The organism is Exiguobacterium sp. UBA6309, from assembly GCF_002439205.1.
GTDB lineage: Bacteria > Bacillota > Bacilli > Exiguobacteriales > Exiguobacteriaceae > Exiguobacterium_A.
The window spans coordinates 1-45,310 of the sequence record NZ_DJTL01000028.1 but is presented as its reverse complement, the minus strand read 5'-3'; the positions used below and the strand labels follow the sequence as shown (position 1 = coordinate 45,310).

Annotated in this window: 50 protein-coding genes; 7 read left to right on the top strand and 43 right to left on the bottom strand. The window is 47.9% G+C overall.

Annotated features, from left to right (window positions below; translation table 11 throughout):
* Positions 1-47 precede the first annotated feature (47 nt).
* The 18 genes from rny to B3M90_RS10275 all read right to left on the bottom strand — a co-directional run bounded on the left by rny (position 48) and on the right by B3M90_RS10275 (position 18,663).
* Entirely contained in the window at positions 48-1,610 is a 1,563-nt protein-coding gene (rny, locus tag B3M90_RS10360; RefSeq protein ID WP_023467703.1) for a ribonuclease Y, read from the bottom strand.
* A gap of 193 nt (positions 1,611-1,803) precedes the next feature.
* Complete coding sequence (recA, locus tag B3M90_RS10355) at positions 1,804-2,847, bottom strand: recombinase RecA (RefSeq protein WP_195865458.1); 1,044 nt, start codon at positions 2,845-2,847, stop codon at positions 1,804-1,806.
* A gap of 111 nt (positions 2,848-2,958) precedes the next feature.
* Complete coding sequence (locus B3M90_RS10350) at positions 2,959-4,191, bottom strand: competence/damage-inducible protein A (protein WP_290783973.1); 1,233 nt, start codon at positions 4,189-4,191, stop codon at positions 2,959-2,961.
* 71 nt (positions 4,192-4,262) lie between these two features.
* Complete coding sequence (gene pgsA, locus B3M90_RS10345) at positions 4,263-4,841, bottom strand: CDP-diacylglycerol--glycerol-3-phosphate 3-phosphatidyltransferase (RefSeq protein WP_290783971.1); 579 nt, start codon at positions 4,839-4,841, stop codon at positions 4,263-4,265.
* Between the two features lie 64 nt (positions 4,842-4,905).
* The gene (locus tag B3M90_RS10340; RefSeq protein ID WP_290783969.1) at positions 4,906-5,823 is read right to left on the bottom strand and encodes a helix-turn-helix domain-containing protein; all 918 of its coding nucleotides are present in this window, start codon (positions 5,821-5,823) and stop codon (positions 4,906-4,908) included.
* A gap of 9 nt (positions 5,824-5,832) precedes the next feature.
* Positions 5,833-6,615, bottom strand: coding sequence for a DUF3388 domain-containing protein (locus tag B3M90_RS10335; RefSeq protein WP_023467698.1), 783 nt, complete (start codon positions 6,613-6,615; stop codon positions 5,833-5,835).
* A gap of 94 nt (positions 6,616-6,709) precedes the next feature.
* Positions 6,710-7,414, bottom strand: coding sequence for an elongation factor P 5-aminopentanone reductase (gene ymfI / locus B3M90_RS10330; RefSeq protein WP_290783967.1), 705 nt, complete (start codon positions 7,412-7,414; stop codon positions 6,710-6,712).
* Positions 7,414-8,685 carry an EF-P 5-aminopentanol modification-associated protein YfmH gene (yfmH, locus tag B3M90_RS10325; protein ID WP_290783965.1) on the bottom strand — a complete coding sequence of 424 codons (1,272 nt, stop codon included), beginning with the start codon at positions 8,683-8,685 and terminating at the stop codon, positions 7,414-7,416. Before yfmH ends, ymfI begins: the two co-directional genes overlap by 1 nt.
* The gene (yfmF, locus tag B3M90_RS10320; protein WP_290783963.1) at positions 8,682-9,935 is read right to left on the bottom strand and encodes an EF-P 5-aminopentanol modification-associated protein YfmF; all 1,254 of its coding nucleotides are present in this window, start codon (positions 9,933-9,935) and stop codon (positions 8,682-8,684) included. Before yfmF ends, yfmH begins: the two co-directional genes overlap by 4 nt.
* Positions 9,935-10,483: a cob(I)yrinic acid a,c-diamide adenosyltransferase gene (locus B3M90_RS10315; RefSeq protein ID WP_035408870.1), complete on the bottom strand. Its 549-nt coding sequence runs from the start codon at positions 10,481-10,483 to the stop codon at positions 9,935-9,937. Before B3M90_RS10315 ends, yfmF begins: the two co-directional genes overlap by 1 nt.
* A 33-nt stretch (positions 10,484-10,516) precedes the next feature.
* Complete coding sequence (locus tag B3M90_RS10310) at positions 10,517-12,244, bottom strand: ATP-binding protein (protein WP_214855258.1); 1,728 nt, start codon at positions 12,242-12,244, stop codon at positions 10,517-10,519.
* Positions 12,241-12,963: a response regulator transcription factor gene (locus tag B3M90_RS10305; protein WP_214855255.1), complete on the bottom strand. Its 723-nt coding sequence runs from the start codon at positions 12,961-12,963 to the stop codon at positions 12,241-12,243. The genes B3M90_RS10310 and B3M90_RS10305 overlap by 4 nt, the downstream gene beginning before the upstream one ends.
* Positions 12,964-13,134: 171 nt before the next feature.
* A complete protein-coding gene (gene ccsB / locus B3M90_RS10300) occupies positions 13,135-14,301 on the bottom strand; it encodes a c-type cytochrome biogenesis protein CcsB (protein WP_035408879.1) in 1,167 nt (388 codons plus the stop codon).
* A complete protein-coding gene (gene resB / locus B3M90_RS10295) occupies positions 14,298-15,845 on the bottom strand; it encodes a cytochrome c biogenesis protein ResB (protein ID WP_251137910.1) in 1,548 nt (515 codons plus the stop codon). The genes ccsB and resB overlap by 4 nt, the downstream gene beginning before the upstream one ends.
* A 22-nt stretch (positions 15,846-15,867) precedes the next feature.
* Positions 15,868-16,458 carry a redoxin domain-containing protein gene (locus B3M90_RS10290; RefSeq protein WP_214855252.1) on the bottom strand — a complete coding sequence of 197 codons (591 nt, stop codon included), beginning with the start codon at positions 16,456-16,458 and terminating at the stop codon, positions 15,868-15,870.
* Between the two features lie 126 nt (positions 16,459-16,584).
* Positions 16,585-17,346, bottom strand: a complete 762-nt coding sequence (locus tag B3M90_RS10285; protein ID WP_023467688.1) for a pseudouridine synthase — start codon at positions 17,344-17,346, stop codon at positions 16,585-16,587.
* Complete coding sequence (gene scpB, locus B3M90_RS10280) at positions 17,346-17,918, bottom strand: SMC-Scp complex subunit ScpB (protein ID WP_214855249.1); 573 nt, start codon at positions 17,916-17,918, stop codon at positions 17,346-17,348. The genes B3M90_RS10285 and scpB overlap by 1 nt, the downstream gene beginning before the upstream one ends.
* Positions 17,908-18,663 (bottom strand): segregation/condensation protein A, encoded by a 756-nt coding sequence (locus tag B3M90_RS10275; RefSeq protein WP_214855247.1) that lies wholly within the window; start codon positions 18,661-18,663, stop codon positions 17,908-17,910. The genes scpB and B3M90_RS10275 overlap by 11 nt, the downstream gene beginning before the upstream one ends.
* A gap of 92 nt (positions 18,664-18,755) precedes the next feature.
* On the opposite strand from B3M90_RS10275, the gene B3M90_RS10270 reads away from it, so the two are divergent.
* Positions 18,756-19,220: a DUF309 domain-containing protein gene (locus B3M90_RS10270; protein WP_214855245.1), complete on the top strand. Its 465-nt coding sequence runs from the start codon at positions 18,756-18,758 to the stop codon at positions 19,218-19,220.
* 17 nt (positions 19,221-19,237) lie between these two features.
* Here B3M90_RS10270 and B3M90_RS10265 read toward each other — a convergent pair whose 3' ends face one another.
* The 11 genes from B3M90_RS10265 to B3M90_RS10215 all read right to left on the bottom strand — a co-directional run bounded on the left by B3M90_RS10265 (position 19,238) and on the right by B3M90_RS10215 (position 28,342).
* A complete protein-coding gene (locus B3M90_RS10265; RefSeq protein ID WP_290755424.1) occupies positions 19,238-19,585 on the bottom strand; it encodes a GNAT family N-acetyltransferase in 348 nt (115 codons plus the stop codon).
* A gap of 154 nt (positions 19,586-19,739) precedes the next feature.
* On the bottom strand, positions 19,740-20,267 hold the full coding sequence (locus B3M90_RS10260; protein ID WP_290783960.1) for a type 1 glutamine amidotransferase domain-containing protein: 528 nt from the start codon (positions 20,265-20,267) through the stop codon (positions 19,740-19,742).
* 97 nt (positions 20,268-20,364) lie between these two features.
* Complete coding sequence (locus B3M90_RS10255; RefSeq protein ID WP_023467682.1) at positions 20,365-20,802, bottom strand: peptidylprolyl isomerase; 438 nt, start codon at positions 20,800-20,802, stop codon at positions 20,365-20,367.
* A 103-nt stretch (positions 20,803-20,905) separates the two neighbouring features.
* Positions 20,906-21,910, bottom strand: a complete 1,005-nt coding sequence (locus B3M90_RS10250) for a S66 family peptidase (protein ID WP_214855239.1) — start codon at positions 21,908-21,910, stop codon at positions 20,906-20,908.
* Positions 21,911-21,995: 85 nt separating this feature from the next.
* The gene (locus B3M90_RS10245) at positions 21,996-22,640 is read right to left on the bottom strand and encodes a hypothetical protein (RefSeq protein ID WP_290783957.1); all 645 of its coding nucleotides are present in this window, start codon (positions 22,638-22,640) and stop codon (positions 21,996-21,998) included.
* Positions 22,641-22,747: 107 nt separating this feature from the next.
* Entirely contained in the window at positions 22,748-24,049 is a 1,302-nt protein-coding gene (locus B3M90_RS10240) for a pyrimidine-nucleoside phosphorylase (protein WP_214855234.1), read from the bottom strand.
* Between the two features lie 46 nt (positions 24,050-24,095).
* Positions 24,096-24,908 (bottom strand): purine-nucleoside phosphorylase, encoded by an 813-nt coding sequence (locus tag B3M90_RS10235; protein WP_214855231.1) that lies wholly within the window; start codon positions 24,906-24,908, stop codon positions 24,096-24,098.
* Positions 24,909-24,926: 18 nt separating this feature from the next.
* Positions 24,927-26,099 carry a phosphopentomutase gene (gene deoB / locus B3M90_RS10230; protein ID WP_214855228.1) on the bottom strand — a complete coding sequence of 391 codons (1,173 nt, stop codon included), beginning with the start codon at positions 26,097-26,099 and terminating at the stop codon, positions 24,927-24,929.
* 118 nt (positions 26,100-26,217) lie between these two features.
* Entirely contained in the window at positions 26,218-27,102 is an 885-nt protein-coding gene (gene xerD, locus B3M90_RS10225) for a site-specific tyrosine recombinase XerD (RefSeq protein ID WP_056060398.1), read from the bottom strand.
* Positions 27,103-27,227: 125 nt separating this feature from the next.
* Positions 27,228-27,710, bottom strand: a complete 483-nt coding sequence (locus B3M90_RS10220) for a Fur family transcriptional regulator (RefSeq protein ID WP_023467675.1) — start codon at positions 27,708-27,710, stop codon at positions 27,228-27,230.
* Positions 27,711-27,811: 101 nt separating this feature from the next.
* The gene (locus B3M90_RS10215; RefSeq protein ID WP_035408909.1) at positions 27,812-28,342 is read right to left on the bottom strand and encodes an NUDIX domain-containing protein; all 531 of its coding nucleotides are present in this window, start codon (positions 28,340-28,342) and stop codon (positions 27,812-27,814) included.
* A gap of 167 nt (positions 28,343-28,509) precedes the next feature.
* Here B3M90_RS10215 and B3M90_RS10210 point away from each other — a divergent pair, with 167 nt between their 5' ends.
* Entirely contained in the window at positions 28,510-29,364 is an 855-nt protein-coding gene (locus tag B3M90_RS10210; protein WP_290783954.1) for an aldo/keto reductase, read from the top strand.
* A 67-nt stretch (positions 29,365-29,431) separates the two neighbouring features.
* A complete protein-coding gene (locus tag B3M90_RS10205; RefSeq protein WP_023467672.1) occupies positions 29,432-30,091 on the top strand; it encodes a type 1 glutamine amidotransferase domain-containing protein in 660 nt (219 codons plus the stop codon).
* A gap of 66 nt (positions 30,092-30,157) precedes the next feature.
* On the opposite strand, the gene B3M90_RS10200 is transcribed toward B3M90_RS10205, so the two are convergent.
* The 11 genes from B3M90_RS10200 to B3M90_RS10150 form a co-directional block, all read right to left on the bottom strand.
* Positions 30,158-30,775: a hypothetical protein gene (locus tag B3M90_RS10200; protein ID WP_290783952.1), complete on the bottom strand. Its 618-nt coding sequence runs from the start codon at positions 30,773-30,775 to the stop codon at positions 30,158-30,160.
* Between the two features lie 79 nt (positions 30,776-30,854).
* Complete coding sequence (locus tag B3M90_RS10195; protein WP_035408921.1) at positions 30,855-31,391, bottom strand: PadR family transcriptional regulator; 537 nt, start codon at positions 31,389-31,391, stop codon at positions 30,855-30,857.
* 162 nt (positions 31,392-31,553) lie between these two features.
* Positions 31,554-32,138, bottom strand: a complete 585-nt coding sequence (locus B3M90_RS10190; RefSeq protein ID WP_290783950.1) for an NUDIX hydrolase — start codon at positions 32,136-32,138, stop codon at positions 31,554-31,556.
* Positions 32,135-32,716 (bottom strand): CDP-alcohol phosphatidyltransferase family protein, encoded by a 582-nt coding sequence (locus B3M90_RS10185; protein WP_290755409.1) that lies wholly within the window; start codon positions 32,714-32,716, stop codon positions 32,135-32,137. Before B3M90_RS10185 ends, B3M90_RS10190 begins: the two co-directional genes overlap by 4 nt.
* A 1-nt stretch (position 32,717) precedes the next feature.
* Positions 32,718-33,605: an ABC transporter ATP-binding protein gene (locus tag B3M90_RS10180; protein ID WP_064300242.1), complete on the bottom strand. Its 888-nt coding sequence runs from the start codon at positions 33,603-33,605 to the stop codon at positions 32,718-32,720.
* Positions 33,577-34,326, bottom strand: coding sequence for an ABC transporter permease (locus B3M90_RS10175; RefSeq protein WP_290783948.1), 750 nt, complete (start codon positions 34,324-34,326; stop codon positions 33,577-33,579). Before B3M90_RS10175 ends, B3M90_RS10180 begins: the two co-directional genes overlap by 29 nt.
* Complete coding sequence (locus B3M90_RS10170) at positions 34,323-35,081, bottom strand: ABC transporter permease (RefSeq protein WP_290783946.1); 759 nt, start codon at positions 35,079-35,081, stop codon at positions 34,323-34,325. Before B3M90_RS10170 ends, B3M90_RS10175 begins: the two co-directional genes overlap by 4 nt.
* Positions 35,068-36,264 carry an ABC transporter substrate-binding protein gene (locus tag B3M90_RS10165; protein WP_290783944.1) on the bottom strand — a complete coding sequence of 399 codons (1,197 nt, stop codon included), beginning with the start codon at positions 36,262-36,264 and terminating at the stop codon, positions 35,068-35,070. Before B3M90_RS10165 ends, B3M90_RS10170 begins: the two co-directional genes overlap by 14 nt.
* Positions 36,265-36,283: 19 nt before the next feature.
* Positions 36,284-37,042, bottom strand: coding sequence for an SDR family NAD(P)-dependent oxidoreductase (locus B3M90_RS10160; RefSeq protein ID WP_290783943.1), 759 nt, complete (start codon positions 37,040-37,042; stop codon positions 36,284-36,286).
* A complete protein-coding gene (locus tag B3M90_RS10155) occupies positions 37,042-38,013 on the bottom strand; it encodes an MBL fold metallo-hydrolase (RefSeq protein WP_290783941.1) in 972 nt (323 codons plus the stop codon). Before B3M90_RS10155 ends, B3M90_RS10160 begins: the two co-directional genes overlap by 1 nt.
* Positions 38,014-38,186: 173 nt before the next feature.
* Positions 38,187-39,626, bottom strand: coding sequence for an NADP-dependent glyceraldehyde-3-phosphate dehydrogenase (locus tag B3M90_RS10150; RefSeq protein ID WP_290783939.1), 1,440 nt, complete (start codon positions 39,624-39,626; stop codon positions 38,187-38,189).
* A gap of 218 nt (positions 39,627-39,844) precedes the next feature.
* Here B3M90_RS10150 and B3M90_RS10145 point away from each other — a divergent pair, with 218 nt between their 5' ends.
* The gene (locus B3M90_RS10145; protein ID WP_214855202.1) at positions 39,845-40,723 is read left to right on the top strand and encodes a chemotaxis protein CheV; all 879 of its coding nucleotides are present in this window, start codon (positions 39,845-39,847) and stop codon (positions 40,721-40,723) included.
* A gap of 46 nt (positions 40,724-40,769) precedes the next feature.
* Here the strand turns inward: B3M90_RS10145 and B3M90_RS10140 are convergent, their stop codons facing one another.
* Complete coding sequence (locus B3M90_RS10140; protein WP_290755392.1) at positions 40,770-41,138, bottom strand: Hpt domain-containing protein; 369 nt, start codon at positions 41,136-41,138, stop codon at positions 40,770-40,772.
* 122 nt (positions 41,139-41,260) lie between these two features.
* Between B3M90_RS10140 and B3M90_RS10135 the strand changes: the two genes are divergently transcribed.
* Complete coding sequence (locus B3M90_RS10135) at positions 41,261-42,196, top strand: magnesium transporter CorA family protein (protein WP_023467658.1); 936 nt, start codon at positions 41,261-41,263, stop codon at positions 42,194-42,196.
* A gap of 81 nt (positions 42,197-42,277) precedes the next feature.
* Here the strand turns inward: B3M90_RS10135 and B3M90_RS10130 are convergent, their stop codons facing one another.
* Positions 42,278-43,381 (bottom strand): PP2C family protein-serine/threonine phosphatase, encoded by a 1,104-nt coding sequence (locus tag B3M90_RS10130; RefSeq protein WP_214855200.1) that lies wholly within the window; start codon positions 43,379-43,381, stop codon positions 42,278-42,280.
* 126 nt (positions 43,382-43,507) lie between these two features.
* On the opposite strand from B3M90_RS10130, the gene ytzI reads away from it, so the two are divergent.
* Both ytzI and B3M90_RS10120 read left to right on the top strand, forming a co-directional pair.
* Positions 43,508-43,681, top strand: coding sequence for a YtzI protein (gene ytzI / locus B3M90_RS10125; protein WP_023467656.1), 174 nt, complete (start codon positions 43,508-43,510; stop codon positions 43,679-43,681).
* A 134-nt stretch (positions 43,682-43,815) separates the two neighbouring features.
* On the top strand, positions 43,816-44,367 hold the full coding sequence (locus tag B3M90_RS10120; RefSeq protein ID WP_290783937.1) for a hypothetical protein: 552 nt from the start codon (positions 43,816-43,818) through the stop codon (positions 44,365-44,367).
* 49 nt (positions 44,368-44,416) lie between these two features.
* On the opposite strand, the gene B3M90_RS10115 is transcribed toward B3M90_RS10120, so the two are convergent.
* Positions 44,417-45,001, bottom strand: coding sequence for a YdcF family protein (locus tag B3M90_RS10115; RefSeq protein ID WP_290783935.1), 585 nt, complete (start codon positions 44,999-45,001; stop codon positions 44,417-44,419).
* Between the last annotated feature and the right edge of the window lie 309 nt (positions 45,002-45,310).

Below are 45,310 nucleotides of genomic sequence, written 5' to 3'. Positions count from 1 at the left end.
CTTTCCCTCCTTTAATAAAAAAAGGGGGCGGCCCCCCGCCACTCCACTTATTTCGCGTATTCGACTGCTCGCGTTTCCCGAATGACCGTGACTTTGATGTGTCCCGGATAATCGAGTTCTTCTTCGATTTTTTTCCGGATGTCACTCGCCATCTTGTGAGCCAGTACATCATCGACGACGTCAGGTCGAACGATGATGCGGACTTCACGACCCGCTTGGATCGCAAATGATTTTTCGACACCGTCGAACGATTCCGAGATTTCCTCGAGGCGTTCGAGACGGCGGATATAACTTTCGAGTGTCTCTTGACGTGCACCTGGACGAGCAGCAGATAATGCATCCGCAGCTGCGACCAAGACGGAAATGACAGATGTCGCTTCCGTATCCCCGTGGTGGGACGCGATCGCGTTGATGACGGTTGGATGCTCTTTATACTTCGTACCGAGCTCGACTCCGATCTCAACGTGACTGCCTTCGACTTCGTGGTCGATCGCTTTCCCGATATCATGCAGAAGACCCGCACGCTTCGCAAGCGTGACATCTTCTCCAAGTTCAGCTGCCATCATACCTGCAAGGTGGGCAACCTCAAGTGAGTGATACAGGACGTTCTGTCCGTAACTCGTACGGTACTTCAAGCGACCGAGAATTTTGACAAGGTCCGGATGAATGCCGTGGATTCCGACATCATACGTCGCTTCTTCCCCGATTTCTCGAATCCGCTCGTCGACTTCACGACGGGATTTGTCGACCATCTCTTCAATACGGGCCGGGTGAATCCGACCATCCTGAACCAATTTCTCGAGCGCCATTTTAGCGACTTCGCGACGAATTGGGTCAAAACCAGACAAAATGACGGCTTCCGGCGTATCATCGATGATCAAGTCGATCCCAGTCAAGGTCTCGAGCGTACGGATGTTGCGGCCTTCCCGTCCGATGATCCGACCTTTCATCTCATCGTTCGGCAAGTTGACGACCGATACAGTCGTCTCTGCGATATGTTCAGCGGCGAACCGTTGAATCGCAAGTGACAAGATGTTACGTGCTTTCTTGTCGGCTTCTTCTTTTGCTTTTTGTTCGATTTCTTTTTGAAGAATGGCTGCGTCGTGTAAAGCAGCCTGTTTCGTCTCATCCATGATGATCGTTCTTGCCTCGTCTTGCGATAAATTCGCGACGCGGACAAGCTCTTGACGTCCCTGTTCATACAGGTCCTCTACTTTGCGCTCTAGTTCTTCAGCTTGATGCTTCCGTTTCGCGATCTCTGCATCACGTGTATTGATTTGATCTTCCTTACGGTCGATAGCGTCAACACGGCGATCGAGTGTCTCTTCTTTCTGGAGCAACCGGGCTTCTTGTTTCGCTAGCTCTTGGCGACGTTCACGCAATTCTTTTTCCACTTCGTTACGAAGTTTGAATGCTTCATCTTTCGCTTCGAGTACTGCTTCTTTTTTCGTTGCCTCAGCCGATTCACGCGCACGTTCAACGATTTTGTTCGCTTCCGTTTCTGCGCCTTGAATTTTCGCTTCTGCAATCGATTTCCGCAAGAAGTAGCCTACGATGAATGCGATCAGCAAAGTGAGGAGAAGTATGACAATCCAAGTCAGTGTACTCATGGGTTCACCTCCCCTTTGCAAGGTGTTTCTTAGTTCATTTCGGTATTTCATCGAAGCTGTCTAAAAAACGTACATCTATATTGTAAGGATAGCACTCGTTCATTGTCAACGAACGGACGGGAAAGAATTCCACTGTTTTCCTCTTTTACACTAAAAAAGAGAGGATTCGCATGCGAATCCTCTCTGAAACGGTTTATTCAGCAAATAGATCTTCTGGTTGTTCTGCTTCGAAATCAACCGGCTCTTCGCGATCGACGAGACCGTGGTGTTCACGAATCAAACGTTCGACCTCTGCTGCGACTTCCGGATGCTCGACCATGTATTGCTTCGCGTTCTCACGTCCTTGACCGAGACGCTCTGAGTTGTACGAGTACCATGCACCACTCTTTTGAACGATATCGAGGTCTGTTCCGATGTCGATCAACTCACCGACCTTCGAAATCCCTTGACCGTACATGATATCAACTTCCGCTTGTTTGAACGGAGGTGCGATCTTGTTTTTGACGACCTTAATCTTCGTTTTGTTACCGACGACGTCCGTACCGTTTTTCAACGCTTCCGCACGACGCACTTCTAAACGTACAGACGAGTAGAATTTAAGTGCGCGACCACCTGGAGTTGTTTCCGGGTTACCGAACATGACACCGATTTTTTCACGGATTTGGTTGATGAAGATGACGATCGTCTTCGATTTATTCGTTGCACCAGACAACTTACGAAGCGCTTGGCTCATTAAACGTGCTTGAAGACCGACGTGTGAGTCACCCATTTCGCCTTCGATCTCTGCTTTTGGTACGAGTGCCGCAACAGAGTCGACGACAAGAATATCGACCGCACCAGAACGAACGAGTGCTTCCGCGATTTCAAGTGCCTGTTCCCCAGTGTCCGGTTGTGACAAGAGGAGCTCATCGATGTTGACACCAAGTTTGTTGGCATATGCTGGATCAAGCGCGTGCTCCGCATCGATGAATGCTGCTTGTCCACCTTGTTTTTGAACTTCTGCAATTGCATGAAGCGCTACCGTCGTTTTACCTGACGATTCAGGTCCGTATACTTCGATGACCCGTCCACGTGGGTATCCACCTGCACCTAGGGCAATATCTAATGTAATCGATCCAGAAGAGATCACTGAAACCTTCTGATCCGCATTTTCTCCGAGTTTCATGATGGAACCTTTACCGAACTGTTTCTCTATCTGGCGTAACGCCATCTCAAGTGCTGCTTTACGATCACTCACGTAGCAGGCCTCCTTTTAATTATCTTACTGAGATTATTGTACTTCTTTTGAGACCGAATGACAAGCATTTTACGAACATTTATTCGCATACTTGCACATTGGCCATTTTTCTCACTCGGGTGCTTTTTCGAGATGTTTCAGTAGAAGGAAATAGGTATCCTTGACGGCGCGCAGTCGAATCATTCCTCGGTCGAACGATGGATATTGCCATTCGACGATGCGTGTTCCACGTGCGTCCGCAACAGCACAATAGACGGTTCCGACCACTTTTCCGCTGTTGCTCGTCGGACCTGCTTCCCCTGTCAACGCGACGGCGATATCGGATTGATACAGTTCCCGTACCCCTTCAGCCATCGCGATCGCGACCTCTTTACTGACAGCAGTATGCTCTCGTAACAAAACTTCCGGTACCGATAACACGGCTTGCTTCGCTGCATCATCATAGACGACGGCGCTCCCGCGCAACACTTGACTCGCACCGCTGACATCAACGAGACCACTCGCGACAGCTCCTCCCGTCAGTGATTCGGCGAGTGACAGTGTCAATCCTGCTTCTTGATACCGTTTCAGTACGACTTCCGGCAGACTCGTCTCGCCATATCCATAAAAGTACATGCCCACTTCAGCCAGTACGTGTTGTTCCAGTTCATCGAGCATATTGTCGGCTTCCTGTTGATCGAGTGCTTTAGCAGTCAGACGCAACCGGACTTCAGCGAGTTCCGCATAAGGGGCGACCGATGGATTGGTTGCTTCTTTGATTAACGTTTCCAGGCGATCGTTTAGAGCCGATTCTCCGATTCCGAAGAAACGTAGTGTTCGGGAACGGATTGTCTCTTGACCGAACAAATGACTGAAGTGATCTTTGAGGATTTGCTTCATCTCACGTGGCACACCGGGTAAAACGATATATTGATGGTGCTCCGTCTGCACCGACATACCGGGAGCAAGACCCGCATCATTGCGTAAAACCGTCGCGCCATCGATGACTAATGCTTGTTTCTGCTCGTTGTTCGTCATCTCCCGTTGACGTGTCTTCAAGAATCCTTCGATTCTTTCGTACGCTGCTTGATCGAGAATGAGATCACGTCCGAGAAGATCTGCGAGCACCTCTTTCGTTAAATCATCTTCCGTTGGTCCAAGACCCCCTGTGATGACGAGGAGATCCGCCCGTTGTTGCGCCTGACGGAACGTTTCCTGCATCCGCTCGCGGTTGTCACCGACGACTGTATGATAATGAACGTCAATTCCTGCACTGGCTAGCCATTCGGAAAGGTACTGTGCATTCGTGTTGGCGATTTCTCCAAGGAGAAGCTCACTTCCGACTGCGATGATTTCTGCTTTCATGTTGATTCCTCACCTTCTTGAAGTATAAGAAAAGACTGTTCGGTATGACGAACAGTCTAAATTGATCCAACTTACATGGATTTCGTAATTAACTTGATGTTTTTCGAGAAATACTCGACGCCTGAGTAGATCGTCAAGATAAGAGCAAGCCACATCGTGATATCTGCGAATGGAATGTTCCACATCGCAAAAAAGATATCGTGCAATAAATACGCTGTAATCGATGTCAACTGGACCCAAGTCTTGGCTTTCCCAGAGTTTCCGGCAGCAAGAACGATGCCTTCGTCAGAAGCGACAAGACGCAGACCCGTGACTGCGAACTCACGGCAGAGAATGATGACGACGATCCATGCCGCGACGAACTCAAGTTCCACGAGGTAGACGAGCGCAGCAGCGACTAACATCTTATCAGCAAGTGGATCCATGAATTTTCCAAAGTTCGTCACTAGTTTTTGTTTGCGGGCGATATACCCATCAAGCCAGTCCGTCAGTGAAGCAACAAGGAAGATGATGGCTGCAACGAAGTGTGAGACGGGAAGTTCAGCTCCTAGTACATCCCACTGTCCCCAGTTCGGATCAATCGCAAGTACGATGACGAACACGGGAATTAATAAAACGCGTAATACTGTCAATTGATTCGGTAAGTTCATGTAACGCCCTCCTCCTTCATTTCATATGTAGATGAATATGCCATCTAAAAGAAGGCACGCCGATTTACGGCGTGGCTACTTTCTTCAGATAGATGTTTTGGACGAGAAGCGAACGGTTCAGTTTCAGTTCTTGGTCATTGACGACGATTTTATCAATCCCTTTAATCGAACCGATCCGGATCCGGATCAAGTCCGTCTTCGCGTCCTTCACGACGATCGGATTCGGATCCGACGCGTTGATGTGATCTGGCGCGAGTGCTTTTCCTTCAAGGGATGTATCACGCACACCAACGAATGGTGATGGAGAGGCATCTTTCTTGATTTGAATCGAGACACTCATCGTATCTTTCGTTGCGACTTCATAGGTGACATCTTGACCAGATGTCGACTTCGCAGCAAGCGCTTCTTTTTTAGGTTTTTCTTTTGTTTCTTCTTGTTTCGCCGGTTCTTCCTTCGGCTTTTCTTCCGTCTTCGCAGGCGCATCCGTTTCTTTACTCGGTGCGTCTCCTTGGTCGATCGTGACATCGTTTTGCTTCGGTGCAGACGTTTTTGCCTCTTCGTTACCGTCGAGGAACATCTGAAGTCCATAATACAAGGCAGCACCAATCGCAAAAATTAGCACGATGATGATGATGTTCGGAATCCAGCGCTTTGCAACGCTTTTCTTCGGTGTACTTGATTTCGAATACGTCGCGCGTCGTGATAATTCGACGACCGGTTGTGTCTCCGGTTCCGGAAGATCACGCTTATAGGTCGTGAAGACTTCGTCGACGTCAAGACCGAGTGCTTCCGCATATGTCTTGATGAAGGCCCGGGCGTAAAAAGCACCTGGTAATTGATCATAGTTGCCTTCTTCAATCGCGACGATGTAACGCTTTTGAATCTTCGTCGTCGTTTGAATTTGTTCGAGAGAGACGCCTAGCGCCTCTCGTTGTTCCTTTAAGTAGGTTCCGAGCTCGGTCATCGGTAACACACCTTCCATTTTTCATACTTATTCAAAGTTGAACCAATCATTTCCCCCATGGGAACGAGGCAGTTCAGTCACAATGATTTCTTCTGTCGTGTTGCGTAATTCAATGATGTAATCAAAATCATCCCACGTATATTCACTTGATTTGACGAAGGCATCCGGATGTTCGACGATTTTCGTCGCCGGTAGTCGCATGACTTCGCGTAAAATCTGCCAGTGCCGTTCATCGAAATTCCGTTGCGACACCAAGGCATCGATGATGTAGACATAATCCCCAGTCCGTTCGTCATCGAATAACGACGTTCGGACCGTCTGTTTGATCAGCGTCGAAGAAAGGAACAACCATTTCTTGTTCGCACTGACGCTTGCAGCGACGATCGATTCCGTCTTCCCGACTCGTGGCATACCGCGGACACCAATCAACAAGTGCCCATCCTGTTTGCATAGTTCTGCCATGAAATCGACGAGAATCCCTAAGTCTTCCCGAACGAAGCGGAACGTCTTTCGTTCATCACTGCTTTGATCGATATAACGACCGTGTCGAATCGCAATCCGGTCGCGCAGTTTTGGTTTTCGTAGTTTGATGACCTCTATGGTTGACATCGTCTTGAGAATAGCAGCGAGTCGTGGAATTTGATCCGGTTGTTTCGTTTGGAGCAACATACCGCGTCGTTGATGATCGACACCATTGATCGTCACGATCGAAATATGTAACATTCCCATCAACGAAGCAATGTCCCCGAGTATACCGGGACGGTTGACCTTTAATTCATATTCGAGATACCATTGCTCGAACTCACTCACGCGCCCATCCTCCTCTATTGATACGATTATCCATTCCTCATGTTAAATGATTTTTTGAAAAATGAAAAGCATTCCTGAACTGAAATTCCAATGCTTACATCCACGCACCATCTATTTTAAGGATGGCTCCCGACACATAACTCGATTCTGGTTGCACCAAGTAACGGATTGCAGAAGCCACTTCCTCTACTTTTCCGAATCGTCCGGCAGGGATTTCAGCAATCGCTTCTGCCTTTTCATCCTCAGAAAAAATCGCGTTCATCGGCGTATCAATCCATCCTGGCGTAATCGCATTGATGCGTCCATGCATTGGTCCAAGTTCTTTACTGTATGCTTTGACGAAGCCCAGCTGTGCTGCCTTGCACGTCGAATAGGCAACCTCACCCGCGACACCTTGTTCCCCTAATACACTACTGATGACGACGATCGCAAGCTGCGACGTAAACGGTTTCGTCCGCGTCACCGTTTGGCTGATGCGCATCAACGCATCGACATGTATTCTCCAAAGTTCACTCATTGATGTTGCCGATTGATCGAGCAACAGACCGCTATAACTCGTTCCGGCACAATGGACGAAGGCATCGACGACAGGTAACGCCGTACAAAATGCTTGCAAGTCCTCATCATCCGCTAAATTCGCCGTCAGGATGTGGTGCTCTCCTGGCCACTCCTCTATCATCCGTTCCAAAACTGCTTGCTGTCGATACGTCTGAAGTACCAATTCATGTCCGGCGGCAGCAAGTTGTTTTGCTGCCGCAAGACCAATGGCGCCACTCGCACCTGTGATGAGGATTCGCATCATGCGTACGGTTTGACGATTGAGATCGCCCGGTTTTCAATGGCGAACAACTCGTCGAAACGGGCTTCGATCTCTTCTTTCGTAATCGAAGCAATCAATGTCGGAAGCGTGAACAGATTCGTACCGGCAAGTGCGTGACGCGAGAACTGGTTCGCAATGAATTCCGGTGAGTTCAAGGCACGAAGGAATTTCCCTTGCATCATGTTCCGCTTGCGCGTGACTTCATCTTCCGTGAAGTCAGGACGCGTTTGCAGAAGTGTCTCATACGCTTGGATAAACTTGTCTGGATCCTCTGTCTCCATGCCGAACGTCGCGAAGGCGAACTCTTCCTCACTCGAGTAATCAAAGCTGAACGTGTCGTTGATCAGACCGTCTTCATACAATTCCAAATACGTCGATGATGTTTGATCGAATAAGAGGTGCAATAATAATTCACTCGTTAACTCACGACGGACTTGTGCTTCGCCGCGGACAGATTCGTCCTTATAACCGATCAATACCTTCGGCGTCTTGACATCGAGCTCAAGTTCAAGACGTGGACGATGCACACCGTGCGGTTCTTGACCATAATCCCGCTCGATCGCCGGGCGATCCGTATAGTCCTTCTTCGCCTGATTCGCCTTGATCAATGCCAGCGTCTCTTCCGGGTCGATGTTTCCGACAACGAACAATACCATGTTCGATGGATGATAGAACGTGTGATAGCACGTGTATAGGTCATCGGCTGTGATTTGATTGATTGATTCCGGTGTTCCTGCGATATCGATTCGGACCGGATGCGTCGCATACATTGATTCGATCAGACCGAAGAACAAGCGCCATCCCGGATTATCTTGATACATCTGGATTTCTTGCGTGATGATCCCCTTCTCTTTTTCAACGCTTTCCGGCGTGAAGAAGGGATCCTGTACGAAATCGATCAACGTCTCGAGGTTTTGTTCAATCAATGACGTCGCTGAGAATAAGTACGCTGTCCGTGAAAACGAGGTAAAGGCGTTCGCTGAGGCACCAAGACGACCGAACTCTTGGAAGACGTCCCCTTTTTCAGATTCAAACATTTTATGCTCGAGGAAATGGGCGATGCCGTCCGGTACCGTGATCCATTCCTCGCCTTTTTTGAATCGTTGATCAATCGAACCATAACGCGTCGTAAACGTCGCATACGTCTTTTCATAACCTTTTTTTGGCAACAGGTAGACAGACAACCCGTTATCGAGCTGCTCGTGGTATACCGTTTCGTCTGTATCGTGATAGGTCAGTTGTTCCATCATGCTTCACCTCGCAGTAGATATACGGCATCAAGATTGATTGCCGTTGCTAATCGGACGACGTCTTCACGTGTCGCCGTCTCGATGATGTGGATCTCATCTTCAAGTGTCAGTCCACGCATCTTCGAACCATTCAACCAGCCAATCAATTGCCCCGGCTGATCAAGAATTTGACGGCGCGCATTGATCAACATCGCCTTCGTCTGTGTTAATTCTTCATCCGTGAACTGTCCCGCCTTCAAATCAACGAGTTGCTCTAGGATGATTTTCTCGGCACGTTCCGCTTCTTTTGTGTCAACCCCTGCATAGACGTAGAGTGCACTGTTTAATGCCGCATATCGTGAAGCCGCATAATAGGCGAGACTCTCTTTTTCACGGACATTCATGAACAGTTTTGAATGTGGAAAGCCACCAAACAGACCGTTGACGATTTGCATCCGGATTGAATCGGCAGACGTCGGATCGACCGCTACCCGGTAACCAAGGTGCAGCTTCCCTTGTTTGATCGGTTGCGTTTCGCTCGACCGTTTCACACCGTTGACCGGTTTTTGGGCAGGGATGTAATGGCTGACTTTTTCTGAGTGCGATGGCAAGAAGGACAACGCATCTTCCATTTCCTCCTTCGTCACCTGTCCGACGACGAAAACATCGATTCGATCGTCTTCGATCATCGAACGGTATGTATCACGCAAGGACGATGGAGTGATCCGTTCTAGTTCTTCGATTGTCCCAAGCGATGGTAACGAGACGGCTTCACCTGGTGCCATCAATTCAAGAAGACGCTGCTGTGCGTAGCGCATCTTATCGTCGTACAGCGAGCTGATTCGTAAGGCATGCAGTCGCTTTTCTTGTTTGACGAACTGTTCGCGGAAACCACTTTCCGTCAAGTCTGGATACAGCACCATTTGCTCTAGCAATTCAAGTGCTTCTTTTAATAACGACGGGTGATGGACGAGTTCTCCACGGACGACATCAAGTTGGAACGAGATGACATGCTCTTCACCGAACTTCGACGCGTCCGCATAAAGCCCGGCATCATATAATGTCTCAAGTGGCTCACGTAATGCTTTCATCGACGGATAAGCAGCTGTCGATTTTTCCATGATGTATGGTAAAATCGCGCGGCTAGTCAGTGTTTTCGCCTCTAGCGGTGCTGAAAACGTGACGAGGATCGTCGTCGTCTTGAATTTATCGGTCGGAACGAGGTGGAAGCTCGTTCCTTCCTTTTTCCATGTACTAAATGACTGACTCATTACTCTCCATCCTTTCGCTTGAACACATGCGCACTGCGAACGTATTCAATATCTGCTTTTTGGTTAACGGCATTCTCATAACGGGCTGCTGTAAAAAAGAAATCACTGAGCCGATTGATGAACGGTAACAAATGAGCCGCTTGGGGAACATCGATCATCGAACGTTCGACGCGACGGCAGACCGTCCGTGCCACATGCAATGTCGCGGCCGCTTCCGTTCCGCCTGGTAAGATGAACTTGTCGAGTGGTGGCGATAATTCCGTTAAACTATCAATCCAACTTTCTAAATCAACTGTTGCTTCCTGACTTAACCGTGATGGACGAGGTTCGACATACATCAAGTCACTGCCACAGTCGAACAACGCATGCTGGATGACCGTCAATTGTTCTCGTACTTCGATCGATGATGCTTTGGTCCGAGCAAGTCCGACGAAGCTATTCAATTCATCGAGTTCTCCCATCAAGCTGATCAATCGATCATTTTTTTTGACTCTCCCACCGACAAGGGATGTTTCTCCTTCATCGCCTGATTTCGTATAAATTTTCATGTTTTATTCACTCCTATAGCGAAAGGAAGCGACTCATAATGTTCGCTTCCTTTGTTTTTTGGGTAATCGGATTCGGAAAGTCGCTCCTTCTCCTAAGCGGCTGTCGACTTCGACCTCTCCACCATGAGCACGGACGACGTTCGCGACGATCGCAAGACCAATTCCTGTACCGGTCTTACCGCGCGTTCGTGCCTTGTCCGCCTTATAGAAACGATCAAAGACGAAAGGTAGATCTTCTTCCGGAATCCCGTCACCTGAATCGATGACGGATAATGTAATGTTTTCCCTATCTTCGTCAATCTTAATCTTGATTTCTCCGTTCTCCGTATAACGCAGGGCGTTTCCAAGAAGATTCGTCAAGACTTGTTCCATCTGATCCGGATCGGCATCAAATGTGATGTTCGGACCGGAAACCGAGAAAGTGACCTGCTTATCGCGTCCCATTTGTTTGAATTTCTTGATGACTCGCTGTGCAAACGAGACCGTTTCGATGGCTTCAATCCGTAACTCCTGATAACCGGCTTCCATCCGCGCGAGATCGAGTAGATCATTGACGAGACGGGACAAGCGTTGCGATTCATCATAGATGATTGATGCAAATTCTTTCGTCGCCTCGTCACTTTCCGTCATCCCGTCGACGATCGCTTCCGAATACCCTTGCAACATGACGAGTGGCGTCCGCAGTTCATGGCTGACATTCGCGACGAAGTCGGCCCGCATCTTCTCCAGTTGTTGTGCTTCCGTCATGTCGCGCAGGACAGCGACCGCTCCGATCTGCTCTTCTTGTTCGAGTAACGGACTGACGATGATGATGTAAAAGCGTCCTTCCCGTTCAAAAGAAACCGTCATCTCCGTCTCTTCCTTCATGACCGTCTGGAACAGTTCAATCAGTTCATCCGGTACGGGAGAACCTGCAAGAAATGCTTCAGCTGGTGGATTCGTCGCGAGTAGCTCACCTGATTTTGAGAACGTCAACACGCCGTCTGCCATACAGCGCAGAATCGAGGAGAGCAAATGCCGCTCCTTATCAAGATCCGTGACGTATTGATTGAGTTGGCTACTCATCTCGTTAAAGGCAAGCGCTAAGTCACCAATCTCATCACGTGAACGTTGCGTCAGGCTTTGATCGAATTTCCCTTCACCGGCCTCAACGACGGCTTGACGAATCGTCCGTAGTGGTGCGGTGATCCGTGTCGATAGGAAGAAAGCAAAGACGGTCGTCCCGATGATCGCTAACAAGACACAGAGCTGAATGATTTGACGTGCGCCTTCATTCGCTTGCTCGATATTCGTCAATTGTTCGATCAAGTAGATCGTTCCGTTGCCGCTATCCGTAATGAGCGGTGCTCGATACGCGAGTGCCGCCTTTCCATCGAAGGTCTCGTAATTACCGATTGCCGTCTCACCTTCTTCACCATCGATCGCTTTCCAGTTCTGACGTTCGAGCTCCTTGATGATCCGGTTCGCTTTCGCTTGTGAAATATTCGCTTCGACAGAATCGTCCTGGGTCTTCGCAATTAATGTCGCGCCATATATATCCGTGATTTCGACAGCAGTACTCGATCCTTCCTCGATACCGGAGTGCGCCTGAAAGACGGTCTCGACTTGTTGACCGAGCTTTGCAAGGTGCACCCGCTCCTGTTCGATATGAAAAGAGTTGAAAAATTCAAGTAACAAGATCGTCAAGGCGATCAAGACGACCGAGACAAGCAATAGGATCGTGCCCCATAGTTTGATGACTACACTTTGCAACCATTTCATCGTCCGGTCGGACTATTCTCGAACTTGTATCCGACACCCCAGACCGTCGTGATCATTTGAGCAGCATTCGGAGACAAACGATTCAGCTTTTCACGCAGACGTTTGACGTGTGTATCGACCGTCCGAAGATCCCCAAAAAATTCATAGTTCCAGACTTCCTTGAGTAGTTGTTCCCGTGAGAATACTTTGTCCGTTTGTTTTGCCAAGAAATACAGGAGTTCATATTCTTTTGGTGTTAAATTGACTTCTTGTGATTCAACCGTCACGCGGTGTGCGTCATTATCAATCGTCAAATGTGGGAAGACGATGACATCTTTTGTTTTCGCATCCGTATGGAGGAATTTCGTTGCACTCGCTCGGCGAAGGATTGCTTTGACACGCAAAACGACTTCACGTGGACTGAATGGTTTGACGATATAATCATCTGCCCCCATTTCAAACCCATGGACGCGATTCGTTTCTTCACCTTTTGCCGTCAGCATGACGACCGGCGTCGCTTTCGTTTTCCGTAGTTCTTCACAAACTTGCATCCCGTCCATCTTCGGCATCATCAAGTCGAGGAGAATGACATCGTATTCTGTCTCAAGCGCCATTTCAAGCGCCGCCTCTCCATTGTCTGCTTCCTCGATCGTGAAATTTTCCCGCTCCAGATACATCTTCAACAGGCGACGAATTCGTTCCTCATCGTCGACGACTAAAATACGTGCTTCTTCTGACATGCTGTCTCCTCCTATAAACTAAACTCTACTCCTCTATCCTACTACTCTTTTAGTATACTATGAAACGAAAAGAATGGCTTGCACTGGCTGATTTCTCCTAAACGATACTCTTTTGTCAGAGAAACATGAAAAAGCAGCGGACCGTTTCCGGATCCGCTGCTTTTCTTTTCCTTATGCGTACGAGTGTAATCCCGCTACGACAAGGTTAACGAAGACAAGGTTGAACATGATGACAGCAAAACCACCAACACATAACCATGCTGATTTTTTACCAATCCATCCACGCTGGATGCGCATGTGGAGATAGAACACGTAGAAGAGCATCGTGATCAGTGCCCAAACCTCTTTCGGGTCCCAACCCCAATAGCGGCTCCATGCCATTTGCGCCCAAATCATTGCGAAGATCAATCCGCCAAGGATGAAGATTGGAAGACCAATCGCAATCGCACGGTAACTAATCTCATCGGCTGTTTCTAGATCAATCTTCCGCGCGATTGGTTTCAGACTCTCTGCGACACGCTTACGGAGAACTACGAAACGTAGCAACACATATAAGACGACGCCACCAATGACTGACCATAAGACCGTATTGACCTTATTCGCATTCAAGAAGTTCGGCAATTCAATGACGGCACCTGAACCAGATAAGACTTTTCCGTTCTCAGGACCTGTCAGAACCGGCATCGTGTATTCATGTGTCATCTTCGCACCATTCTTCGCGACGTATTCGATCGTTGATGCAGAACCTGTTGCTTTGAACAAGAGGCCGACGAGGATGTAACCAACGACACAAACGAGTGAGAACATGACGATTTCAAGCCATGTCCGTGTTTTCGATTCTTTATTGAAATCCGTCGCGTGGACCAGATAGAGCAATCCGGTCGCAAAACTGACAGCGAGAATCCCCTCACCGAGCGCTGCCGTCGTAACGTGGATTTTGAGCCAGACACTTTGAAGTGCCGGAATCAAGGGTTGGACCTCATCCGGGAACATCGACGCATAAGCGATGACGAGCAAGGCAACCGGCATTGCAATCAAGCCAAGGACATTGTTTTTATAGATGGCATAGACGATCAAGAATCCAAGGACCATCATCATACCAAAGAATGTCGTGTATTCGTATAAATTTGAGACCGGAACGTGTCCAGCACCCGCCCAGCGCGTAAAGAAATACCCTAACTGAGCAAGAAAACCGATGATCGCGAGCGTATAGGCGATCTTACCAGAACGTGTCGGACCTTTTTTACCACTCGTCGCAACAGCGAAAAAACCTGTACTGACGAGGTAGACGATGAATGACGTTAGGAGCAGATTACTGCTCAACTGAAGCATATTCATTTAGCTTCCCCCTCTTCCCGCAACTTTTGTCGGTCCTCAAGTTCTGGTAGACCAACTTCCGTCAACGCGAGATTGGCTTCTTTTTGAAGCCCTAATGCGTTTTTGTTTGTAAATCCAGCAATCTGAATGCGACCGTTCTTCTCACGTAACCAGAGACGACGGTGCGGCCAGTACATCCCGATCAATAGACCTGCCATGAAGATGATGCCACCCGCAAAGAGGAACGGGAGCGTCAAGTCTTTCTTGATTCGGACACCTGAGATGTTTGAGAGCTCCGTACCGGCAAACGCCATCTTGTACTGGTTCTCATCCCCACCGACATTCAGCTTGATACCAATCAAGCTACGCTCCCCTTTTGGGTGCTCCGGTGATTTGATATTAAAGACGAACGCCGGATTGACAGGACGTCCAGAATTGGTCGTCGGCTGTCCATCCTTGACGACGAAATCAGGCAAGAAATCCTTCAATTCGACATCATAGCCGTTTTTCAACTTGTAGGTCTCTTTTGGTTCACGTAAATCGACCTTGATCGTATCCACGACTTTACCTGTCTTTTGGTTGACGATGCTAAACGACATCGTCTTAAATTCTGGATCTGCCGCGTATTGTTCTTGGAAGACTTGGAAATCATCGAATTCGAATGGACGGTTGACTGCTGTCTCACCTGATTTGACTTCTTCGAGTTTCGGTTTGAAATCACTTGTCTCTCCGACTTTTTTATAGAGCGTCATCTTCGTGTCGTAGTTTTTCGGCACGTTTCCGCCCGCTGCTTCAAGCGATTTCTTGAATTTTTCATCCACCTTCTCAGGATCATAGAACTCGATGTTGAACGCTTCATTTTTCAAGTAATACTTGTTGTCCGTCGCTTCGATTGGTAATGTCTCTCCTTCACGAAGCCAGAGCAGTTCATCTTCATGCATACCCGGTACGACCCGAAGCATCGCTCCTCCAAAGAAGAGTACAAGACCGATATGGTTGATGTAAGGACCCCATCGTCCAAACCGTTGTTTTTCCGCTAAGAGCGCCCCATCTTGTCGACGGACTTTATAGCCCTTCTTCTCAAGTAACGGTGCGATCGCATCGATTTTTTTGACGTCTCCAGTCGCTTCAGCGCCAAATCGCTGACCATTCATGAAACGGTCCGACTGGATGACCGGTTGTTTCTTCAATGCTCGGTAGAGCGGGAAGAAGCGGTCAATCGACACGATGATGATCGATAAGAGTAACAGTGTGATTAATCCGATGTACCACCATGATTCAAACAGGTTGTGGAATCCTAACGTATAGTAGATATCCCCTGCCGTACCGTATTCTTTTTGATAAAATTCTTCCGGTGGTGTTGCCTGCGGAATATACATCTCTTGCGGGAAGATCGTACCGACCCCACTCGCGATGATGATCAGACCGATCAGCCATAACCCGACCTTGACGGACGAGAAGAACGTCCATGCCCGGTCGATCCAAGATGGATTTTTACGTTTCGAACGAAGTTCTGCTTCCTCGTAACGCATGTCCAGTTGTTTGAAATCTTCTTGCTCCTGCATCCTTAAATCCCCCTTCGATGCGTTACTCGTTCGCCTTCTTCACCATCTCTTCCAGCTTCGCTTGATCAATCTCACCTTCGTATTTCTCGACGACCTCACCTTTTTTGTTGATGATGAACGTCACAGGTAAGTTGTAGATCCCGTAAGCCTTCTCGACCGAATTATTCGTATCCATGAGGATCGGATAATCCGTTCCGCCGATATCCTTGATGAAGCTTGAGACTCGAACCGGTGTTTCTCCGACATTGACCGCTACGAAATTGACACCTTGATCCTGCATCATCTGATAGTTGTCATTGATCAAAGGCATCTCTTTCTTACATGGTTCGCAGAATGTACCCCAGAAATTGAGTAAAAGTCCTTTTCCTTTGTATTCATCCATTGAGTGCTGTTTCTCACCGTATAGATCGACGAGCGCGAAACCAGGAGCATCATCGCCTGCCATGACACGACCGTTTTTATCACGTGTCGCTTGATCGACGAATTGCATGATGACGACAGCACCGGCGAACAAGACCATCGTCATGATCATCAGACGCCAGAAAGAGCGTTTCTTCTTTTTTTGCTGGGCTGCTGCTAAGCGTTCTTCCGGATTTTGTTTCGTTTTTTTCATATTTTACCGCCTCCACCCATATTGTACTTGAAATCGCTTAAACGTTGATAAAATGTGAAATTCGTTAATCGTTTTGTCACAAAAAAAGAAAACTCAACCCGGAGGATGAGCTTCTCGCTTTACAAATTAACGTTTTTTTGTGTTCTTACGTCTTTTCGTAGGTGGAGCGGCTGGATCCGCTAGCTCACGCAATTGATTGACTTCTTTTTTTGAAAGTTCACGCCACTCGCCAGAAGTAAGACCTGCCAGTGTCAAGAAACCGAACTGTTCACGTTTCAACTTCAAGACTTCTGAACCGAGTGTCTCGACCATTTGACGGACTTGGCGGTTATGTCCCTCGTAGATGACCATCTCAAGGATTGCCGTGTTTTTCTTCTTATCGATGTCACGCATCTCGACGCGTGCTTTCCCTGTCTTAAAGCCATCCGGCAAGACGACGCCTTTTTCAAGACCTTTGACGTGGAAATATTCCGGTACGCCTTTGATTTTGACGATGTAGCGTTTCGGTACCTTATACTTCGGGTGAAGCAGAAGGTTCGAGAATTCACCGTCATTCGTCATCAAAAGAAGACCGCTTGTATTGTAGTCGAGTCGACCGACTGGGAAAACACGGTGTCCCGGTGGTACGAGATCAACGACCGTCTTACGTCCCTTATCGTCTTCAACCGTCGAGACGACACCTGTTGGTTTATACAGCATGTAATAAACGTGTTCTTCACGCTCAAGCTTCACGCCGTCGACTTCGACTTCAGCACGCGCTCCAACTTTCGTTCCGAGCTCCGTGATGACTTTCCCGTTAACCTTGACGCGGCCTGCTGTAATCAATTCCTCTGCTTTACGCCGTGAAGCGACACCTGCTTGTGCGATGATTTTTTGTAACCGTTCCATTAATTCACTCTCTCCTCTAATGAAGGATCATTCCGGAAGAAGAGATCTCCATCTGATTCGAACGTTTCTTCGAACTCGAGTGGTGGTAACTCCTCAATGCTATTCAGACCAAAGTGGTCCAGGAAATGATCCGTCGTCTTATACAATTTCGCGCGACCAACGCCTTTGGCACGTCCCGCTTCTTCAATCAAACCTTTTGCACTTAACGTATGGATGACGCGTTCCGTCTTGACGCCACGGACGACTTCGATATCAGCACGCGTGACGGGTTGTTTGTACGCGATGATGACGAGTGTCTCCATCGCTGCTCGAGACAAGGAGTCTTCTGCAAGTGATCCCGCATACGCCTGAATATACGGCGACATCTCTTTACGTGTCACCATCTTAAAGACGCCACCTGACTCCACGATTTGCAACACCCGTCGCTCTGCTTCGAACGTCGTCTGAAGAGCCAGTAACTGTTCGCGCGCCGCTGCTTCACTGATCTCTAGTGCTTGACTGAGACCACGTGGGTCGATACCGTCATCGCCGACGACGAATAACAAGCTTTCAATGATTTGTTCATACGCCAATCTGACTCTCCTCCTTCACCATGCTACGCAACAAAATGTCATCGGTCATTTGTTCACAATCAATGACCCGTTGCTTCACGAGTTCTAGGACGGCGAGGAAACTGACGACCAGTTCTTCGACCGTCGGCTGCTCCACAAAAAAGCCAAAGAATGTCGTACGCTCACGCGTCGCGACGTAACGGGCAACGGACTCCATCTGTTGCTCAAGCGACCGTTCTTCCCGTTTAACCGTCTTCGAGCGACGTACCTTCCAAGCTTCCCGTTGACGCATTTTTTCGTATGCACGCAATAAATCACTTAGGGATAACGTACCATTATACTCTTGTGCGTCCGTATCGAGATAACGCATCAAATCCTCTGGTTGTTTCGAGAACAGCTCAAGGCGCGCCTCTTCCTTTTCCTTGAGGACGAGTGCCGCTTCCTTATACGCTTTATACTCGATCAACTGTTGAATCAGACCTTCTCGTGTCGGTTCTTCCTCGAAATCGGGAATCTCATCGTATTCCGTCTGTTCAACCGGCAAGAGTTGTTTGCTTTTCAGTTGCAACAGCGTCGCTGCCATGACAAGATATTCACTAGCAACATCTAGTTCAAGATGTTGCATCGCACGGATATAGGACACATATTGATCCGTCACCATGGAAACGGATATATCATAAATATCGATTTCTAATTTACCAACCAAGTGTAACAGCAAGTCCAGCGGGCCTTCAAACGCATCCATCTTTACACTGTATGATTCCATGATTCTCCCTGCCCATCAACGTTTTTTGCGCCTTAGTATACCATACAACGGATAGGTTCGACTATGTTATATTCAAAGGAAGAGGTGATTCCATGAATCCAATCGAGCGATTCGTATTCGAATTCAACATCCGGCACGATTACTTCGAGTGCCATGAAATCTTAGAGGAAGTCTGGCAAGAAGGACAGCGCCAGGATGAGGCGCTCGTTGGTTTAATCCAACTGGCCGTCGCCCGCTATCACCATCGGCGCGGCAATGCGACCGGTGCACAGCGGACATATGTGAAAGCATTTGATAAGATCGAACGTCACCGAACTACGCTGATTGCGTCCGGAATCGACGTCTCTCGTTTGCTCGATCATCTTCATCAATTTACGGATCCGGTTTATCGACACATCCCGTTACCTGTCTTCCCGGATGTCATCCGGACCGTTGCGCTTGAAGCGACAGCACCTGATCTCGACTATGTGACGCATAAGCATCGCTTGCGTGATCGCACGGATGTCGTTCTTGCACGCCAAGAAGCGCTACAAAACCGAAGAGACCGGTCCATCTAAGCCATGGACCGGTCTTTTTATTGGTTTTTCCATTTGTCGACGAGGCGTTGCGTCTCTTCGGTCGCACCCGTAATATCCGTTCGAAGGAGCTTGACTGCTTCATCGAGTAGGAGATACGACATCCGTTCTCCACGGAAAGACGGTGATAAGGCGATATGTTTCAATTCAGCATGGCCATCCATTAATTGAAACCCGATGACACCGACGAAATCCTCATCTTGTTTGTACAAATACAAGCGTTGGTCTTCTTCCTGTTCATAGGCTTGAACCGTTTCAAGCAAATACTTCGGATCCTTCACTTCGCACGAAAAGGCGATCAGCCCCATCGCGGTCCGTTCATTCAACTTCTTATATTTTACTAGCATGTGATTCTACACCTTCCTAATTTCGACAACTCTCAGGAGCATGAACACGACTGAGACTCATTCATTCTACACCTTCTCACACAGAATTACTGCATTTTTTTCATAATCCATCAAAAAGGCAGGAGACCGTCACGTGACGTCCCCTGCATCTGAATCATGCTTGTTCTTCCATCACTTGGATGAAGGCACGCATGTAGTCCGGTAGATCGGGCGGACGACGACTCGAGACGATATGTCCGTCAACGACGACGGCTTCATCATGCCAAACCGCACCTGCATTCGTCATATCATCCTTGATCCCTGACGTACTCGTGACGTTAACACCTTTTAAGATGCCAGCAGAGATCAGCACCCAACCAGCGTGGCAGATTTGACCAATCGGTTGCTTGTTCTGGTCAAAATGACGCACCATGTTCAAAACAGAGTCAAAGCGGCGTAACAGATCGGGCGACCAACCACCCGGAACAAGAATTGCATCGTATTCCGATGGATTGATCTCATCAAACGTCTTATTCGATTTGATCGGGACACCATATTTTCCGATGTACGTCTCATCTGCTTTTTCCCCGACGACGTCGACGATTGCGCCCTCTTCACGTAAGCGATGGACTGGATACCATAATTCTAAATCCTCGAAGTCATTGCTGACGACTTGGATGATTCGTTTTCCTTCTAAACGCATGACAAACACTCCTTTTCGAGTTAAGTTCCCTTACTGATTGTACCCGGATCTAAAAAAAGAAAACTCCTCTTCGAAACGTTCGAAGAGGAGCAAGAACTTACGCTTCGACGCGGATTTCTTTGATGCCAGCGCCTTGCTTCATTTTTTGTGCATGTTCGAGACCTGAAGTCACTTGTCCGAAGACCGTGTGTACGCCGTCGAGATGCGGTTGTGGCTCGTGTACGATGAAGAATTGGCTTGATCCAGTGTTGCGACCAGCGTGTGCCATCGAAAGTGAACCCGCTTTGTGTTTATGTGGGTATGATGTTGACGTTTCGCAAGGGATCGTTTTTCCTGAACCGCCTGTACCGTTTCCGATTGGGCATCCGCCTTGTGAGACGAAGCCTGGGATGACACGGTGGAAGTTCAATCCATCGTAGAAGTTCGAGTTTGCAAGGTTTTCGAAGTTTTCAGTCGTGATCGGTGCTTCATCGTTGAACAATTCGAATTCGATTTTATTTCCATCTTCTAATAAGATATGACCAGTTTTTTGCATGTTTGACCAACCTTTCGTGCTTTTCAGCAGGAGATTCGTCACGATTCAAGATCGTGATTCCATGGTACAGTGTACCAAATTTCAAGACGTCGTGCAGACCTTTTTACTCGACGGCTGCCTCTAACACATCGAGCGTCACCGAATCCGTTGCTTCAACACGAATCCGCACCCCATTCGCCAGTGTTGCAACGGGATCCGTATGTCCGAAGTCCGCATCAAGAATGATCGGGAAATCATATCCTCGTGTCGCACGTAAAATGATGTCTTTGAGCGGGAAGTCCGGATCAAAATCGACTTTGCGCGGGAAGCGTCCGACGACGAGTGCCGCAATCTTATCATACGCACCCATGTGTCGCAATTGCGTGAAATACCGGTCAATCGTTTCCGGTGTCTCACTCTCGTCATCCTCAAGCATCAAGACGACACCATCAAACGTTGGCAAGTAAGGTGTTCCAGCAAGCAGTAAAAGTGTTCCCGTGTTCCCCGTCAAAATCGGTCCTTCTGCAATACCGGTCTTAACGATCGTGTATCCTGCGTTCACTTGATGTTCTCGTCTTCGGTCGTCCGCGACGTCCCAGCGTAAGATCTCGTCCGTCCATTCCTCCGATGCTTCGATTCGACCAATCGGCTCCGTCTGCATGAACGTACGTTTGAACGATTCTTCCGTATACGGATCTAGACCATCGAATTGACCGAACTGCGTCAGCAGTGCGGGTCCGACGAACGTCGTCAATCCTGTCTGCTGATAGATGCCCGCAAACAGTGCCGTGATATCGCTGTAACCTACGAAGATCTTCGGATTGTTTCGGATCAACTCATAATCAAGTTCGTCGAGCAACTGGTGTGAGTTAAACCCACCGATCGTCGAGATGATCGCCTTAATCGACGGATCTGCGAATGCCATATGTAAATCTTGCAGCCGTTCGCCGATCGTTCCTGCCGTATGACTATGAACAGCCGTTGCATTCGGCATCAAGACGACCTCAAACCCCATTTTTTCAAGTGTTGCGATCCCGCGGGCGAGACGACGCGGTACGTATGCTGCAACAGCTGACGCCGGCGAGACGATAGCAATCTTATTCCCTTTTTGTAAGCGTGGTGGTTTCATGAGAGTTCCCCCCCTTTTTTCATTACAAGTATTTCCAGTATAACAAATCGAAAAGGAAACACGTACTCTCATTTTCCCATCCATTTTACAGCTTCACGAAGAGCGAATCTCCGTTCTCAAGCAATTCTCCTTTTTCCGACACATAGTCAATCTTGACCGTCATATGTTGAAGGATCTTTTGTTCACGTAATGACTTTGCCCACGCTGTGACCTGCGCTTTATCCTGTTCGTGTCGCTTGCGTGGAACATCCACTAAAAGCGTCGGAGCGACTTCTTTCCGTAAATAAGCCTTTGATTCAAAACGCGCGTCACCTAGCCGCTGTATTTCATCGCTGTCATAAAGTACGGTCACGCTCAATTGATGGTTCAGTTGTTCGAGAGTCGGCGACGGGATCCGTCGCTCTAACCGATCTTCCCAAAGTGACGCATGATACGAGTCAACGAGCCTCCCCGACTCCTCTTGTTGATAGACGAAAAACTCAGTATTCGTTTTTTCGTCTATCGCGCGTGCGGCATATTCAAATGGAAAATTTCCCATGTTGTCGTAAAGACTACCTGTCACCTTCGCTTCCGGAAGATGCTGTTCTAAGTAAGTTTTTGCTTTCCGCTGTATTTCAGTCTCTTTCGTTCCATCCGAGTTCATGTCCTGTGTAAAAGCGAACGTCATCAATAAGGCACCACCTCCGATGACTCCAACTAGACTGGCAATTCCGATCAACCAACGTTTCATGCACTCACCCCCAAAATTAATCATCCTATATTTTTACAATTTTGATTGTATCACAAAAAAAGAGTAGCGGACGAAGTCCACTACTCAAGTATTGCTGATTGGATTGCTTACTGGATGACAGCGTGAACGAGCGGACGTTCTGCCGGTTTCGTTTCACTGATGTGATACGCGTGATCCATTTTTTCGATCGCTTGGTCGAGCGTTTCTTTGTTTGAACGAAGCGTTGCGATGACATCGCCGACTTCGACACGATCGCCGACTTTCTTGTGTAACGTGACGCTTGCTGCGTGGTCGATCTCATCTGCTTTCGTCGCGCGTCCAGCACCGAGGATCATTGCCGCAACACCGACTTCGTCAGCGATGATTTCAGAAACGTAACCGGCTTTTGAAGCAACGAATGTTTTTTCGTATTTCGTTTCAAGTGCTTTTGTCATGTCGTCAACGAGTGACGCGTCGCCACCTTGCGCTGCGATGAACTTCTTGAAGACGTCAAGTGCTGCGCCGTTAGCGAGACGTGTTTCGAGATCCGCATACGCTTCGTCGAACGTCGGGTAGAACTCACCGAGGACTGCCATGTGTGATGCAATCGTCAAGGCGATGACTTTCAAGTCACGGACATCTTTCCCTTGAAGGACTTCAATCGCTTCCTTGACTTCGTTTGCGTTACCGATTTCAAAGCCGAGTGGCTGGTCCATGTCCGTAATGACAGCAACCGTCTTACGATTGACACTCTTACCAATCGAAACCATCTCTGTCGCGAGTGCTTTTGCATCTTCGAACGATTTCATGAAGGCACCAGAACCTGTCTTCACGTCAAGTACGATGCTGTCTGCTCCTGCTGCGATCTTTTTCGACATGATCGAACTTGCGATCAATGGAATCGAGTTGACCGTCGCTGTGACGTCACGTAATGCGTAGAGTTTTTTGTCTGCAGGCGTCAAGTTACCTGTTTGACCGATGATTGCCATCTTGATGTCGTTGACTTGTGAGACGAATGCTTCTTCTGAAAGTTCAACGTCAAAACCAGGGAACGCTTCGAGTTTGTCGATTGTTCCACCTGTGTGACCGAGTCCACGACCGCTCATCTTCGCAACCGGAATACCGATTGACGCAACGAGTGGTGCGACGATCAAACTGATCTTGTCACCGACGCCGCCAGTTGAGTGTTTGTCGACTTTTTTCCCGTGGATACGTGAAAGGTCGATCACGTCACCCGATTTGACCATCGCCATCGTCAAATCAGCGATTTCACGATCTGACATTCCTTGATAGAAAATCGCCATCGACATCGCTGACATTTGGTAATCTGGAATCTCACCATTCGTGAATCCTTCTACCATTGCTTGAATATCAGCTGTTGCGAGTTCGCCACCGTCTCGTTTTGTTGCAATCAAATCTACCATACGCATAATCTAGTTCCTCCTCAGGAGTGGTTTGTGAGTTTTAAAACAGTCGTTACATTTTTTTGATCGAACCGCGAACGAGTGATAGGAAGTGTGCCCGGACGCGTTCTGTCGTCTCGATGACTTCATCATGGTGTAACGGTTGATCGAGAATGCCTGCTGCCATGTTCGAGACACACGAAATCCCGAGGACACGCATATCTGAATGACGGGCAACGATGACTTCAGGGACCGTCGACATACCGACGACGTCGCCACCGAGCATCCGTGCCATCTTGACTTCTGCTGGCGTCTCATACGTTGGACCAGTGTTTCCGAAGTAGACACCTTGACGGACACGAATTCCGAGTTCATCCGCTGTTTCCTGTGCAAGACGAAGTAATTCCGCATCATACGGCTTCGACATATCCGGGAAACGTGGTCCCATCTCGTCGACGTTCTTCCCGATTAATGGGTTCGTACCGAAGAAGTTGATGTGATCCGTGATCAACATCAAATCACCTGGTTCGAACGCTTCGTTACAAGCACCCGCTGCGTTCGTAACGATCAATGTCTCAACACCGATCGCCTTCATGACACGAACCGGGAACGTGACCATATCCATCGAATATCCTTCGTAGAAGTGGAATCGCCCTTGCATCGCAACGACTTGTTTCCCTTCAAGAGTACCGAAGACGAGTTGCCCCGCGTGCCCTTCGACCGTTGATACCGGGAAGTTCGGGATTTCGTGGTATGGAATCGCGATTGGATTTTCAATCTCATCCGCGAGGACACCAAGTCCTGAACCGAGAATCAATCCGATTTCCGGTTTTACCTGCATCTTGCTTTCTAAAAACGAACGTGTTTCATTCCAGTTGACTGTCATCTGAATCGCTCCCTCGAATTATAGTTCTGTTAAAAAGCTTGTTCCATGTGCCGGCATCTTGACAGCGAAGTTTTCTGCGACCGTCGCCCCAAGATCAGCGAACGTCTCACGGATACCGAGCGGTTTTGCAACACTATTTTTATGATAGGCAAGCAACGGTACATATTCCCGCGTATGATCCGTTCCTGCGTGAACGGGATCGTTTCCGTGGTCAGCCGTGATGATTAAGAGATCGTCTTCGTTCAAGCGAGCAAACACTTCAGGTAGACGTGCATCGAACTCTTCGAGTGCTTGTCCGTAACCTTGCGGATCACGACGATGTCCGAACAACGCATCGAAATCGACGAGGTTCAAGAAGCAAAGTCCGTTGAAATCCCGATCGAGTTGTTTCACGAGCTGATCCATCCCGTCCATGTTCGATTTCGTACGGATTGCATCTGTGACGCCTTCTCCATCATAGATATCGGCAATCTTACCGAGCGAGATGACATCGAGTCCTGCCGTCTCGAGTTCGTTCATGACCGTCCGGTCGAATGGTTTGAGTGCATAGTCGTGACGGTTCGCTGTCCGGACCCACGCTCCTGCTTCACCAAGGAATGGACGCGCGATGATGCGACCAAGCATGTACGGGTCATCCCGCGTGATATCACGTGCGTATTCACAAATCCGGTACAGTTCCTCTAATGGCACGACTTCTTCGTGTGCTGCGATCTGAAGGACAGAGTCTGCCGACGTATAGACGATCAAGGCGCCTGTCTCGACATGTTCTTGTCCGAGTTCGTCGAGAATTTCCGTACCAGAAGCCGGTTTGTTCCCGATGATCTTCCGTCCTGAGAACTCTTCCAAGCGATGAATCAAATCATCCGGGAATTTTTCGAAAACACGGAATGGTGTATCGATCCGCAGTCCCATGATCTCCCAATGCCCTGTCATCGTATCTTTCCCTGCAGATACTTCTTGCATTTTTCCGTATGCCGCAAGCGGTGCTTCTTCAGCTGAGACACCTTCGATCGGTTCGATATGCGAGAGACCGAGTTTTGCCATGTTCGGCATGTTGAGTCCGTTGCGTTCACGCGCGATGTGACCGAGCGTATGCGAACCAAGATCTCCGAACTGTTCAGCGTCCGGTGCTTCTCCGATTCCTACGGAGTCCATGACGATCAAAAATACACGTTTAAATGATTGAGCCATTTGCTGTTCCTCCTATATACGAGCTGTAGTTGTGCGATTCCCGTTACGATTTTTCCCGGAAAGGGACTAGACAAAACGCATCATTTGTCTGAAGTCAGACCTTTAAAAGATAGAATCATCATGCCCGTGGATGATGTTTCTTATACACGTCGTGGAGTCGTGCTTTGTTGACGTGTGTATACATTTGTGTCGTCGACAAATCAGCGTGTCCTAGCATCTCTTGCACGACGCGTAGATCAGCACCATTTTCAAGAAGATGGGTCGCGAACGAATGACGCAAGACATGCGGCGTGATTTCTTTTTCGATACCGGCTTCCTTTGCCCGTCGTTTGATCATCTTCCAAAAACCTTGTCGTGACAAACGATCACCGCGACTGTTCAAGAAGACATCGTCCGTCTGTTGACCTCCGAGACTATTACGCGCGAGGTCAAGATATGTCCTGACGCTTTCAATCGACGTCGAACTCATCGGGATGATACGGGACTTGTTCCCTTTCCCGATACACGACAGATACCCTAGTTCGAGTTGCAAATCGTTCAACTTCAGTTGTAGCAGTTCGCTGACGCGCATCCCTGTTCCATAGAGAAGCTCAAGCATTGCTGCATCTCGTCGTGTAAGCGGATCGACACCGACGACCGAATCAAGCAAACGTTCGACGTCGGTTTGACTCCAGACGACGGGAAGCTTCTTCTCCGGTTTCGGTAAATCAAGATGACGGGACGGATCATGCGTCGTTAGTTTCTCTTCGACCAGATATTGATGGAACGAACGGATTGAGCTCGTCGCCCGGCGGACCGTCGATCGTGACTTGCGTGCTTCAAGCAATCGTTCAATGTGGTCGACGATATGATGTCGGTGAACCTGTTCAAACGAAGAAACTTCCGCTGTTTCGAGCGTCTGTAAGTATTGATTCAAATCATTTCGATACGCAGCTGCCGTATTCGCGGACATTTGCCGTTCAATCACTAAATAGTTGATAAATGCTTCCAGTTGTTCACGCACTGAACTCATCCTCTTCGTTTACGAAATCGCTTACTTCCCCATCATATCAAAGGTGTAAACCGTTGTGAAGAGGTCTGACCTATAAAAATTGAAAAAGAAAAACCATCCGAAATTTCCTCGGACGGTCAGACTGTTTGTGTTTGCGATTGTTCCAACGCTTCCCGAGCGTGACGCTCTTGGCAGACACGGCAGACGCCATGGAATGTCAGGCGGTGATCCTTGATTTTGAAGTGGAATCGGGACACGATTTCTTTCTCTACTTCTTCCAGCATATCGTCTAAAATCTCTTCGACGGATCCGCATTCGATACAGACGAGATGGTGATGCGAATGACTCGCACCTTCTTGTCGTAAATCAAACCGGGATACGCCATCTCCGAAGTTGACCTTATCGACGACTTCGAGCTCCGTCAATAATTCGAGCGTCCGGTAAACCGTCGCAAGTCCGATGTCGGAGTTCTTTTCTTTTACAAGGAGAAAGACATTTTCGGCACTGAGGTGATCCGACTCATGTTCGAGCAGGACACGCACAGTCGCTTCACGTTGGGGAGTCAGCTTATATCCTTTACCGCTTAGCTGTTTTTTGATGCGTTCTACACGACTTTCCATCATAGCGCCCCCTTTGTTCGAACTGATGCTATTATCATAGCTGATAATCAGTCTTTTTTCAAATTAAAATGATTATCAACTGAAAATCATTTAAATGAGAATCATTTTAAAGTACGGATCTGCCAATGCTGGATCGCCATGATCGTCTTCGCGTCGACAATCGTTCCGTTTGCAACAAGTTCGAGCGCTTGTTCAAGCTTCAATGTTTTGTTCTCAAGGAACTCATCTTCATCGAGCTGACGATCACCGGCAGTCAGACCAATCGCTTCATAGATATGTACACGTTCGCTACAGAAACCAGGCGCACCGTAGAAATCAAAGACATGTCGTAACTCTTTCGCGACGTAACCTGTTTCTTCCTTTAATTCACGTCCTGCACAATCGAGTGGATCTTCACCTTTCTCGAGTTTGCCCGCTGGTATCTCGATTGATAGACTCTCGAACGCCTTCCGATATTGTTCAACGACAATCAGATCCCCTTGTTCATCAAAAGCGATGATGGCGACGGCACCATTATGATAGACCAGTTCACGAACCGAGGTATTACCGTTCGGTAACGTGACGACATGTTTCTCGACATCAAAAACTTTTCCTTCATAGATCACTTCACGTTCAATCGTTTTTTCTTCCATCGGTAGTGTTCCCCTCTTCTATCCTAGTTTACGTTCTCTGTCATGATTAGTATGCCGTTTCCGACGTATTGCCGCAAGACTTCAAGCCGTCTTTTTCATAAGATATGATACACTAGAATGCAGAAGTTCCAAACTTACAGTTCATTTAAGAAAAGAGGGAATTGAACATGTCATTAGGATTAGGTACGATGACGATCTTAAAACGCGGACAGGAAGAAGCGGCAGCAATCCTGCGGACGGCACTCGACGCGGGTATCACCCATTTCGACACAGCGGATGTCTATGCAAACGGAGCCGTCGAATCGATTATCGGCCAAACCTTCGCGCAAGAGGATCGTAGTCGATTGTTTCTTGCCTCAAAAGGTGGCAATCGAATGAATGCGACCGGAACCGGTTGGACATGGGATCCGAGTTATGACTATCTAAAGCAAGCTTGTCTTGAAAGTTTGAATCGTCTTGAAACTCCTTATCTCGATCTGTATTACGTCCATGGCGGTACGATTGATGATGATATCGATGCGTCGATCCGCGCAATGGAAGATTTAAAAGTAGAGGGGAAGATCAAGGAATATGGTCTGTCGTCACTGCGCCCGAATGTCATCGAATATTGGCTCGAGCACAGTAATTTCTCTTACTTGATGACGCCTTATTCGTTGCTCGATCGCCGCATCGAAGAGTTGTTGCCACGCTTAAAAGAGAAAAACATCCAAGTCGTTGCCCGTGGTCCACTGGCAAAAGGACTCTTGACACATGAAAGTGCTTCACGCCTGCAGTCGGTTGATCGGTTCGAACAATTCGATAAGGAAACGCTTGAGGCGAGTCTACAAAAACTTCAAGATTTCCCGCTTCCGGCGCTTGCATTGCAAGCCATCGATCAACAGGTCGATATCGTCCTTCCTGGCGCGTCAAGCGTGTCACAGCTTCAGGCAAACGTCCAAGCGATGAAAGAGTCGATCTCGCAAGCTCAAATCGACCAGGCATTTGCTACACTGCCGGTTCATCACTATACGGAACACCGTTGAGGTTTAACTCTTCATATCTCCGGGAAACTCCTTCTTTGTAACGTTCATACAGAGGAGGAGTTTTATTATGGCTCGTATTTTAATCGTATCAACAAGTGCAGATGACATGAATGGTCACAAAACAGGATTATGGTTCGAAGAGTTCGCAGCACCATACAACCTGTTCAAAGACGCAGGACATGACGTGACGGTCACTTCGATCAAAGGTGGCGACGTCCCGATCGATAAAGCATCGATTGTCAAAGAAATCTTGCCGAAATTCCAAGATGCACGTCGTGCGTTGCACGACACGAAAGCACTCTCAGAAGTCGATCCAGCATCATTTGATGCTGTTTACTTCCCAGGTGGTCACGGTGCGGTCGTCGACTTCCCGAATAACCCACAAGTGGCAGGTGCCATTGAAGCTGTCATCAAAAAAGATGGCGTCGTCGCATCGGTCTGTCACGGTCCAGCGGCCTTCGCACACGTCATGATCGATGGCAAACCTTTCGTATCAGGTCGTCAAATCAACGGCTTCACAGACGAAGAAGAAAAATCGACAGGTCTCGAAGATAAAGTACCATTCTTGCTTGAGACGACACTTCGTGGTGAAGGCGCTACTTTCCTGACATCAGATGCTGGTAAGGAATTCGCAGTCATCGACGGCAACGTCGTCACAGGACAAAACCCGGCTTCAAGTGAAGCGGTCGCGAAACTTGTCCTTGCGAAACTTGCGACACAAGCTTAATACGATACCTTTATACAAAATGGAGCAAACGACATAACGTCGTCTGCTCCATTTTTTTGGCGTGAATTACAATCGGTGAAGTGAATCCAATCGTTCGAGATCAGCTTCAGTCTCACGTTTTTTTTGTTCGAGTCGCTTTAACTCGTCCTCGAGTTGTTGCTGTTGTGCCTGTAGCGCAGATCGTTCTTCCTCTGTAAAGGAACGAGCTACTTCTTTTTCTTTGAAATACCACCACTTTTTAATTTTCTCAGGTGGCGGTCCGAGTTCAATCTGTTGCTCGTGTTGTTTGACCTCATCTATTTGTTCAGCATGCGCCAATTGAAGCTGCTTCAATTCCGCCTCATAAGTGGCTTGTCTCGCTTCAAGAATCGGTGTCAGGTACGCAAGGATATGCGCCGTCAAGTCTCGCTCGACGACTCGTCGTAATACATCTCGACGAAGTGAGGCTTCCGAATTGCCCGAAGCATTTTTCCAGACGGTTGGATCCGCCTGTTCTAGAATCTCCTCTTCTTCCGCTTCTCCGAGCCAGCGCAATTTGAATAATAATGGCTCGAGGAGTGCCTCCTCTACATACGCCGTAAATTGCGAATACGACGTCGCTTCTCGCGTCAACGGTTCTTCATGTAGGTGAAATAACTCTTCTGCCTCTTCTTCGATCCAGTCTTCGTAATCATTAAAGTACATGGTTTAACTCCTTACTTCATCACATCAAAAACAAGACTGGATCGAATCCGCCATCTACATGACAGTCGAGCCAGTTTTGTTAGACGTTCGCTCCGTTTTTTTTGATTTCCGCAATTGCCCAATCACACCAGTCCAAGTAATTCAACATCATACGCAAGCCGTATTCACTCGTCAAGGTCTCACCTAGTGTCGCACCGTTCTCGAGATGATCGTGACGCCAACTTTGCATCATCTCGACGGCAAATTGATGGTGTCGCTTCGATTCTTCTAGATAAGCGACAGCTTCCTCTGGTGGGAGAAGATGCAGGAGCGAGACCCGCATCAAGTTCTCATCCTTCATCTTCGGTTTGAATTCATTTGGTGTCCGTAACCATTCGACGAGCTCCGTCCGCCCTTTATCCGTGATCGAATAGACTTTCTTATCCGGCAGATCTTCTTGAACGATATGAACGCTCGTCACAAGTTCTGCCTCTTCCATTTTTAACAACTCTCGGTATATTTGTGTATGATGTGCGGTCCAGAAGTGGATCATCTGTTTTTTAAAAGTCGCGCTCAAATCATAACCGGTCGCTTCCCCTTGGGTCAGCAGCCCGAGTAGTGCAAATCGTAATGCCACTGGCTGCACCTTCTTTCCTTCTTTTGTATATATACTTAATTATCTCAAATATATCTTAATTTCGCTACTCTTGCGTCGAACGAATGTACGATTAAAAAAAGACCTACGAGCGAAATCACATTCGATCGTAGGTCTTCATGCGTTATTTCTTTCCCATTCTTTCTATTTACGTAATTGCTCGATTCCCTGTCGTACATGTCTCCAGTAAGAAGAAGGATGCGGAACGAATTGACGACGATCGAACCACTCGCCTGTCGTGTCCTGAATACGCTCGATGGACATGTCAGCGATTCGCTCAAACTGCTCGATCGAAAAAGCAATCAATCGCTTCACTTCTGTTTCCTGGAGGACGTATGCGTCTATCGCTTGATCACTTCGAGCAAGAAAGACATGGCATCGTTCACAATCCCAAAGTGTCGCATCCCGAAACTCCTCCTCCTGAACTCCAAGAGGTATTAGTTGATCAAAGGTATAAGCTAAACCAATCTCTTCTTCGAGTTCCCGGACACCATCTTCAACCGTCTCATTTGCGAGCAGATGACCGGCTGCCGTGATATCGAGCATTCCCGGAAAGTCCTTCTTTTGTTCAGAACGTTGCTGGAGCAACACGACGTCCTGCGTTGGATCATAGACGAAACAATGAAACGTTTCATGCCATAGACCTTTTGCGTGGACTTCTGATCGCGGACGCGGTCCGAGCGGATTCCCAGCACGGTCCACCGTCATGATCATCTCTTGTTCACTCATCGTAACACCTTCGATGCTTGATGGAATCGTTCTCCAACCGTATAGAGTTCAGCGATCAAAAAGACAATTGCGATCCAAATGATGGCGCTTGGGAACAGGATCATCGCTGTTAGGAATAAGAACCCTTCCGTTCGCTCGACCAGTCCCGGTTGATATTGAAACGACTTGTAGCCGTAATTTTCACTGACCGCTCCGATTGCAAGGAACATCGTCATCCCAATGACGAATGATGCGACGAGCAACAGAATAACGGCCTGCGTTTCCGGAAATCGGAGTGCAAGACCAATCAGCACTGACAGCTCGACGATCCGGTCGAGAACAAGGTCGAGAATCGTGCCGATTGGAGTCGTCTTTTCTTTTCGTGCCATCGTTCCATCGATGACATCAAGCATGCCCGAGATCCACAATAAGACAATCGCCGTTCCCATCATATCGTTATAGACGAAAAAGCCCGTCGCACCACCGATGATGCCGGAGATGATCGTCACCTGTGTCGCCGATAATCCAATTTTCTTAAATAAGGTCGCCCCTTGATCAAATAGGGGTTGAACGATTTTACGCGCACGCGTATCTAACATGTCACCCCTCCTTTCTAACGATATAGCCTTCTTTCTCATGAATCGTCTCATCTGAAGAGAGCACGAGTCGTTCTCCGGATGCTCGTTCGACTTCGTAGAATCGAACACCGTATTGAATGAGTTCTTTCGTAATCGTAACACGTTCATCCGTCTCCTTCGTCGGTCTTGAGACCAAGTTGACTGCCGTCAACGGATGCCATGTTTCTTCAATTTGAATGCCTTCGCCAAAAAACGGGCTGGTCTGGCTCAGCGTAATCGGTGTACCATGATCGACGATTCGCCCCTGTTCTAAGACATAGACGATATCCGCCATCGCCATTGCCTCTTCCCGATCGTGTGTGACAAGGAGTGTCGTGACACCTTGTTCCTCGGTCAACTTCCGAATCAATGTCCGTAGTTCCCGTCGTCTCGGTACATCTAGACTCGAGAACGGTTCATCGAGCAACAAGAAGTCCGGTTGACTCGCCAGCGCACGAGCTAAACTCGCCCGCTGCTGTTCGCCCCCTGACAATTCGTGAACAGCACTTTTTCCTCTTCCCTCGAGTCCGACGCGATGTAACCAGGATTCGAGCTCGATCGGTGTTAATTGTTTGGCACCGAGACGGATGTTCTGTTCGACGTTCAAATGTGGGAACAACAGCGACCGTTGAAACATCATCGTCACACCTCGCTGATTCGGTGAAAGAACAGTCACATCTCGGTCACCGAACTGAATCACTCCACTCGTCACACGTTCGAGACCCGCAATCAGGCGGAGAAGCGTCGTTTTCCCACTACCACTCGGTCCAACTAAAGCCACACATTGTCCAGATGCGATATTTAAATCGATATCAGACAACACATGCTTCGTTCCAAATCGTTTATTGACTTGTTGTATCGTGACTTCCATTTAAACGCCTCCGTACGATTCGTATCCAACTAGAAAAAATAACGGCTTGTCCAGCATAAAAGAGAATGGGCACCCCGATCAACCAGAGTGTCGCTAGACGCGCCGCCCCTTGCGAATTACCAGAATACGCCGGGAATACTTCGAGTGATATCATGCGGACGATCCCACCACCAATCAACGCAACTAGTGCATACTGACTGATCGTGATCACCGTGACGAGTAGCGTCACGGATTGTAACGTCGACCGAAGCATCGGTCCCGTCAAATAGAACCAACGCTTGAACCGGTTCCCCTCAATCAAGACCATCTGTTCAAGCATCCGTTCTCCGAGCGCCTGAAATCCGTTCGTGTACAAGCGAACTGTATACGGCAAGGTCGGCAGAAGCAACACGAGCAGGACACCAAAAAATCGATCTGCCAAACCAAGACGGATCCATGTCAAATAGAGACCGAATGATAGCAATAACACGGGAACGAACAGCGGCAAACTAATCAAGAACTCTGCTATACGAATCCGTTTCCCCGTTTGAAAGGCAATCGCTTTTCCTGCCATGTACCCGAAGAGATGATTCAACAATACGACGGCACAAATCATCGCGACGGTCGTGCCGAGCGTCGCTTCTAGGCGCGGATTCCAATTCCACTCTCCTGGAATCAAACCAATTAAAGGAACGATGAACAGGATTACAACGAATACAGTCACACTGATTTTTTTTATCATTCGCTTCGCCCCCTACTGATCTTCGTTGCCAGTGGGCGTGTCAAACCAGTCATAAGCAATAGCAGGAGGAAGAGTCCTCCCGTCAAGACGACACTCATTGCAAAAGCGAGTGGTTGCTCCGATAAATCGCCTTGTGTATACAAATCGAATGCATAGACGCCAAGTAATTTTGGATAGGTCACGCCGAGCAGTGCTGGAATCTCATATGCGAACAGGATGAAGGCAAGCAAGATAAATGCTGCCTCAAGCATCGGAACGAGTAGGAAAACACCCCGCGCATGCCAGAATCGGCGCACTGGTGATAAACCGAGCATCATACCGAGTTCTTGATAACGCGAATCAAGGCGCCGGACCACCGGTAAGAGATAAAAAAACACGAACGGAATTTCTTTATACAGATACGTCAAGATGACATTAAAATAATTCCCTTCATGCGGTCCGATGACAGGCACATCACTCAAATAGAGAATCGCGAGGTATGCTGCTCCTAGATGAGGGATGAATAAAGGAATCGCAAGTAACGCAGCTAGTCTTGTTCTGCTCAAGAGCATTGCGAGCACCACACCAATGATCAGCGCGAGCACCGTACTGACGATGGCCACGTAACTACTGACGGTTAGACTCTCTAAAAAGACGTCATCCGTCAGTAGCTCATGATAGTCGGCGGGTGACGTCATTGAAACACTGACCCACAGCCCGTATAAGACCATCCCTGCCATCAGAATTGCAGCAGGATATACGTTACCGCGCCACACGAGACGGCCATTCCTTACGGATCATCTCGAAGACCGATGGATCTAGTTCCGTCCGGACTTTCCCTTCAAAGACACTCGGCTTCGGTGTCGACGGTGCGGCCGGTACATCAGCGAACTGCTTTTGTTCTGCCTGATCAAGTGTCGACAAATCGAGACTCGTTCCATCGCCCCAGTAAGTCGCATCATATTTTTTCAATTGTGCCTCTGGTGACAACAGCGTATTGATCGTAACGAGTGCACCTCTCGGGTTCGGTGCATTGAATGGTACGGAAAGGAAATGGGTCGATGCGATTGAGCCATCCTTCAAAACAATCGGACGCGTTTGTTTCGGAAACGTTCCTGACTTCACTTCTTGTTCTGCCCGTCGTTCGTTGAAGCCCATCGTGAAGTCGACGTCTCCCTTCGCGTATAACTGATCGAGTTGCGCAAGCGTCTTCGGATACGTCTTCCCCTTTTTCCAGAGGTACGGTTTGATTTCGTTCAGGTAAGCCCATGTCTTCTTGAAGTCTGCTTTTGGGTCTTTTAGGGTCGCGTTCGATTCGACACCATACATGACGTGACGGACGAAGGCGTTTCCTGTAAAATCCGTCACTTCTGGATACGTGAAGCGTCCTGGATTTTCCTTGACCCAAGACTTCAACGCTTGTAAGTCCTTTGGTGGCGACTTTACATCAGCTGCGTCATAGTGCAACGTATATTGGACTTTTCCCCATGCGGCTTCAAGTCCGTCTGTTTTCGTACCACTATCTGAACTCTGTGCGGCAGCATCAACATATTTCGTGTTCGGGAGGACTTTTGTGATCTCTCCATACAGTAAATCATCTTTTTTAGCATTTAAAAAATTATCGCCATTGATCCAGACGACATCGATGACACCTTTTTCCTTACCTGCCTGTTTCTCAGCACGCAGTTTTTGAATGATATCCGCCGTCTCGATCGGAATCCGTTCTAATGTGATGTTGTGTTCCTTCTTCAGACGCGGTGCTACGTATTCATCGATGTAGGCATTGATGCCGTCATCGCCGCCCCACATATACATCCGAACCGCTGACTTTTCCGCTTCTTTTTCGATCGTCTGATAAGAAGTCCCTAAGACATTCTTCGGTTCCGGTGTCGCATCCGGTGTTCCACAGCCTGCGAGCAGCGTACCTAGGGCAAGAAAGCTGATTACCTTTGTTTTCATTTGTCGTTCTCCTCCGTCATCACTTTTTATCGAAGCCCGGTTTTCCTAACCACTCGATCAACCGTGGCATCACGCCGTACCCTTTTGCCGATAGCTCCATCCACCATGGTGCATTGACTTCACGTTTACGCTGCTCTATTGCTCGGACGACAGTAGAAGCTAGTCGTTCTTTCGATAGGACGATAGAAGCGACATTTTGCTCATACTTCCGGTCGACATCCGCACGGACAAAAAATTCTGTCGCGATCGGTCCTGGATTGACCGTCATGACGTGGATGCCTTTTGGACGTAACTCGAGACGTAACGCGTTCGAAAACTGCAACATCGCTGCTTTCGTCATGCAATAGATCGTTGATTTCGGTGTCGGCAACTTCCCCGCCTGACTGGCCACGTTGACGATCATGCCACCTTCTTTCAGTAATGGCAGACAGGCTTTTGTCAAACGAACCGGACTTAAGACATTGATCCGGTGCATCGACTCAATCGTTTCAATCGAGGTATCGTCTAGGAAGCTGAATTCCCCGAAACCTGCGTTATTAATCAAAATATCGATCCGTCCATAACGATTTGCGAGTGTTTTCGCAAGCATTTCGGGCGCCTCTTCCAAATCGTAGACCAGGTAGTCTGCCTGGAGTTCAGACGCTAACGTTTGTAATCGATCCTCGCGTCGTGCGATTAAAATCAAGTTTGCCCCTTCTTTATGCAGAGTGCGCGCCAGTGCTTCCCCGAGTCCACTTGAAGCACCGGTGATGACGATTGTCCGGTTGATGAGTTGCATTAAACTTCCTCCATTTTCGAATAGTAGAGGATACCAGATCGTTTCTCAACCGTAATCGCACCACGTGCGACAAGCGTATCAAGACGTGCCTTCATTTCACTCATGACGAGTGGGAATGATTTTTTTAATCGATTCCCATACGTCACTTGTGCTAATTCAAATAATGTATGCTCTTCTGAAAAATACTTCAACAGTTGATCGCCGCGTGCCTTGCGTTGCATCAATCGTTCTTCAACGAGTGCCGCGACATCGCGAATCGGATCACCATGACCGGTATACGCAATTCGGATCTGTTCTCCTTGTAGTTTTTCCAAGGAGTCGAGATACGCAAGAACGGGTCGTTTCACGAGCACGTCATCACCCGGTTGCGGTTGTTCAAGCAACGGGTTCGGTTCGACCCGGTCCAGCAAATGGTCCGCCGCGAACAATATACCATCGTCGCTTAAAATTCCGATTTGGTCACTCGCATGACCTGGCAGTTCGATGACGCGATATCGCCCAGAAGGTGTAATTGCGTCGCCTTCCTTTAATATGAAATCAAGTTGACCTTTTCCAAGCCATTTTAAGGCAGATTGATAGCTCGGTAACATCTCTTGAATCGCTGACGGAACACCAAATGAAGTCGCCAGTCGACGTAAGAACACGTCCCCATTGTTTAGGAACGTCTCGTCCTGTTCCAAATACGGGCGCAACCGCGCATGTCCATAGACAGGAATGCCTTTCTCTGAAAATCGATGTGCCATCCCAGCATGATCCGCATGGTGATGCGTCACGATGACACGATCTAAATCCTCAACCCTCAAATCGTGTCGCGCAAGCGTCTGTTGCATCATTTGCCACGCCTCGAGTGTATCGGGTCCACAATCAATGAGGATGTTTTCCCCTTCCGTTCGTAACACAAAACAGTTCACGTCCCCTACAGGAAATGGTGTGGGAATCGGAATCGGGATGATTTCGTCTGATACAGTCATGCCTACACGCCTCTTTTCTCTCGTCCATTTTCTTTCATTATAGAGAGAATGAAGCTATAGCGCCAAACTTTGTGCGTCAACGGATGATATTTGTTGTCTAGCTTACGCTAGAGTATAAGAAATGGATGCACAAAAAACCGACCTTTCCGCAGATTGAAAGGTCGGTCAAAAACTTATTTTAAGTTGAGGACTGTTAATTTGTCGCGTGTCATCGAAGCTAAGCTACGTCCGACACCTTGAACACCAAGACCCGATGATTTAACACCGATGAATGGGAAGTGGTCAGGACCACGTTCTGTACGTCCATTGATTTGAACAGAACCTGTTTCAAGCGCGTCCGCTACCGCAAACGCAGCATCGATGTTTTCCGTGAAGACACTTGCTTGAAGACCGTATTCTGATTCGTTCGAGTATGCGATCATTTCGTCGACCGAGTTAACACGAATAATTGGAAGAACTGGTCCGAACGGCTCTTCCCAAGCGACGCGCATGTCACGTGTCACGTTGTCAAGAAGTGTTGGTTCGATCAAGTTCGCTGTACGTCCGCCACCTGTGACGAGCGTTGCGCCCTTGTCTGTTGCGTCCATGATCAAGCCTTCGACGAAGTCCGCTGATTTCGTATCGATGAGTGGTACGACGACACTTTCTTGTTCAGGTGAACCGACTGTCAATTTTGCAATTCGAGTCTTAAGTTCTTCAATAAGCGCATCCGCTTGGTGATCGAGAACGAAGACACGTTTGATTGCTGTACAACGTTGACCTGAGTAAGAGAATGCACCACTGATGATGTGATCTGCTGCAAGGGACAGGTTCGCATCCTCAAGAACGAGTGCTGGGTCTTTTCCGCCGAGTTCAAGGACAAGTGGAATCATTGCAGATTGACGTGATAAATGTTGTCCTGTTCCTGTACCACCTGTGAATGTGATCATGTTGATTCCCGGATGAGCTGTCAAGTAATCACCGATGACTGATCCACGACCTGTGACGATGTTGACGAGTCCAGCTGGAAGGCCGGCTGCGACGAGCGCCTCAACCATTAAGATACCGCTGATTGAACCTTGTGTTGCCGGTTTAAAGACGACGGCGTTCCCTGTCATGAGTGCAGGTGCGAGTTTCGCTGCTGCCAAGTTAACTGGGTAGTTGAACGGTGAGATGGCAAGCACGACACCGAGTGGCGCTTTTTTGATGATCGCGATTTTTTTCGCGCTACCGCCTGGGAACGAATCCCCTTGCATCATCTGACCGTCGAAACGGAGACCTTCTTCCGCAGTGTAGCGAATGATTTCAGCTGTCCGTTTGACTTCTTTGACGCCATCTGCACGTCCTTTACCGACTTCGCGCATGATGACTTCACCGATTTCGTCCGCACGTTTCTCGAGTTCCGTTGCCCAAGCGTGAAGCAGTTCAGCCCGTTTGTTCGCTGGTTGTTTTGCCCACTCTGCTTGTGCCGCTTTCGCTGAAGCGATGGCACGATCGACTTCTGATTTTGTCATCGCTTGAACACGACCGACAAGATCCTCTTTATATGGTGAAGAGATTTCAATCGTCTCTTTTGATTCACTTTCATGCCATTTTCCATCTAGTAAAAATGTGTAGGTTGTTGCTGTAGTCATTCCACTCTACCTCCATTTATTTTTATCTCTCTCATTTCAGTGTGTGGCTGCATAGCTTATTGTAATCAATTGGTCTGACAAATGCCAAACTTTTTGCTTAACATATTATGAAAGCGATTACAACAATTTTTTTGTCGATTCAGAACTAGAATTTTTAACGTAGCATGCCGATAACTAGTCAGAAGTGAAGTGAAGGTAATGGAAAGGGGCACAACCATATGTACAATCAGCACGATATTTTATTAGAAGCCGGCACGAACGAACTCGAGATCGTCATCTTCCATTGTGGTCCGTATACGTTCGGTATCAACGTCATGAAGGTTCGGGAAATCATCGTTCCGCTCCCGATGACACCACTTCCGGGTACACCGGATGCTGTCAAAGGATTGATCGAACTCCGCGGCGAAGTCATGACGGTAATCGATTTGCCTACAGTCATCGGTGTTCCCCACGACGAAGCAACCGAGGATCGACTGATCATCTGTGAATTCAATGGAGAAAAGAGTGTCCTACGCGTTGATTCCGTGACGGAAATCCGCCGTATCTCATGGGAGCAGATCGATACACCAAACGAACTCGCTCGTGGCATCGAAGGGTTAACGAATGGTGTCGTTAAAACGGGAGACAAGATGATCATCCTGCTCGACTATGAAAAAATTGCCCTTGAGCTCTCACGCAAGGATATCTTCGCCCGCGAAGAAGGACGTCGCGTCCAGTCCCGTGACCGGTCCGATAAAATCATCTGGATTGCCGAAGACTCGGAAATGCTCCGGATGTTGATCATCGAAACACTCGAGGAAGCCGGTTACCACGGACTGAAGTGGTTCATCAATGGGAAAGACGCATTCGATGCTTTCGAACAAGGAAGTAACTGTGATCTCCTGATTACGGATATTGAAATGCCCAAGATGGATGGACTTCATTTAACGAAACGACTCCGTGAAGATGATCGTTATGCAGAACTGCCGATCATTGTCTTCTCTTCCTTGATTTCCGACGATTTACGCCATAAAGGTGAATCCGTTGGTGTCAATGCACAAATCACGAAACCAGAAATCGGTCGTTTGATCGAAACGGTTGATTCCTACGTCTTATAAGAAAAAAAGCCGACAGCATGTCGGCTTTTTTGATCTATTCGATTGCTCAACGCAGGGCGTCAAGATTTTTCCCAGTAAACACATCGAGCCAGACGACACGGAATTCCACCATGCATTGCTCAATCCGATCGACGATTTCTTGTGTTCCGGTCATTGAACCGGACTCTGCTTCTTTTTCAAGCAGTTCGAAATCATCAGCTAAATCGTCAGCGGCAACGGAATAGGAAGCACCTTTTAGCAAGTGAGCGAGCTTTTCAGTTTTCTCAGCATCTTGCTTAGCGACGGCATCTTTTAGTTCAGGAAACTTTCGATCGAACTGCGCGATATACGTCTCTCCGATTTTTTGAAGGAACGCGTGATCCCCACCCGCGATCGATTGAAGTTCTTCGAGCTTCTTAGCATTAAAAAAAGGCATGTCTTCCCCTCCTCTGTTTTCATCTTATCACTAATCTTCGTAAAAAAAAATCGGAGAATCATTTACACGCCATCGTTTCTATTTCTATAATGAGACAGTGAAGAGCAGGAGGGATAGACAATATGTTGACGATTTATCGAAGCGATGTCACTGGGGCAGTCAACGAGATACAGGAGTTTACGAAAGGTTCCTGGATCCATCTTGTCAATCCGACCAAGGATGAAGCCGACCAAGTCATCGCTGCTACGAATATTCCAGAGGATTTCATTTATGACCCTTTGGACGTGGAAGAAAAACCACGTTTTGAAAAAGATGAAGAAGGTCTACTGATGATCGTCGACGTTCCCTACATCGAAGAAGAATCATCAGGACGCCGTTATAATACGATTCCGCTCGGTATCATCGTGACATCCCGTCATTTCATCACCGTTTGTTCGCAACAGCTCGATGTCCTGACGTTATTTTCGAGTGGTAAGTTGCGAGGATTCCGGACGAATTATCGATCGCGCTTCGTATTTCAGATACTCTATAAAGTCAGTTCCTCGTATCTCCGTTTCCTACGCCAAATCGATCGACGGATGGATGAACTCGAGGAAGAATTACAACGTTCGATGCGAAATCAAGAAATCTTTCAACTCATGAACCTTCAGAAATCATTGGTCTATTTCATGACATCCTTGAAATCGAACGATGGTGTCCTCGACCGAATCATCAAGACACCGAGTCTTGAGAAACACGAAGACGATGAAGACTTACTCGAAGATGTCTTCGTCGAACACCGGCAAGCAATGGAAATGGCACAAATCTATAAAGACATCATCAGTTCGACGATGGATACATTTGGTTCCGTTATCTCGAACAATGTCAACTTCGTCATGAAGTTCCTCGCCTCGATTACGATCGTCATCTCGATTCCGACGATGATATCTGGGATGTTCGGAATGAACGTCCATGTCCCTTGGGAAGGAGAAGTCATCGGTTTTTGGATTGTCTTCGGCATGATGATCTTCTTCTCTGGTCTTGCCGCATTCATCTTATGGCGGAGAAGGTTCTTCTAGTTCAAGTAAGCGCAAGACTTGTATGACTCAAAAAAGACTCAGTGACGGTGTTTCTGTCGCTGAGTCTTCTTCATTTACATGTTAATTGATTTCGACTGTCACGAGACAAAGATCATCCGCTTCATCGCTCTGATCCGGTTGAATCAACTGATGGATGTTCGGTCCTTGTTGTTCGATTAGGTTCTGGATGGCGAAGATTCCTTCATCAATGCCTTTACTATAGAGTTCCATGAATCCGTCCGTATACAGGTAAACACATCCGGGTGAGACGATGTCGATCGTCTTGCTCGTATACGTCGAGTCTTCGAACATACCAACAGGAAGTCCCGTATTCTCAAGCGGAATGATTTGATCGTTCATCCGCAACAAACCAGGTGGATGCCCCGCGTTCGCATAGCTGAGTTTCATTTCATCTAAGTCGATATAAAGGTAGACAGCCGTGAAATAGATTTCTGTCTCATCTCCCGGAAACAGTCGACTCATCTGTTGATTCAACTCTTCAAGCACTTGAGCCGGATCACCAATCCGGTGCACGAGTTCAAACAAGATTGAACTCATCCCCATCGTAATCAATGCAGAGGAGACACCGTGTCCCATGACGTCAAATAAGATGATGCCGTATTTATTCTGAGAGATGCGATACCAGGCATACATGTCTCCCGCTAGTTTCTTAGACGGGATATAGGTCGCCATGATGCGGATCTCATCGTCTTCGATATTGGCACTCAGCACACTCTGTTGCAGTTTTTGCGCCAAATCAAAGTCTTCCTGTAATACTTTTTCATATCGTTTTCGTGCATCGATTGCTTGTTTCAGACCAATCGCGTTACGAACTCGCGCGAGCAATTCCGTTTTACGGATCGGTTTCGTCGTATAATCGGATGCCCCTGCATTCAGTCCATCAACGATATCTTCTTCGTTGGATCGCCCGGAAACGATCAGAATCGGTAATTCATCAAGACCAAATCGTTTTCGAATCAAACGTGTCGCCTCGATTCCGCTGATCCCTGGCATCTCGACATCGAGGAGAACGACGTCCAACTGTTCGATGAATAACGGATCCTCCATCAATTCAATTGCTTCTTCCCCACTCATCGCCTTGACGACGTCATAGCCTTCATTTTCTAACAATCGCTCTAAGAGCAATAAATTCGTTAACTCATCATCTACGACCAAAATACTCATCCGCCGTCACCTCGTTCCGTTTAACATGTTTATCCGACATCAGTTTAGCACACAACCTACAATTTCGTTTAGACGGAAGCTGCGTTTTCCGTCATACTAGTAAGTGAACGAAAGGAGGAGTGGACTATGTGGTTATATGTCGTCTCCATTCTCATCATCGTATTCGTCTTGGTCGCCTCGATCATCGTCATTTCGAAAGGATATGGCTACAAGGGCAACAAGGATGATATCGAAATCGATTATGATGAAATCAACCGAAAACTTCGTCACGAAAATGATGATGATTCATCCAACAAATGAACCTCTTAGACCATCATAACACGATGGTCTTTTTTATATTCATTTCAAATACATGTTATTTTTAGATGTTTTTGATTCACTCACAAGGGTATATCCATATCATGGTTAAATATTATCTCAAGGGAGTGTTCATCATGGAACCGAAGCTTCAACATGATCCACACACAGCACACGCAGAACATCCGAATCGCCAGTTCGATCAGGAAGAATCATCAGGTCGTCAAATCAATCTCGTCACAGGGATGTTGCTCGGTGCCCTTGTCGGCGGACTATTGACGCTACTTAGTTCTTCGTCCCGTCAAAACACGAAACAAAGCTTACGTGGTGCGAAGGATTCCGTCTCGACACTCGCGTCTTCCATCAAGGAAGATCCGTCGGGCAAAGCGTCACAAGTTATCAATCAGGTAAAGAGTGCTTCAAGTATCATCCAAGAAGTGGCGTCTGACGTTCAAAACGTTTATGACAAAGTGAACACAGAACTTGAAACAGTAAAGTCTGATGCTTCGACTGTGAAGGATACAGTCAACGAGACAAAAGGTGACCTGAGTTCTATCAGCAATAAAGTCGTCGAAGCGAAAGATGTCGCACTTGGCAAAGAAGAACCACCTGCTGAGCATGATGCTTCCAACAAACAAGCAAATGATTCTCAATCTTCTGAGGAAAAGCATAAAGGTGAAGGCATCTAATCACTCAATGCACTTCTTTCTCCCCGACATGTTCACCTTGTCGGGGATTTTAGCGTAGGAATTGAACAACGATCGCAACGCGTTCACGCATTCCGAATCGAAGGACTCCTGAAAGGGGTGTCTCAGCCGGAATCGCATCCGTCTGTAAACCAAGTTGCCGTGCTTCTTTTCGAGCACGATATAAGTGAAAATCCGACGTGACGATCGAGACCCGACGAACGTCTTTTGGCAACAATGCCTTTGAAAATTGTAGATTTTCCGTCGTTGATGTCGAGTCGGCTTCAAGGATCAATCGCTCTTCAGCAATCCCGGACGCCACCATTCCGCGTCGCATCGCTTCTGCTTCTGAAATATCTTCATCCGGACCTTGTCCACCGCTTAAGATGAAGCGGACTTCTGAATGTTGTTTCCCATATGCCGCAGCTGCCTGAATCCGGTTATGTAGGATTTGCGACGGTTTTTCTCCTTTGACACCAGCGCCGAGGACGATGACATACGGTGACGTCCCATCAGCGAGTGGTCGCTCCCCTTTATTGACGAAAATACCGACACTGTACCAGAAGGCGACACAAGCAACGAGCCCCCCACCGACCATCCATTTGATGTTTCGTTTGTTAAACATGCGTTTAATCATACCGTACGACCTTTCTGCTAAAAAATGGCTTACGGTAGGCAATACGAATGGTTCTCCAAAAAAGTTTCAGCATAACAGGTTCGGACTCCATGAAAAAAGGCTGACTCAAAAAAGAATGACGCGTCTTTTCACGCCCTTTCCTCAGGCGAGACACAAGCCAGTTTTCCTGCTTTATTCAAGCAGGAAAGCGGGTCTTGCTTGTCTCTGACAGCGCATAATGCGCTTTTTCCTGTAGGAGTGGCGTGTGACGCATCATTCTTTTGTTACGAGATAAGGGTGGCAGATCATCATTCTGCCACCCTTATCTTT

Excerpts from the sequence above, each read along its gene's own strand:
- yfmH (WP_290783965.1), bottom strand. The coding sequence starts at position 8,685 with ATGATGGAACAACTGACCTATCACGATACAGACGAAACGGTATACCAC.
- B3M90_RS10150 (WP_290783939.1), bottom strand. The coding sequence starts at position 39,626 with ATGACTACAGCAACAACCTACACATTTTTACTAGATGGAAAATGGCAT.
- B3M90_RS10285 (WP_023467688.1), bottom strand. The coding sequence starts at position 17,346 with ATGGAACGGTTACAAAAAATCATCGCACAAGCAGGTGTCGCTTCACGG.
- B3M90_RS10215 (WP_035408909.1), bottom strand. The coding sequence starts at position 28,342 with ATGGAAGAAAAAACGATTGAACGTGAAGTGATCTATGAAGGAAAAGTT.
- B3M90_RS10315 (WP_035408870.1), bottom strand. The coding sequence starts at position 10,483 with ATGAAAATTTATACGAAATCAGGCGATGAAGGAGAAACATCCCTTGTC.
- B3M90_RS10270 (WP_214855245.1), top strand. The coding sequence starts at position 18,756 with ATGAATCCAATCGAGCGATTCGTATTCGAATTCAACATCCGGCACGAT.
- yfmF (WP_290783963.1), bottom strand. The coding sequence starts at position 9,935 with ATGAGTCAGTCATTTAGTACATGGAAAAAGGAAGGAACGAGCTTCCAC.
- B3M90_RS10305 (WP_214855255.1), bottom strand. The coding sequence starts at position 12,963 with ATGTCAGAAGAAGCACGTATTTTAGTCGTCGACGATGAGGAACGAATT.
- B3M90_RS10180 (WP_064300242.1), bottom strand. The coding sequence starts at position 33,605 with ATGGAAGTCACGATACAACAAGTCAATAAACGATTTGGAACGAAGCAT.
- B3M90_RS10350 (WP_290783973.1), bottom strand. The coding sequence starts at position 4,191 with ATGAAAGCAGAAATCATCGCAGTCGGAAGTGAGCTTCTCCTTGGAGAA.
- B3M90_RS10155 (WP_290783941.1), bottom strand. The coding sequence starts at position 38,013 with ATGACTGTATCAGACGAAATCATCCCGATTCCGATTCCCACACCATTT.
- ytzI (WP_023467656.1), top strand. The coding sequence starts at position 43,508 with ATGTGGTTATATGTCGTCTCCATTCTCATCATCGTATTCGTCTTGGTC.
- B3M90_RS10135 (WP_023467658.1), top strand. The coding sequence starts at position 41,261 with ATGTTGACGATTTATCGAAGCGATGTCACTGGGGCAGTCAACGAGATA.
- B3M90_RS10220 (WP_023467675.1), bottom strand. The coding sequence starts at position 27,710 with ATGGAAAGTCGTGTAGAACGCATCAAAAAACAGCTAAGCGGTAAAGGA.
- B3M90_RS10160 (WP_290783943.1), bottom strand. The coding sequence starts at position 37,042 with ATGCAACTCATCAACCGGACAATCGTCATCACCGGTGCTTCAAGTGGA.
- B3M90_RS10190 (WP_290783950.1), bottom strand. The coding sequence starts at position 32,138 with ATGAGTGAACAAGAGATGATCATGACGGTGGACCGTGCTGGGAATCCG.
- B3M90_RS10120 (WP_290783937.1), top strand. The coding sequence starts at position 43,816 with ATGGAACCGAAGCTTCAACATGATCCACACACAGCACACGCAGAACAT.
- B3M90_RS10265 (WP_290755424.1), bottom strand. The coding sequence starts at position 19,585 with ATGCTAGTAAAATATAAGAAGTTGAATGAACGGACCGCGATGGGGCTG.
- B3M90_RS10175 (WP_290783948.1), bottom strand. The coding sequence starts at position 34,326 with ATGATAAAAAAAATCAGTGTGACTGTATTCGTTGTAATCCTGTTCATC.
- B3M90_RS10205 (WP_023467672.1), top strand. The coding sequence starts at position 29,432 with ATGGCTCGTATTTTAATCGTATCAACAAGTGCAGATGACATGAATGGT.
- B3M90_RS10185 (WP_290755409.1), bottom strand. The coding sequence starts at position 32,716 with ATGTTAGATACGCGTGCGCGTAAAATCGTTCAACCCCTATTTGATCAA.
- B3M90_RS10140 (WP_290755392.1), bottom strand. The coding sequence starts at position 41,138 with ATGCCTTTTTTTAATGCTAAGAAGCTCGAAGAACTTCAATCGATCGCG.
- B3M90_RS10115 (WP_290783935.1), bottom strand. The coding sequence starts at position 45,001 with ATGATTAAACGCATGTTTAACAAACGAAACATCAAATGGATGGTCGGT.
- B3M90_RS10165 (WP_290783944.1), bottom strand. The coding sequence starts at position 36,264 with ATGAAAACAAAGGTAATCAGCTTTCTTGCCCTAGGTACGCTGCTCGCA.
- ccsB (WP_035408879.1), bottom strand. The coding sequence starts at position 14,301 with ATGAATATGCTTCAGTTGAGCAGTAATCTGCTCCTAACGTCATTCATC.
- B3M90_RS10210 (WP_290783954.1), top strand. The coding sequence starts at position 28,510 with ATGTCATTAGGATTAGGTACGATGACGATCTTAAAACGCGGACAGGAA.
- ymfI (WP_290783967.1), bottom strand. The coding sequence starts at position 7,414 with ATGCGAATCCTCATCACAGGTGCGAGTGGCGCCATTGGTCTTGCGGCA.
- B3M90_RS10145 (WP_214855202.1), top strand. The coding sequence starts at position 39,845 with ATGTACAATCAGCACGATATTTTATTAGAAGCCGGCACGAACGAACTC.
- B3M90_RS10250 (WP_214855239.1), bottom strand. The coding sequence starts at position 21,910 with ATGAAACCACCACGCTTACAAAAAGGGAATAAGATTGCTATCGTCTCG.
- resB (WP_251137910.1), bottom strand. The coding sequence starts at position 15,845 with ATGCAGGAGCAAGAAGATTTCAAACAACTGGACATGCGTTACGAGGAA.
- B3M90_RS10310 (WP_214855258.1), bottom strand. The coding sequence starts at position 12,244 with ATGAAATGGTTGCAAAGTGTAGTCATCAAACTATGGGGCACGATCCTA.
- B3M90_RS10245 (WP_290783957.1), bottom strand. The coding sequence starts at position 22,640 with ATGAAACGTTGGTTGATCGGAATTGCCAGTCTAGTTGGAGTCATCGGA.
- B3M90_RS10275 (WP_214855247.1), bottom strand. The coding sequence starts at position 18,663 with ATGGAATCATACAGTGTAAAGATGGATGCGTTTGAAGGCCCGCTGGAC.
- B3M90_RS10260 (WP_290783960.1), bottom strand. The coding sequence starts at position 20,267 with ATGCGTTTAGAAGGAAAACGAATCATCCAAGTCGTCAGCAATGACTTC.
- B3M90_RS10240 (WP_214855234.1), bottom strand. The coding sequence starts at position 24,049 with ATGCGTATGGTAGATTTGATTGCAACAAAACGAGACGGTGGCGAACTC.
- B3M90_RS10255 (WP_023467682.1), bottom strand. The coding sequence starts at position 20,802 with ATGCAAAAAACTGGTCATATCTTATTAGAAGATGGAAATAAAATCGAA.
- pgsA (WP_290783971.1), bottom strand. The coding sequence starts at position 4,841 with ATGAACTTACCGAATCAATTGACAGTATTACGCGTTTTATTAATTCCC.
- B3M90_RS10200 (WP_290783952.1), bottom strand. The coding sequence starts at position 30,775 with ATGTACTTTAATGATTACGAAGACTGGATCGAAGAAGAGGCAGAAGAG.
- B3M90_RS10235 (WP_214855231.1), bottom strand. The coding sequence starts at position 24,908 with ATGACAGTCAACTGGAATGAAACACGTTCGTTTTTAGAAAGCAAGATG.
- B3M90_RS10130 (WP_214855200.1), bottom strand. The coding sequence starts at position 43,381 with ATGAGTATTTTGGTCGTAGATGATGAGTTAACGAATTTATTGCTCTTA.
- rny (WP_023467703.1), bottom strand. The coding sequence starts at position 1,610 with ATGAGTACACTGACTTGGATTGTCATACTTCTCCTCACTTTGCTGATC.
- deoB (WP_214855228.1), bottom strand. The coding sequence starts at position 26,099 with ATGGCTCAATCATTTAAACGTGTATTTTTGATCGTCATGGACTCCGTA.
- B3M90_RS10290 (WP_214855252.1), bottom strand. The coding sequence starts at position 16,458 with ATGAAAAAAACGAAACAAAATCCGGAAGAACGCTTAGCAGCAGCCCAG.
- B3M90_RS10340 (WP_290783969.1), bottom strand. The coding sequence starts at position 5,823 with ATGGAAGGTGTGTTACCGATGACCGAGCTCGGAACCTACTTAAAGGAA.